The following is a 54,972-nucleotide window of genomic DNA, read 5'->3' as shown; positions in this document are numbered from 1 at the left end:
GGGCACATTAAGCTACCAATGGTACAGCAATACGACGAATAGCCCGAGTGGAGGAACCTTGATAAGTGGAGCCACAAATGCGACCTATGCAGCCCCGACCTCTACAGTAGGCACGATGTATTACTATGTAGTAGTAACGAACACAAATAATGGAGTAAGTGGTAATCAAACCGCACCAGTTACAAGTAATGTAGTAGGGGTAATCGTGAATGCGTTAGTAGATGCGGAGACGCCAGCAATCGGAACGCAGCCAGTAGGAGCGACTGTGAACCAAGGAGCTACCAATCCAACATTAAGTGTAGGGGCAAGTGTAGGTGATGGGGGCACATTAAGCTACCAATGGTACAGCAATACGACGAATAGCCCGAGTGGAGGAACCTTGATAAGTGGAGCCACAAATGCGACCTATGCAGCCCCCACTTCTACAGTAGGCACGGTGTATTACTACGTAGTAGTGACAAACACAAATGGTGGAGTAAGTGGGAGCCAAACGGTAATATCCACAAGTAATGTAGTTTCTGTAATAGTAAATTCAGCACAAACTATTACTATCACTATCACCTATAACGGCAATGCAAACACAGGAGGCACAGCTCCAACAGACAGTGAAACGTATGAGCAAGGAGAAGCAGTAACCGTTCTGGGTAATACAGGAAATCTGATAAAAGCGGGTTACACGTTTGCAGGCTGGAATACGCAAGCAGATGGAAATGGAATAGATTATGCATCAGGTTCAACTTTCCTAATGGGAAATGGAAGTATCATATTATATGCAAAGTGGAATCCTGTAGCTGTAACATATACAGTGACGTTTGATGTCGCTGGAGGAAGCACAGTATCAAATCAAACGGTAGCCCATGGAGGAAAAGCGAGTATACCAACGCCAGCGCCAACAAAAGTAGGCTATATATTTGAAGGCTGGTATACAAGTAGTGCTTACACAACACCATATAATTTCCAAAATGTAATCACAGCGAACACCGTGATTTATGCTAAATGGGTTAGTAATCAGACAGGTGGTAGCAATACTGATTCGTCTCCGACCCCTGAATCAGGTTCAACAACATCTCCATCCAATATAGAAGAAATTGTGGTGGATGTAGAGTCTGGTGACGGTGACCTAGTTTCTAAAACAACGATCAAACGAACAAAAAATGTAGATAATACGATGAAGGATGAAGTGACATTAACACTAGAGAGTGCAGCAGAGACGATTAAGAAATTAAAGGAACAAGGAAATGATAAGGCACGGATTATCATTCCAGACCAACAGGATCAAGTAAATCAAGTCCATGTGTCTATACCGAATAATGTAGTGACACTTCTTCAAGAGGGTGCAATTCATCTGGAAATTGTCACAGATAACGTTAGAATTGATGTGCCTAAAACTTCATTGGAAATGTTTAATGATGATCTCTATTTCCGACTTGTTCCTATAAAAGGGCAGGATGAACAACAGGAGATTAAAGAACAAGTGAGCAAGGAAAATATTGTGCAGCAGTTGGTAGGAAGTGCGGTTGTGGAGTTGCTTGGTCGTCCAATGACAATTGAAACGAATATGCAAAGCCGTCCTGTTACCCTAACACTGCCTTTGCCTAAGGATATAACACAGGAACAGCTTGATCATTTGGCTATCTACATTGAGCATAGTGATGGTACAAAAGAGGTTGTACGTGGAACGGTTGTAGAATTTCAAAAAGGAATAACAGGCTTACAGTTTGAAGTAAATAAATTCTCAACTTTCTCAATTCTCTACTTACCAGAAAAGGAAGAAATAAAGGAGCCACCTACTGACGCTATTAGCCATACACCATATATCCAAGGCTATCCAGATGGTACTTTCCGTCCGAATACCCCTGTTACACGCGCACAAATGGCAAGTATGTTTGCACGTTATTTAACTAACAATAATATACCTGAAACAAATGCAACATTTACAGACACGGCGCACCATCATGCCAAAGATGCAATAGAATTCGCAACAGCAGCAGGTCTATTTAAAGGAATGACTGCAACAGAATTTGATCCAAATGGCTCTATAACAAGAGCGCAAATAGCAACAATAGCTGCCCGTTGGATAGAGCAGCATTGTGTAGATAGTCCAAATGCAGATTTTTGTCAGCCAGCTGTAGAAAGTACAGTATTCAAAGATGTTAGTATCGAGCATTGGGCTGTTAAAGCAATTGATACGGTTAATGCATCAGGGATTATGATAGGTGTTACAGCAGATATATTTAAGCCAGATGACTTCTTAACACGTGCACAGGCAGTGAAGGTACTAAATCGACTGTTTGAGCGTCAAGTTCTGACAGAAGCCCAAACACCATTATTTACAGATGTAACTAGTGATTATTGGGCGTTTTATGAAATTCAAGAAGCGGCAAAAAAATAGACTGAGGATAGTAGGGCACGACGATAACCTAACAAATCGTCGTGCTTTTTATTTATAGTTCAAAGAGAAATTGATACCCAAAGCCTCTCACTGTTGCAGCTTTAGTTCTATGGTTAGTAGTAGATTCCGCTTTTTATAAATTTCCAATATAAACCTTTAGTGCCTGTGTGTCCCATACTTTCCTCTGCCTAAATAAGCTTATACAGTTTAGGGGATATCACTCTAATTGAATTATTTATCCTATTAATTTAGTGGATTCGGATACATCTCTAACATTCAGCAATAACTTTTACACCTTGTTCTCTCAATCATGGGGTGTTTTAACTTAAAATGATGAATGTATACATAAGTAGATCATTCTACCAATGGTATATTATAGGGGAATTTAACTAAAATTAATGATAGGGGCTATGTGCATTTTATGCATTTAAAGTGTATATACTGACAATCACACTGTTTTTTGCTTATAATAGGGGAGTCGGATTTGATTCTGAAAAGTAGCTACAAAGTGAGCGATTGCGATTGAAAAAATTATTATATATTGTATTTTTTATTGTTTTTATAGTCATTTTTTTGTACGTAAACAATCACTGGCTAGTCGTAAGTAAGCATGTATTCGAGTCAGAAAAAGTGCCTGCTAGCTTTGATGGGCTACGCATTGTACAGGTGTCGGATTTACATGATGCCCTCTTTGGTGACAATCAGCAGAAACTGATTGCTAAGGTTCAGGCTACAAATCCTGACTATATTTTTATCACAGGAGATGTGATAGATAGCAATCGCTACGATTTACAGCAAAGTTTACAGGCAGTAAAAGGACTAGTGGAAATAGCGGATGTTTATTATGTACTAGGCAACCATGAAGTAGCGACAAATAAGGTGAGTGAAATTTATGAGACGCTATCATCGTTAGGGGTACATATAATGCCCAACGAATCGACCGTATTAGAACGCAACGGGGAGCGTTTGGCGATTGTTGGCATTGAAGATCCGTTAATGGGAACATCAACAGAAGAGATGCTGGAGATAGCTACCACATATTTACCAGATGATATGTTAAAGCTATTGTTAGCGCATCGGCCTGAAATGTTTCGTACGTATGTAAATAATGGCATAGATTTAGTGTTTTCTGGACATGCGCATGGTGGGCAAGTCCGTATTCCAGGGCTTGGTGGACTTGTTGCCCCAGGGCAGGGGCTATTTCCAAAATATACGGCTGGCGTCTATGAAGAAGGTAGGACAAAGATGGTTGTTAGTCGCGGGTTAGGGAATAGCTCAGTGCCTTATCGCATTTTTAATTTACCAGAAATTATTGTAATGGATTTAAAGAAAAAGTAAGCACCGCGTAAAATCTACGCAGTGCTTACTTTTTCTTTACGCTCAGTTCGCTTCACAAGATAGATACTTATTTCATATAAAAGAATCATCGGTATTAAGACAAGTAGTTGACTGATAAAATCAGGTGGTGTAATAAGGGCAGAGCCTACTCCCATTGCAATATAAGACCAGCCCCGTATTTTTTTCATCGATTCAGCAGTGAGTGCACCAATTGCAGATAAAAATAGGGCAACAATCGGTAGCTCAAACAGTAAGCCGAGCGGCACGGTAGTCATTATTAAAAAATGCATATATTCACTGGCAGATACCATCACATTAAAATTAGCTGCTCCAATGCTTACTAAAAAGGAATAACTCAGCGGATTGACGATGAAGTAGCCGAAAAGAATTCCTCCCAAAAAAAGCACGAGCATAATCGGCGCATAGAAGCCTAAAAACCGACTTTCTTCTTCCTTTAAGCCGGGCTTTACAAAGCTCCATAAAAAATGTACAAGAAATGGCAGTGCAAGCCCAAATGCTAAAGTAGTAGAAATGGTCATATAAAACTTTACAACCTCCAGCGGACCTAAAATTACAAGCGAATGACCTCGTGTAATAAAAGGAAACCAAACATTAATGGTTGAAAAAACTACAATAAAAAATAATATAAATACGGTAAGCCCTTTGATAATTTGCTTGCGTAGCTCTGAAAGGTGCTCCAATAAGGAGTTTACAGGAAGCAGGGGCTCCTCTGCTTCCTGTTCCATCATCTCCGTTGGCACTTCCACAAATTCAGCCTCCTGCTTATCAAGAGGGCTTAAATATTTTCTGTGTCCATCTTCGTATGGGTCCATCGGCAAACCTCCTACGAAGCATCCGATTTTTTGTCAATCTTTTTCACCGAATCATCGTCCTCGTCATCCATAAGCCCTTTAGTAGACTTTTTAAATTCTGCAAAGGTTTTGCCAACTGCGCCACCGATTTCCGGTAATTTTTTAGGACCAAAAACAATTAAAACAATTACCAAAATAATGATTAATCCAGGTACACCAATTGCTCCAAGGCCTCCCATATGTCTTGCCTCCTTTTAAAAATTTTTATACTAAGGAACCGCCTGATTGACTATATTTAATAATGCCCTCTGCACAACGATAAGCGAGTGCACCTAAAGTACCTGTTGGATTGTACCCGCTATTATGCGCAAAGTTTCCAGCACTTACTGCAAAAAGATTATCAACATCCCAATGCTGTAGATAGTTATTTACAACACCCTCTTCTGGGGTTAAGCTCATCACAGTGCCCCCTGTATTATGGGTTGTTTGGTAAGGTACAATGTTGTAATCCGTAATCTCAGCATTTGGTACAACTGTTTTTGCACCCATTTCCTTCATAATCTCTGCCGCTCGTGCAGAAATATATTTATGAAGTGCGCGATCTTGGGCTGTAAAGTTATATGTGAGCTGCACCAATGGCAAGCCGTAAGCGTCTTTATAAACAGGGTCTAGTGATAAATAGTTCTCCTTATGAGGCATACATGCACCTTGCGCACCAATCCCGAATGAACGTGTATAGTAATAAATCGATTGCTTTTTAAATTCTGGTCCCCAAGTAGGTGTATCTGGAGGTGTTGGATTTGAGCCGATTGGTCGAGTACCCGTTTGTGTTAACGCAATATTTCCTCCATGAATAAAATCTAATTCACTATGGTCAAAATTATCGCCATTATAATCATCTATACACATACCTAAAGAGCCAGCGCCCATAAATGTATTGTATTGCTCATCGAAGAATCCAGCAGCACCAGGCAAGATTTGATAGCAATAATTTTTGCCAAGTGTGCCTTTACCAGTAGTAGGATCATATCTTTCACCGATATTCGAAACCATTAACAACTTAGCATTGTTAAAGACATAGCTCGTCAACACCACAACATTAGCAGGTTGAATAAATTCCTCACCTGATACGGTATCAATATATCGAACACCAGTCACCTTATTACCTTGCTTTAAAATTTCTACAACATTGGAATTAAAACGTAAATCAAAATTACCTGTCTTTAATGCAGTAGGGACAACCGTAATTTCTGCAGAAGATTTTGCACCATATTCACAGCCAAAACGCTCACAGAACCCACAATATTGACAAGCATTAATCGTTTCACCATCAGGATTTTTATAAACCTCTGATACATTGGCAGATGGAACCATATATGGCGTAAGCTTTAAGTTTTTAGCAGCCTTCTCAAACTGTGCAAGCATTGGCGTTTTTTTCATTGGCGGTGTTGGATATGGATTTGATCGCTTGCCAGCAAATGAATTTTTATCATCGCCTGAAATACCAGCCGTTTTCTCGAACTTATCAAAATAAGGTTCAAGTTGATCGTATGTTAGCCCCCAGTCTTGAAGGAGATAATCTGGTCCAAGCTTATTTGGCCCATAGCGTTTCTCTGTTAATGTTTTAATTTGAAAATCATAGGGCAAAAAGCGGTAAGTCATCCCATTCCAGTGTGTTCCTGAGCCACCTAGACCTTCACCGAGTAAGAAGGAACCTAGCTGACGCATTGGCAATGCCTTCATATTGCGGTCATTACGAAAGCTGACCGTTTCCTTGGATAGATTTTGCATTAAATCATAGCGAATCGCATAGCGGTATTCATCATGAACATTTAAATAATCCTCAGTGCCACGCTTTTGCCCTCGCTCTAAGCCAACAACCTTTAGACCTGCTTTGGCACATTCAGCAGCAATAATACCGCCTGTCCAGCCTACACCAACTGTTACAACATCTACACTTGGTAATGTTTTAGCCATATTCTAACCTCCTTAGTGATTGCCTAATGAATTAGGCTCAATTTTTTGAAATTTTGGATCCTCAATTTGTGTAATATAAGCCATTTGATGGCCAGGAAATTCCTTCATACGCCAGCCATCCATATTGCGATTGCCACCATACATAGGGTCAGCATATGCACCTTCTAAAGTAGCTGCACGTAATAACACAAAGAAAAATGCAGATGTTACGCCAACCATTTCTACCTCTCCCTTTTGAAAGGCTGTTAAAATTTCATCCATTTGTTTGCCCTCTAAATCATTAAAGCTTTTTTGATAACGCTTTTGAGCTTCATCCTCCATTTTTTGAATGCCCTGTCTAAAAATTTCTGCTCGTGTTAAGCGACTTTGATAGCCTTGTGTAGGGGCCCCCACATCAAAGGGACCTTGCATATACTCTTTAGAGTTACTGCCATACTGTCCTGCTAGCTGATGATCAATAAAGTAGGGAACATCCAACCCAATAGCACCCGGCCCTAAATCATCCTCTGGAAAAATGCGTTCTGTCGCATTGGATAAGATGCTAAAATCTCGTTCATTTCTAAAAAACATCTTAGCCTTTGGAGAGCCGGTAGCTTCATTTGTTGTACCATGTTCACCATGCTCTAAAGTAGAAGTTCCTTTACCATTGATGTTATAGCCTACTAGCCCACCTATTAATCCACCACCGACTAATGTACCAGCGGCAATACCTGTTGTTTTTAAAAAATCTCGACGCGAAACATTATTGTTATCTGTACTCATAGAAATTCTCCCCTCAAAATAGTTGAAGTTACTTCTATCTTTCATCATCAGCAAAAAATGCGAATTATAATCAATTTTTGTTGGAAAAGTATTCATTTCAGTGGAAAGTTTGTGATTTTATGTAGAAAAAAGAGGAAATAACGTAAAGCTACAGCCTATGAAGGGGGGAACCTGAAAAAGAAGCTGCTTTAGTGAGCAGCTTCTTTCTAGTGTAAATTAAGCATTTTGCATAGCTTCTAATAATTGTTCTTTAGTCATTGTATAGTCACCGCCACCTTGTATCATCTGGTCGTTTCCACCGCCTTTACCATTGATAAGTGGTAGTATCTTTTCAGCAATAACCTTCATGCTTTGTGTTACATTTTTACCTTTAGCTGCTACAAATTGTAGCTTGCTGTCATTTTGTGAAACGAGCAGGACGGTGCTATCTGCTTGCTGAGTTACAATCGTACGGGCAATTTTTTGCAGCTCCTGCATTGTCCGCTGATGAAAGGCAGCCGCTACAACAGTAGTATTTTGTTCAATAAGTGCTTGTGCTTCGTATTGTAGCAGCGATTCTTTAGCTGTTGCCAGCGCTTTTTCGGTATGCTTTTGGGCAGTCAGTATTTTAGTTAGCGCTGTTGCCGCTTCAATTTCAGGCACGCTTAATTGGCGTGCAACATCAGCTAATACTTTTTTTCGCATAGCAAGCTCATGTAAAACGCGCTGTCCACATACAAAGGAAATACGGACATTGCCTTTCATTTTTTCAGTGCCAAGAATTTTAAGAGCACTAACCTGTCCTGTAGAAGTTGGATGGGTTCCTCCACAGCCGTTGTAATCAAAATCAGGGATAATCACCAATCGAATATCTCCTAATACAGCTACTTCCTTTCGAAGCTGATAGGTGGTAAGTTCCTTTTCTGTCACCCATACTGTTTCAATTGGACGATTTTCTAAAATAATAGCGTTTGCTCTTGCTTCAGCTTCTGCCAATTGCTGCTCTGTCACCGCATCTATTGCAATATCAATAGTGACATGCTCACTTCCTAGATGAAAGGCGACCGTTTGTGCGCTGAATAGCTCAACAAAGGCAGCCGTTAAAATATGCTGTCCTGCATGCTGCTGCATATGGTCAAAGCGTCTTGTCCAATCTAACTTTCCATGTACAACACCATCTAAAGCAGTTAGCTTACCTTGCATATAATGACGAATTTCATCGTCTATTTTTTCAACATCTATTACTGGTACATTGTTTAAAGTGCCTGTATCATGTGGCTGACCTCCTCCAGTAGGATAGAATGCTGTATTTGATAATACAACATAATAACGATTAGCCTCATCTATTCCTGTACGAACAATGCTCGCATCAAATTCACGTAGCATCACATCTTGGTAATATAGTAGCTCCTTCAAGAAAAAGCCCCCTTTATATTAAATAACTGCCGTTTTATTGTTGCATAATTATTTGCAGGTGTATATGGCTTTTCTAGTTGACCCATGCTGAAATTGATTTAATATAAAAAGGAACAGCTAAAGATAAAGGAGTTAGTAGAATGGAGATTACACAATTTTCAATGGAAGAAATTTTAGACCCAACAAATATTATTGAAGGTAAACGTTTTGAATTTATTTTGGATGTAGAAGTTGACGAGGAAGATGAGCTTTACCATGAGGCAGGCATAGAGGTTCGTGTGCTAATTGCTGAAAAGGATGCGGAGCCATTTATTTTAAATTACTTTGTGATGGAAAAGGCAGAGGGTGAATATTTAGATTTAGCACTAGAGGATGATGAACTAGAAGAAATTTTAGCATTCTGTAAAGAGGAAATAGCTAAAGCATAAAGAGCAGGGCGTGTCTTCAAGTTATATGGGGATACGCTCTTTTTGTTGGAATTAAGGATTATGTAAGCTTGACGAAATATTTATGTAGTGTTGGAGCATTAAACTAAGTTTTAGCATTTATAAAAATGGGGAATTTATATAAAGAGGTGTTAAAATGTTCACGTACACACAATCTATTTTTACGGCATTTTTTATAACGATTATTTTATCATTTATTCTTTTTGTACCATGGCTTATTTATACGTATCGCAAATATGGCTATTTATCTGTATCGAAAACCATTATTATGTTTTCCTTTATTTTTTATTTTTTATCCGCGCTTTGCTTAGTATTATTACCATTCCCATCTACAAGAGATACTTGCTCACTCCAGTCAGCAGATACGGTTCATGCAAACTTACGACCTTTTCAATTTATTGATGATATTTTAAAGGATAGTGGAGTGGTGATAACAAATCCATCCACATGGCTTGCCCTTACAAAACAGCAAGCCTTTTTCCAAGCTTTTTTTAATTTCTTACTATTGATGCCATTTGGCGTTTATTTACGGTATTTTCTACAGGAAAGAAAATACTGGAAGCGAGCCTTGCTATTAAGCTTTTTGTTAACATTGTTTTATGAGGTAACACAGGGAACAGGTATTTATGGCATTTTTAATTGTGCGTACCGTATTTTTGATGTTGATGATTTATTCTTAAACAGTGTAGGCGCACTAATAGGCTTCTTGCTAGCCCCTATTGTCTGGGCACTATTCCCTTCACATCAGGATGTGGAGGCAAAGGCTGCCGAAATAGAAAAAAATAATGTTGTGAAGCCACTTTCTATTTTGCTGGCATTGGTGATTGATTTATTGCTAGCACATATTATCTGGCTGATTATTGGAGCATTTACAGGGTATAGTGGTATATTCGAATTGCTAGTGAAAATTATTTTATACATGCTGTTCTTTGGATGTGTGCCAAGTGTGATGAATGGTGCTACATTAGGTATGAAGTTTATGCGTTTTACCATGGTCAATAAAAATGGTAAAAGTGTAAGACGACAATCATGGCGTCGCTGTATAGCTATTATTGCCACGACATGTTTAGTAGAGGCAATTACAACGATTGGCAGTATTCAATTAAATATGGATTCGCCATTCTATATTTTACAAATTGCTTTTTCTCTATTAGCGTTTTTGGCAAAGCTGACTCTGACAATTATTATCATAATTCATGTTATACGTGTGATTGTCAGTGGAGGAAAGCGTCGTTTCTACGTGGATCAATATGCAGATTTAATCGCAACAAGGAAAAAATAAGGGGGTTTGTAGCATGAAATACGTCATCATTGGAGGAGATGCTGCAGGGATGTCTGCGGCAATGGAAATCTATCGTAATGTACCAGAAGCAGCTATAACGACTTTAGAACGTGGCTTTATTTATTCGTATGGGCAATGTGGGTTGCCCTATGTGGTGGATGGACGTATTTCATCAACCAAACGCCTAATTGCTAGAGATGTCGAAACTTTTCGTGATAAGTACGGCATTGATGCGCGAGTTGGCTATGAGGTAGAGCATGTAGATAGTGATAAGCAGCTTGTTACAGGTACTAAGGCAACAGGAGAATCCTTTGAAATCCCTTACGATAAGCTCCTAATTGCAACAGGGGCAGACCCAGTAATACCTATTAAAAGGGGAATAGATTTAGAGGGTATTCATACAGTGAAAACAATTCCTCAGCTTGAGGATTTGCTGGCGGATTTAACGCCTACTATTGAGCAGGTAACCATTATAGGTGGTGGCTATATTGGGTTGGAAATGGCAGAAACCATTCATGCTTGTGGAAAAAAGGTAAGACTTATTCAACGAGGAAGCCATGTGGCAAGAATTTTGGATGAGGAGCTTGCACAGCATGTGCATGAGGAAGCAAAAAAGCATGATGTAGAGCTGCTTGTTAATACAAGTGTCGAAGCCTTTGAAGGTGGTCAACGAGTTGAACGTGTTATTACAGATAACGGTGTATTTAGCACAGATTTAGTAATTGTTGCGTCAGGTATTCGTCCAAATACAAAGTTTTTACAGGATACAGATATAGCACTTGCTAAAAATGGCGCTATTATTGTTAATCGTCATTTAGAAACATCCATTGAAAATATTTATGCAGCAGGCGATTGTGCTACACATTTTAATATTGTAAAAGAACGTTTAGACTATGTGCCTTTGGGAACAACCGCTAATAAGCAAGGTCGTCTAGCAGGCTTGAATATGTCTGGCAAATTTGCGCCATTTAGAGGAATTGCTGGCACATCTATTTTAAAGTTTTTTAATTTAACAATTGCTACAACAGGTATAAATGAACGCAAGGCAAAAGAGCTTGGCTTTGATTACGAAGCACATAAATTATCAGCACGTCATATTGCAGGTTATTATCCAGGCGCACAGCGTATCTATATGAAAGTTATTGTACGCAAGCGCGATCAGCTACTATTAGGGGCGCAAATTGTTGGACCAGCAGGTGTTGATAAACGTATCGATGTTTTTGCTACTGCCTTATATAGTAAAATGACATTACCTGATTTATTGGACTTAGATTTAGCCTATGCACCGCCATTCAATGGTGTATGGGACCCATTACAGCAACTAGCAAGACTAAATGGACGTAATTAAGGAGGTAACAATGAGCATTTACGATATACAAGTAACGTTAGAGGATGGTACGGTTTACAGCTTAGAGCGTTATAAAGGACAAGCCATGCTAATTGTAAATACAGCTTCTAAATGTGGCTTTACACCGCAATTTAAGGAGTTGGAGGAGCTTTACAAGCAATATCAGGAGCAAGGTCTTGTTGTGCTAGGATTTCCATCCAATCAGTTTAAACAGGAGCTAGCAACTGCTGAGGAGGCGGCAACACAATGTCGAAGAACATATGGTGTTACATTTCCAATGCATGATATTGTTGATGTAAACGGCAAGGAGGCACATCCTCTTTTTGACTATCTTACAGCACATTCTAAAGGCTTTTTAGGCAATAGCATTAAATGGAACTTTACAAAATTTCTTGTGAATTGTGATGGTGAGGTAGTTGGACGCTACGCATCAAAGGATAAACCGAGTAGCTTTGAGGATGATATTAAACAAGTTTTAGCATAATAAATTAGAAGGATTCATGCACAGTTTTGTGTATGAGTCTTTTTTTGGTTAACAAATCTTAAAAGTTGGTCCATAAAATGCGAAGTTTGGTCAATAACAGATGATTTAAGGTTAATGTAAGCTTGTGACAAATTTGCTGTAAGTTTGGGCTCGTATACTAAAGTCAGAAAGAAGAGGTGAGCGTATATGAAGCCATTATTAAAGGTACAAAACGTTGAAAAAACTTACGGAAAATTTACTGCGCTATCAAATATCTCATTTGAAGTAGCAAAAGGAGAGTTCGTTGGTGTAATGGGTCCTTCTGGGGCTGGGAAATCTACGCTTCTCAATGTATTAGCTACAATTGATACGCCAACAACAGGTGAGATTATTATTGATCAGACAAACCTAGCACAGATGAAGGATGCACAATTAGCAGATTTCCGACGTGATAATTTAGGATTTATTTTTCAGGACTACAATCTGCTTGATTCATTAACAGTACGAGAAAATATTGTGTTACCACTAGCCATTGCAAAGATGCCAACAAAGGATATTAACGCAAGGGTGGAGCAAATTGCTTCATTATTTGGCATTAGTGACTTACTTGATAAATACCCCTACCAAATTTCAGGGGGACAAAAGCAGCGGACAGCCTCATCACGAGCGCTTGTTACGGAGCCAAAATTAATTTTTGCTGATGAACCTACTGGTGCGCTTGATTCGAAATCGGCAACAGATTTACTAGAAAGCTTAAGTGATTTAAACAGCTCCCAGAGAGCAACCATTATGATGGTTACCCATGATGCTTTCGCGGCTAGCTTCTGTCAGCGCATACTATTTATTCAGGATGGAGAGCTTTCGAAGGAAATTCATCGTGGCACTTTAACAAGAAAGCAATTTTTCCAGGAAATCTTACAGGTGCTAGCTAGCATCGGAGGTGGAGTAAATGACGTTATTTAGTTTAGCGCGTAAAAATATTCAGCGTAATTTATCGAATTACTTTTTATATATTGCCTCAATGGTATTTAGCATCGTTATTTACTTTACATTTGTCACACTAAAATATAACGATGACCTTGCAGCGTTAAAGCAATCCTCACAGCAAATTAAAGGATTGATGGGCGCTTCATCCATTGTGCTCTTATTCTTTATTGTCATTTTTATGGCTTATTCAAATTCATTTTTTATGAAAAAGCGAAAAAAGGAAGTAGCGCTATATTCTTTACTAGGCGTGCGCAAGCAGAAAATTGGCTTAATGCTCTTTTTTGAGAATTTAGTAATTGGGCTTGTTTCTTTAGTATTTGGTATTGTTTTAGGTTTCTTTTTATCGCAAGGCTTATTAATGATTTTAGTGCGCTTAATGGGCTATGAAATTGTTGGAAGTCTAACATTTTCAATGGATGCCCTTATGAATACAGCAAGTATTTTCGCACTGCTTTTTTTATTAACATCGTTACAAGGATATCGTGTTATTTATCAATTTAAGCTTATTGATTTATTTCATGCAGAAAAGCAAGGGGAGCAAATCCCTCGTGCATCTTTGATAGCTGCACTTCTGGGAGCGGCGCTTATAGCATTTGCCTACTATACATCTGCCTCTGATATCTTTTCAAGTGGAATTTGGAAATTTTTCACCTTCCTAGGCACACCGATGTTAGTAATTGGCATAACAATTGTAGGAACCTATCTTTTATTCCATAGTGTTAGTGTGTTTATATTAACAGCCTTGAAGAATGCAACGTCATGGTCTTGGAGGGGCTTAAATTTAATAGGTGTTTCGCAGCTCCTGTATCGCATTAGAGCAAATGCAAAATCATTATCAATTATCGCTATTTTAAGTGCTACAACGATTACAGCAGGTGGTGGTGTCTTTGGTATGTACTACAATGCTGAAGTGTCAGTACGCCAAATGCTACCAAATACCTTTATGTGGAAAGGCGATACAGTAGAATTTTCTCAAGAAAATGTTATGTATCATGAATCACTAACTGTAAAAAATTTACGTGTTGATAATGAATTCGCATTATTTGAGTATACATTACTGAATGAAACTGACTATAACCGTTTAGCGCAATTACAAGGAAAGGATCAAGAGCTACACATTGCTACTGGCTCAACTGTCCTACTTGATGCAACCTTTGACGAACGTTTTTCATATGATTTCACAGGTGAGAACTTTAAGTTGGCGAATGGAGAGTCCTTCTATGTCGATAAAATGCTGACAGAAAGTGTCCTAAACTTTATACCAGCAGGCACTGTACTCGTTGTAAATGATCAGGACTTTGCTGCTACTAATGCGGAAGCTGTGACAATGCAAGTTGTTGGCATGGACAATGATTTACAGCAGCAGGAAACTTCACAGGACATTTACAAGCAATTATCAAGTGAGCAGCAAGAAGGTTTTTCTAGTGTGCCACAAAGCTATCAGGACAGCTTGGCTACAGTTGGCGCATTATTATTTGTAGGAAGCTTTTTAGGGCTAGTATTCCTAGCAGCAACTGGCAGTATTATTTATTTTAAAATTTTAACGGAAGCAGAGGAAGATCGGGCGAAATATGCCATTTTAAATAAAATAGGTGTGAATAGTAAGCAAATATTAAAAACAGTAGCAGGGCAGGTAGCAGTTATTTTTAGTACACCGCTTATTGCTGGTATTATGCATAGTGCCTTTGCATTAATAGCATTTTCACAATTGTTCAATATGAATATTACAAAGCCCGTATTATTATGGATGCTTGCATATTCAGCCATTTACTTTATTTATTATATCTTTACAGTACGTTCATTCTACAAAATTGTAAGGCAGGAGAATTAATATGAAAAAAGCATTTTTAGGAATCGGTGCATTACTGATGCTATTTATTGCAGGCTTAATTATACTAATGACGGTAGATTTTAATCGTTTAAATAAAGATGCATACTATGTTCAAATTACAGTAGATGGAGAGGCAGAGGAATACAAGGCGGATAATGGTGAAATTTTTACAACGTATTGGTACGAGCTGCCTGCCTATAACGATAAGGGAGAAGAGAAAACATTAAAGTTTTCAGCTCAAAAAAACTTACGTCAGGATGCCTACCTACAGCTTTATGTAAAAAAAGAGGCAGAGGTCACTTCCTACGATGAAGTCCAATTCAATGAATTACCTGTGAAGGTGCAGGAGCAACTAAAATAGCAGGCAGTATTAAGGTAGAGATCACCATCTCTGCCTTTTTCGATAGAAAAATTTGGTGATTTATATATGGAGATATTGTTATAATATACATGATAATGTAATTTGAAAATGGGGGGATGAAGATGAAAAAGGAAAGCAAGCTACTGCTATTTATTTTAACAATAAGCATTGCAACGATTCTTATCATTCCTGTTTCTGTAAACTTTATTGCTCAATCTAACAATAGCCATCAAATGATTACGCTACATGGCATAGATATTGCAAGAGGTACATATTCGGGTAGCCAATTTTTCGATAAATATAGAGTATCCAAAAGAAATGGTGAAATGCTTAACTTTTGGATTAAAAATACGGGAAAGACAGGTATTAAAATTACAATAGATGAAAAGAGTGGTGCGATTTTTCAACCGGGGGAACAAGGGCATATTTCTACTTCTGTTGGGTTCTTTGCTAAAACCTATGAATTTAAAGCCACCTCTTTACAAAGTGGCGAAAATATACGGATGGAATATGGACTTAGTCAAAGATAATAACGGTTGACTATAAAATTATCCAAAGGCATAGTCAAGCAGACATTTAAAGTGAAGCTCTTCCACTTGCTTATTCGTAGTTATATTGAAATATGGGGGGAAATTGAATGAAAAGAATAATAGGAATTTTTCTAGGAATAGCGATACTATTAGTAGTATCAGACCTTCTTCAAGGAATTATGCTAACGATACTCTATGATCCAGTAGGGTCAGAGAATATTTATGAAGCTGCATGGATTGTAAAGTATAGTTTAACTGCGGCTATTCTTACTATTATGATTGTGCCAGTCATGAAATTTTATAGCCACATCACTAAAAAAGATGTACCCATAAATTAGAATGATGCCAACCTTCATTACCCAAATAATGTGAGTAATGAAGGCCAAATCTGAATAGTTGAAGAGCATGCAGGACAGTCAATCTTGCCTGCTAAATAGGGCAAATGGCGGATAAGTTTATCTTCGCCAATCGCCTCTGCTTGCTCTAGCAATATTTTTTGTTCTATATTTGTAAATTTTGTTGAGGGAATAATAGTGTGAATCTTTTGCTCCTCATTAAATACAGGGTCTTGTGTAAATGCCTGTATGCATGTATCATCCTCATTCGGCCATAAATACATCTCCTGTTTACATTTTGGACAGGTAATAATGTATTCATCTCCCATTGTAAATGTCATAAGCATATTTGCCACTTTGTATAATCCTTGATAGGTAGCATTAGCACTGAGGATGTAGCGCTTTTCCACATGATCCTCTAAAGTAAGCGCTGCATAAGCAAGTATTTCTGGTTCTAGTAATGCGATCTTACGTATAGCCTTTAGATATTCATTGTAAATATCTGCACAGGTTGATGCTCCGATCTGTTCAGCTAAGTCCATCCAAGTTGCAGGAAATGGAGCTGCATCATTTTGATCGCGGCTTGCTTCAATAATACCGCATGTAATAAATAGCTCACATTGCACTTTAAGATCTTTTGTTGAACGGGCAATGTGTACTAAATAAGGAACAGCAGCATAAGTAACCGTGTAAATGGTGTTTTGATGAAACAAGTATTCTTGAAAAAGTTCATCAGCCATTTCTTGACTGTACTCCTGCGTCAACTGCTGTAAGAGTGCAGGTACATCTGCCCCAGAACCATATGGTCCCATTAATTTGCTCCACACATCGCTTGTCCATTCAAGCATCGTAATTGCCCCCTATACAATAAATTCTGCTACGCCCGTTCCTTTTTTAGATAAATGCTTACAGTTGTCCCTTTTTGTACTTCGGAGGTGATAGTTACTGTTCCTCCATGTGCCTCAATAATATCTCTAGCAATAGCTGTGCCTAAGCCAGTGCCAGCCGTTTGCTCGGTATTTGTGCCTCGATAGTAACGTTCAAAAATATGCTCCAAATCCCCAGCAGCAATTCCTTTCCCAGTATCAGCAATTGTAATCGAATCCTCGTCAACCATTACTCGAACAGTTACATCTGGTGTATTATGAAGCAGCGCATTGTGTAAAAAATTGATAATCGCTCGACGCATAAAATGCTCGTCAATATAATATTCGATATTGTCAGAAGCGGCCTCAAAGTCAATATTCGCCAGCTCAAATTGTGGTGAATTTAAAGTATCAATAACAATCTCACGAACAAATGGTACAAGATTGACCTTATTAAATGTTAGTGGAAGCTGTTGATGTCTGAGTCGCATTGTTAAATTAAGATCATCCAATAACTCCTGCATATGCAATGCTTGTCTTTCAATAATTTTTGTATACTCGGCTTGTTCACTAGGTGTTAATGGACTATCATTTAAGAGTTCTGCATAGCCTCGAATGGAAGCGAGTGGTGTTTTCATATCATGTGATACATTACTAATCCATTCCTCACGCATCATTTCTAGCCTTTTTCTCTCCTGCTCATGGATAGCTAATTCTTGTGATACTTCATCTAAATTATCAAAAACAGGCTTATAGACCCCACTAGGTATTTTAATAGGGGTATACTTATGATTTTTTAAGTAATGAATACGTTCAATCATAGCATACAGTGGCTTTGTTAATGTACGACCAAAGAGCCAGCCTACTAATGCTGCGATCAATAAATCGACAATGATAATAAGAAGCCCAAATTTACTAATAAACTGTAGTGTGGACGAGCCAGAAATATGCATAATTAATCGAGAAATACCACTACCCTTAATGCCAATAAGATAACTTAGTTCATCCTTTGTTCCTACATAAACCGTTGTTTCCGCATCAAATTCTTTATATTTATACACTTGAATAATATCGATGGGTGCGTAGTGCGTAAGGGCATCATCTGGTGCAAAATAGTCTTCAAGCACCTGTCCATTTTTATCAAGCAATTGAATCCATGCATTTCGCTGATGCAATTCCTGAAGCCCTTCTTGATTAATGGTTGCTGCGTCACTATCAATATACTGCTGAAAATCACGAACAAACTGTTCCTCTGAATAGGAGGACACCTCATAATTATGAAGCTGTTGAAGCATAAAAAAGCCTATAAAAATAATGGAGTTAATGATAATAACAATAAAAACAATGGAAAGCACGGATAGAAGAAAACGAGCGGTGAGTTTCCATTTCATCCTTGTGCCTCTTTCGGTATAACCAATTTATAGCCAAGCCCCTTAACCGTTGTAATATATATAGGCTTTGAAGCATCCTGCTCAATTTTTTCGCGCAAACGTCGAATATGCACCATTACCGTATTATCAGAACCGAAAAAATCCTCGCCCCATACACGCTCAAATAGTGTTTCTTTACTTAAAATGCGATTCGGATTGCGCATAAAACATGCCATTAAGCCAATTTCCTTCGCTGTTAACTCCAATAAAATACCATCCTTCTGTACCTCGGTTGCATCGGCATTAAGCTGAAATGGTCCAACCTGAAGTGCCTTCTCAGAAATACTTGGCACAGCTTCTTGCATTTGATAACCAGCTCTTCGTAATTGTGCCTTAACGCGGTAGGCAACCTCTTTAGGACTAAAAGGCTTTGTAATATAATCGTCGCCACCAATAGCTAGCCCTACAATTTTATCAATTTCTTCCGCTTTAGCAGACATAAAGAGCACAGGTACATGTGATACCTCTCGAATTCGTCTACATAAATCATAGCCCTCACCATCTGGTAGCATCACATCAAGCAGCACAATATCAGGCTTTATTTGCTGAAAGCTTATCCAGGCATCCTGTATAGTGCCTGCTGTAGTAATTTGTTGATAGCCTTCTTTTTGAAGACTAACTTTTAGCAGATTGGCTAAATCAGCCTCATCCTCTACAATTAAAATAGTTGGCTCTTGCATATGCGCACACTCCTTTTTTTATTATTATAAATGAAATATGGAGGAAAGCGGTGGATAGAAGAGTGAAAGTGACGGATAGAAAGCTTAAAGTGGTGGATAGAACTCAAAAAGTGACGGATTGAGCCAAAAATCATCAAAAAATTTCTTGAGAAAGGAAACTTTTAGTGATATAAAAGCGTACAAAGAGTAATCATGAATTAGGAGGAATGAAGATGTTTAAAAAAATGGCAGCAGAAGCACTTGGACTTTCAGATATTGGAGTAGTTGTTCCAAAAGAGGATTATGATAAAACAGATGCAGATGATTTTATTTTGCATGAAATTGATGAGAAAATTTATTTTTTAATTAAAACAAAAGCAGATGAGTATTGCTTTACAAATCGCGCCATTATTCATGTAGATGGTGAAAGCGCAATGAGCAAAAAGCGCTTACTACGTCGCTATGATTATTCAATGTACACAATTACAGATGTTTTTCTCGAAACAGCAGGAACAATTGATCTTGATGTCGAAATTAAGTTTACAATAGGCAATACGCCATTATCCATTGATATTCATAAACGCTTTATTGACGAAATTAAAGATTTATATAAAGCATTGCATGCAATCAGCTATGAGCAAAAGCAAAATGCCTATAAGCTAGAGGTAGCAGAAAGAAGCCTAAATATCGCATCTTCATCTCTTGGGCGCATTGGCAATAACAATATTACACCAGCATCATCGTTCAAGGAAGTTACGCGCTTTGCAAATGATTGGATGATTGACCATAAAAGTAAATACAACAAAGAAGATTTCGCACATATTTTTAATTTATATATAAATAATTAATGAAAATAGCTCTCTGCATATTGTAGGGAGCATTTTTAACATATAGCTCTATACATAAAAATTCAAACGGGGAGTGTGAAGAAAAATGACAAGTGAGTGGCATGTACTAGAAAAAGAAGAACTAGAAGGTGATAATGCTGTTCATCAGCCACAAGCTGTGGAAACATTGTTTGTAAATGAGTTTATTAACGGTATTTTAGACCCCTCGCAACAAATGCTAGGACCTGTGAAAAATGGAGGAACCATCATTGCTAATACAACACCTGGATGCTGGGGGCCTATGCTAACACCAACTATTCGTGGTGGACATGAGGTGACAAAACCTGTTTTTGTAGAAGGTGCTGAGGTAGGAGATGCTATTGTTATTAGCATTAAATCTATACAGGTAACATCATTGGCAACCTCATCTGGTCATGATGAGGCAATCATAGAGCGATTTATTGGTGATCCATTTGTTTCTGTAAAATGCCCAGGCTGTGGTAGGCTGCATCCAAGCACAGTTATTAAAGGTATTGGAAGACAGGCAATTCGCTGTGCTACATGTGATACAGAAACAGCACCGTTTAAAATGACAAATGGCTATACAATGGCACTCGACCATAAGGGACATATTGGCGTGACTGTTGGGCGAGAGGGAGCACGACGCATTGCTCTTGATGCGAAAGGTTATATGAGAACACCTGAAAATTCGGTACAAAACCCTGTTGTTACATTAGCACCTAGCGATTTAGTCGGTGTGATGGCAAGAATGCGCCCATTTTTAGGTCAGCTTGGCACAACGCCTTCAAAGGCAATGCCTGATTCTCATAATGCAGGAGATTTTGGCTCGTCTTTAATTGGTGCACCACACGAATATGCCTTTACACAAGAAGAATTGGATAAACATCGTACAGACGGACATATGGATATTAGTAGAGTTCGCGAGGGGGCAACTATTATTTGTCCAGTAAAGGTTCCCGGCGGTGGTGTTTATATTGGTGATATGCATGCTATGCAGGGGGATGGTGAGATTGCAGGGCATACAACAGATGTAGCTGGGATTGTGCAGCTACAGGTGAGTGTCTTGAAAAAGGTGCCATTAGAAGGACCAATTTTATTGCCTAATGAAGAAGATTTACCTTATACAGCAAGACCTTTTACAAAAGAAGAAAAACGCCGTGCACGTGAACTAGCAGAGGAATTTGGCGTAAAACAGGTTGAGGAGGCATTTCCTGTATCTGTGGTAGGCTCAGGGAAGACGCTAAATGAGGCAACGGATAATGCAATCCAGCGAGCCGCTAAGCTATTCGATATGAGCGAGCCTGAAGTATTAAATCGTACAACTATTACAGGCTCTATTGAAATCGGTCGTCATCCAGGTGTTGTAACAGCAACATTACAAGTGCCAAAAGCAATATTGAAAAAGGTTCGTATATTAAAGACAGTGAAAAAGCAATACGATTAAAATTAAAGTATAGTAAATTTATCTGAATTTTAAAAATCACATTGAATTCTCTAGCTGTGTTGGTATAATAGTTTAAAAATTGAATGTTTATAGTAAGGTTGGTGACAAATGGCAGAATCTATTCATGTACAACACAAGCTAGAGAAAAAGAATACTATAAAGCCTTTTATTGCAAAAATGCGAGGGGGAGGACAAGCTCCTTCGCGTACAAACTTCGCTGATGCTTTTACAGGAGCACTAGGCGGCTTAATATGTATTTTTGTTTTATTATGGCTAACAAATTATACAAATGCACCATGGCTAATGGCATCGCTTGGTGGGAGCTGTGTGCTTGTTTTCGTTGTTTGGAATGCACCATTATCTCAGCCACGCAATATTATTGGCGGTCATGTTATTTCTGCATTTATTGGTTTATCGATGTATTCTTTACTAGGATCAAATATGCTGTCCATCAGCCTTGGTGTTGGATTAACGATATTTTTTATGGCATTTTTAGGTACAATTCATCCGCCAGCAGGTGCTAATCCCATTATTATTATTTTAGGCGGCTATAGCTGGGGCTATCTTATTATGCCTGTACTGATTGGTGCTGTTATTATCGTGCTTTTTGGGCTGTTAATTAATAATTTGCGAGATACAAGAAAATATCCACTATTTTGGTAATAAAGCTTTTCCATCTATAAAGTGCTTAACTTTATGGATGGATTTTTTCTGTTTGCAACTTATGTATATCATAATTTTTTCGCATATGTTAGAAAAGATTTGTTATATTGAAGAAAGATAAACATTATTTGTATTGGTTAAATTTGATGGGAGGCTCCAATTGTATGTTGTTGGACTGTGATGAACAATTATTCATGGCATATAAACAAAGTAGTCAAAAGGGTGCAGAAAAATTACTTGCTACATGGCTAAAGGAAACGCCTAGTCTACAGGAAAATCCTCAAATATTAGGTCATTCACTCTCACCGCAGCTATTTTTAGTAAATGAAGAAGCTGCTAAAAATATTGCCTTTTCCACAGCACGTAAATATTGGGGTCGTATATCCACAGAAATGCAATTATTGTTTGAGCAATATGGCTTTGATGCAAAATTTGTGAATGAACGACTTAATGCATTTTTTTATACACAAAAAGGAAAAGAAACATTTTTTGAGCAGCTTTTTGCCCAGCATACTATAGATTTAGAACGAGTGATTTGGCTTATTTTTGGGAAACGCCTGCAAATAACGATGCCAGTGAATGAACTACAAACGATGTTTTTATATAAATTTCAGGATAAATATTTAGTGCATATGATGTACCAAGAAGATGCACCGTTCTGGCATTGGCTTTTTGCAAAAAAAGTTTATTCACTACTTATCCACAGACCTTTAGAACAATTCACATTTCTTTATGAAATAATGGGTCATTTTGAGCAATCTATTAAAGAAAATTGTGAACATGTGGATAACTTTGTGAATAACTATAAAGTGATACTGGATAAGTGTATAACCTATGTGGATAAGCATAATCCCTCTTGTTTAGTGAAAAAACAGCTACGACTGTATCAAATTGTAACCCATTATTGCTTAACAGAAGGGGATTTTGATAGGGTGAAAGCGTTAATTACTTCTTTTGAAATGGATTGGCGCTACTCGATGTATGCATTAACGGAGAAGGAAAAGGTATTAATTGCTTATATTTTATTGCATATTGCAAATAAAGAACAGCAAAGTGCGGCTGTTATACGCTATGGTGAGTATTTATTAGAGGATGAGCGCTTAAATAATTATGCGGTAGAAATATTATTGGAGTATAAGGAGCTGTTGCCGAATCGTAAGCCAACTCCACCTGCTATTATTAAAAATTATCAGCTTAATTATTTAGAAAATCTATATGCAGTATTACTTGATCATTATATAAAAATGGGACGTTATGAAGATGGCTTACTGCTGTTAAAGGAGCATGTATTAGCATCCAATAAAAAAATTCATGCTTCATTAGTACAAAAAAATTATAGTAAAGAGCAATTTATTACCATCGAGGCATATGTGCAGCAGGATATTGCTTTACATGTGAATAACTCGCTACAACATATTGGCTTATCTGTGGAGGAATGGCGGCAACATTATCGTCACAAGGAAGCACCCTATTATGCTGTTGCACAAAGCGCATCATTACATATGCTAAATATTTTACGTATATTGTTTGTTACGGAGCATTTTGAGCTTTTTGAAAAATTAATGGAAATTTATAAAAAATATTTGCTGATTGATGATCACTTTGAAAATCTTCGTTTATTTATTAGTGCATATGTTGAATAGCAAAAGGGTCATCGAGATTTTTCGATAGCCCTTTGCTATGTTATTCTAAAACGCCCTTTTCTGTTAAAGCTTTAATTTGCTCGTCATTATAGCCTAAAGCATGTAGCACTTCTTCATTATGTTCACCAAGCTTAGCACCAACATGTTTATATTCAGGACGTGCGCTACTAAATTTAAAGGGAGAAGCAATTTGTTTTTGCGTTGTTCCATCGTGCTTTGGAATATCTATGATCATTTCCCTAGCCTTGAACTGTGGATGCTCACATGCCTCTGGAAATGTCAGGACAGGCTCTACACACCCTTCAAAGTCCTCATTAAAAACCTCTAGCCATTCATCATATGTCTTGGACAAGAATGCATCCTGTACGGCCTCTTTAAAACGAATTTGTGTATAGTAGGAATCATTAAAAGTATTATCAATGAGCTCAGGAATATCAAGTGCTTCACAGAGTAGCTTTCGAAATTGAGGCTCTAAGCTACCAACAGAGAAAAAGCGACCATCCTTTGTTTTGTAAAAATCATAGTAGCTGCCACCATTTAAAATTTCTTGCTCAGGCTGTGGTACACGCCCACCACCAATATAGGCAGCCCCATACATGGCATTTAATGAAAAAACAGCATCCGTCATACTAATATCAACAAATTGACCTTCACCTGTTTTTTCACGATGAAGTGCAGCCGCGAGCACACCGATGGCAGCATGCATTGTGCCACCTGCAATATCTGCTAGCTGAAGCCCCATGGAAACAGGTTTTTTATCCTTATGACGTGAATAATCTAGCAATCCTGATAATGATAGATAATTATTATCATGTCCCGGTCGGTGGCTATATGGACCTGTTTGTCCATAGCCTGTAATTGCACAATAAATAACTTTTGGATTGATTTCTTTTAGTGCTTCATAGCCGATTCCTAGTCGTTGCATAACTCCTGGTCGAAAACCTTCAATAATAATGTCATACTCTTGTACAAGCGAGTTTACAATTTCTATCGCTTCTGGTGATTTTAAATTTAAAGTAATGGATTTTTTGGATCGATTTAAGTGTTGATGGATATACGCCTCATGATCATTATCATAGGGAGGCATAATACGCATTAAATCAACACGCTTTGAAGATTCAACATGAATAACATCCGCTCCTAAATCAGCAAATATCATTGTTGCCATTGGTCCTGGTAGTAATGCAGAAAAATCGAGAATTTTTAACCCCTTTAAAATACCCAAATCTTTCAACCCCTTTTTGTGTAGGCTACAGACTATCCATAGGATGACAGCGTAGCGCTTTTCCCATCATGTGCATTGTTATAAAAATGTATCGCTAAATCTGTAATAATACAGTTAGTTTTTATTTAATCAGTATTATAACAGATTGCTGCGTAACTTGCCTATGTTATTTTTTATTATAAAATAAACAATCTAAATTTTATATATCAGAATAGCAAAAAGAGTAGAAAAATTTAGAATTTAGACACCTTAGCAAAATTCAAATAAATAAAAAACATTTTTTTGAAAATTCAGTTGTATGAGTGCTTTTAAATAGAAGAATGATCATAAAGTTTTTTCTAAAATATTTTAATGAATGTTTAGCAAATGTCCATATGATTTGTACCTTTTGGTTGATACAATTTTAAGGATATATTGCATGTTACTTTGTAGTAAACTATTATACATGTTGGAGAATTCCAACTTTTCTAATAATAAGTTTTTATTTGTTATAAATGACATTTTGTTAAGATACATTTGAAAAATAATACAGGAGGTAATTAGTACGCATGCATCGGTTGAAATTAAAGCATTTAATTATGGGGGTAGCGCTAGCAGCATTCTTCTTCACATGCATTGGAAGTATTTGGAGCGGATATAGAATGAATGTTGATTCGATAAAGGAAAATGCACTCGAAACAAATCGGGTTTATGCTCAGAAATTGGCATCAACCGCAGATGACTATCTCAATGAAGCCTTTCAAATACTGGGTTATAGTGCCAAACAAATAAGTACAAGGATGGATGATGAACAAGTATTATATCAGGAAACAGATCGATTAAAATTGCAAAATCAAATGTTCAACTCTGTAGTCATTACAGATGCGGAGGGGCTTGTATTGGCTATATCACCACCGTCAGTTGATATTAAGGGAGAGGTGTTAACATCTGTCGGTGCTAAAGAAGCGTTAGCAAAAAAGTCACCAACTATTTCTAAACCCTATGAGGCGATCACAGGACGTCTCATTATTTTTATGTCCTATCCTATTTTCTCAGAATCTAATGAGTATTTAGGTATGGTAGCAGGCTCCATTTATTTAAAGGAACCAAATGTTTTTAAAACATTACTAGGAGAACATTACAGCAAGGATGGCTCTTATGTATATGTAGTGGATGCGGATGGACGCATCATCTATCACCAAGACCCAACGCGTATTAATGATGTTGTGACAAAAAATAAAGTAGTGCAAGCTGTAATGGCTGGAAAAAATGGTGAACAACTAGTAGAGAATACAAAAGGCGTAAAAATGCTTGCTGGCTACAGCTCAGTAACCTCTGCAGGCTGGGGAGTTGTTTCTCAAAGACCTTTACAGGTAGCACTAGCTCCTTCATTTGATCGCGTGGAGGAGTTTATTGTAAAATCTATACCGCTTATGATTATTTCGATTATTATTGTACTTTGGGCAGCCGCGCGTATTGCCAATCCACTACAGCAATTAGCGACATTAACAGAGGAAAGCTTAAATACAAAAAATATAGAAAGATTAGAATCAGTAAATGGTTGGTATTACGAGGCTAATTTTTTAAAGAGTGTGCTAATACGGAGCTTATCTTTTTTACAGGGACAGATTACATTTTTTAAAGATCAGTCGACAATTGATCCACTAACAGGTGTTACGAATCGGCGTACGATGGATGCCTTGCTTGCGGAGTGGCTAGCAAAGAAAATACCACATGCCATTATTTTGCTGGATTTAGACCACTTTAAAAATGTGAATGATACATATGGTCATGCAGTAGGTGATAAAGTATTGCAATTTTTAGCGAAACATATGGAATCAGTAGTACGTGAGGGAGATGTTTGCTGTCGCTATGGTGGTGAAGAATTTATAATACTTCTGCCAAAAACAACAGCACAGGAGGCAGAACAAATAGCAGAGCAGCTACGGATAAGATTAGCTCAAACAGATAGCCCATGTGGCAGACCTGTAACATTATCCGCAGGTGTTGCTGTTTACCCAGAAATGGCTCAAACAGCTGAGGCATTATTAGAGGCTGCTGATGGTGCATTATACCGTGCAAAGCAGGCTGGACGCAATCAAGTAAAGGTGGCTGAGCTAAAAAATTTATCGTAAAAAAAGCTTATTTCTCTAAATTTTGGGGTAAATGATTAATGTAAACCTCATTTGGGCAAGCTATTTTTGAGTCATCCGCCATATGACTTCTAAGCCATGTTCAAATGATATGTAACTCAGGCAACACCTTATGCTCGACTTGACGGTATGTAAGGTTATCCCCCTTTCCCTTACAACATAGCAAGTGTAGCGAGATGTATGCCTATATATCGTGAAAGCCAAGAAGCACCGATGCTTCTTGGCTTTTTTATTGTGTTTATTTGAATTTACACTTTATTTGATTTTCTTGTATTTATCTATGAAGGTTCGCTAGCTATTGGTCGATATAAAGAGTATGGAAAAATGATATTTGTACGTATCACGATACATAAGTGAAAGGAAGAGTGAGATGGATAAAACTAAAATCCAAAAAGTAAATAAAGCCTTGATCGCTACAGTATTTGCTACAAGTGGAATTGCCGTTGTTGTGCCTCCATCGCACAAAGCGGAAGCGGCAACATCACCCTTTAAGGATATTGACCAATACTCAGATCATTATAACGATATATTAAAATTACATTCGCAAGGTGTTATTAACGGTTTTTCAGATAACACATTCCGACCAGATTTGAATGTAACACGTGGGCAGGCAGCAAAAATGCTAGTAGCTGCGTTGAAATTAGATACAAAAAATGTGCAGGATCCTTACTATAAGGACGTACCTAAAAGCAGCGAATATTATCGAGCTGTTGCAGCATTACAAGATGCAGGTATTATGTCTGGTTATTCAAATGGCACATTTATGCCAAATGAAGTTATGACACGTGGTGAGCTAGCTAAAATTATCGTATTAGCCTTTAATTTAGAGGTATCTCCTACGTATAATCATATATTCAAAGATGTTGATAGCAACTCTAGCAATGCTGTTTATATTCAAACATTAATTGATTTGGATATTACGGAGGGAACAACACCTGTTACATTTGCTCCATTTGAGCCTGTAACACGTGGACAATTTGCATCTTTTGTTGTTGGTGCACAAGAGAAAAAGAGTAATGAAACATCTTTTAAAATTACCAAAGTTGATGATGATGCTATTTATATCAATGGAGATGCCTATACAGTTTCAGACAGCCTTACGCATATTTTCAACGAAGATAATGCGGCTGTTTTAAAAGGCGCACTTATTGAGGGGGAGCTTTCAGGAAAAAGACTTCGCTCCGTGTCAAAATTAACATTAAATGCAAGTGGCACAAGCTCGGATTTCCTTGAACTGGATGGTGACTATGGTTCCCTTGGAGCAACTATCGTTGTAAATGGTAACTATATCGAATTTTCAAATATTACACTAACAGGGACAATGTTTGTTAATGAAACAGTACGCCCGCCATTACGTCTAGGTACACCATATAGTCAGTCATTAACAACAGGACGTGTGGCAAGCTTAAATACTTCCTTTATCAATTGGTCTAATCCTGATAATGAGGAAGAGAATTCATCTACTAACAATTCAACAAATGATTTGCAAAATTGGACAAAGCCAAATCCAGATAATAATCCGCCTTTTGTAAACTGGTCAAAAGAAAAGCAGGAAATGAAAAATGTTGATAAGCATCTAGTGTTTTATAATAGCACGGTTGCGCGTTTAGTCGTATCACAATCCAATACGAAAATCGAAACTGATACAAAGCTACCACGTATAGATATTACTGGAAATGTCCGAGAGTTTGAGATTCAAGGCGATATTGGTACATTAAATCTTAATACAAAAACGAAGCTTACAATTTATGGCGAAGGCAATATCGATTGGATTAATTACAATAGTTCTACTGACCTTGAGCTATATATTGATGGGCGGATTGGTACATTATATGTTGATAATAAATATGGCAAGATTGATATTGGCGACTACACATATATAGATAAAGTTATTATTCCTAAAGATGAAACACCAAACAATATCTTTGATGACTTCCTTGAGGATAAAGATAACGTAGGGAGTATTACAGACCCAGATGGCAAGCCGATTGATAAAGATGATATTGATAATCAGCAGCCTGATGATAAAACAAAGCCTACTGTCAGCATTACAGCGCTGGAAGTACTAAATGGCAGTGAAATTGAAGTGAGATTCAATTCAAATGAGGTAGGCACATACTACTATATTGTGCGTGAAGCGGATGCAGATGCACCAACAAGACGAGAAATGATTGATCGTCTTTCTAATCAAAATGTAGCACATGGCACAGGTGCGGCCGTGAACGGTACAAATACGATTAGAGTTTCCAATCTTGGTGAGAAAAAAGAATATGAGATTTATATTTTAGTTGTAGATGGAGCGAAGAATGCGTCGGATATTGTGTCACAATCGTTCCAAATGAAGGATGCCTCACCGCCAGTTGTAAGATCACTCCAAGTAACACCTTTACATGGAGGCACACGTGCAGAATTTAGATTTACAGCAAGCGAGCCTGGGGATTACTACTACTATGTACGCCCACAAACAACAGCACCAGACCCAACAACAGAAGATATTATTGCCAACCCAACAGGCAGTGGCAATGCAAGAGCTGGTGAGTTAGGTATTGAAGGAATGCTAACAGGCTTAGAGGCTGAAACAACGTATCAGCTATATGTTGTGATGAGGGATGTTTCAGGCAACTTATCAGTAGACCCTCCAGCCGCGCGAGAATTTACAACGTCAGAGCTTGATCTTGTTCATCCATATGTAGAGGCAGGTCAGTTAGTAAGAAGAAACAATAATCAGTTTGAGCTAACTGTAAGCGAGGCACTAGACCCAGAAAGTGCTAATGATATTAATAATTATTTATTAACAGGTACGGTTATTGTCAATGTATCTGGAGAAAGAGGAATTAAACCATCTGCTGTTGAATACACGCCAGGTAGTCGAAGAGTATTGTTAACAATTCCATCTGACACAGGGTTTGTTAATGGCGATACATTGCGTGTAACAGTATTGCCTGATGTGAAAGACTTGGCAGACAATGCATTTGAAAATATAAATACTGTACAGCCGGGCGACCCAGTGCGTAACTATGCAGAATATAAGCATGCGGACACAGTAATGCCTGTTATAACAATTGAAAATGTTATCAATAGGGCTGATGAATCGGATGGATTTAGACGAGCAGAGGTTGAATTCAGACCAAATAAGGCTGGAACATACTACTATATGATTTTACCGAATGTAGTGGTAGATAATGGTGAAACAAAAACATTACAGCAATACTTAACAGATCACGAAATTACAGAGCGTGATTTTATTAATGAATTTAGTAGTACAGATAGATCAAATAAATTCCAAATAGATGGCGAGAATATTTATGTGACAAGCGGCACAGGTACAGCCGATTTAGAAACAGCTACACAAAGATTCCCTGTATCTGTAGCACAAAATGCCTTAAATCCATTTAATAATTACTCTGTTTATATGATATTAAGAGATCGTGGTGGTGAGCTTTCTCGAATTGCAGGTCCAAGAGAAGTATTTAATGATGTGAAAGCACCACTTATCCGAGGCTTGGAAATTAAGCCAATGGAAAATAATGATACAAAAGCAACCATTAGCTTTGAAACAAATGAAACAGCAAAGGTGCATTACTGGTTTGTTGAAAAGAAAATTCAGGATGCAGATGGGAATTGGATTGACAATCCAGATGCGAACTTAAGTGTTCCAGCAAATGAACAACGTTTAGAAGCTGAATTAAAACGTAGACCATCCGTTGAAAAAATAGGAAGCGGTCTTTCTGGAACAGTAGAGGCAAGAGGTGTAACATTAAAGCCTCATACAGACTATGTTGTGTATGTTGGAGCTGAAGACACATACGGTAACTTTACGATTTACCGAGCAAATAGTGACTATAATGACCATAATCGAACAGCAGCGGGCTTAATGAAGCAAGATTTCTATTCAGATGGTACGCCACCGAAAATCGGTATGAGGTCACCAATGGATAATCGGGATTATCCTGGATTAATTTACCGTAATAGTGATAATACCTTTACCATTACATTTAGCGAAACAATTATACGTGAGGCAGATGGTAAATCTAAATTGGTAACAACAGGAGATACAGTTGCTCTTGATTTAGCAGATATTCTAACAATTACTACAAAAGATGCAAATGGCAACGATGTGGATGTAACGAACCAATATGAACCTGTCCGTTATACAGTAGGCACGAATACAACAAGGGACAGTCAGCTTATTATTCAGCCGATAGCACCGAATACTGGAAATCAAACAATTACGGTGACAATGAATGATGATACAACAGAGGTAAGAGACTTTGTTATTCAAGGCTATGAGGGACATAGGTTTGTGAATGCTGCTCAATATCTATACCGTACACTGGATGCAACATTTATGGAAATTCAGCTTAGTGATTTGAATACAACTAATGACCATAGAAAAGTTCAAGCGACATTTGACTTGTTAGGAGCAGAGGAACAAATTTATGAGAATGGTGAGTTATTGAAATACTACTATCTATCTGATACAGCAGGAACAACAGAATCTGTTATTCAGAATCGAACAGCAGCACAAGTTATTCAGACAGTTAATGACGGTACAAATAGTTCATTAGCAAAAGGAACAGGAACAGTAGCAACTAATGTAGCACGTATTACGGTAGAATTTACGCACCCAGCTAAATTCTTCACAGGTGACTATGTAACGATTGTCTTAGAAGATAAATATGGTAATTTCCATAAATTCTATGCAAAGGTTGGTTACCGCAATCCTATCCTTGATACACCATAAATACCCAAAACCAAGTAGGCTTACACAGACCTACTTGGTTTTTAATTTTTAGGCTACTAGGTATATAAGAACCGAGGAATTCAACCAAGCATACTAGAAAGAATAGTAACATGGTCCTCCTCGTTGAACTTTGTATATTGAGTGTAAACATTCTTATCACCTAAGCATTTCATTTACGCTAATTGTTAGGGGACGGTTAATAGGATGTTCTCCTTTAATGATATTAGAGTTGTCATTATATCTGTCATGCTTGCTGTTTTTATGTAACATATCATCCCTCATCTGACTAAATAAGTATGGTTGGTTTGTACAGCAGGGGGGCTTTCCAAATATCTCTATAACGGTTTGCAGCGGACACATTATTTTTTCTCGGATTTTATAATGTGTTAGCCAATCCTCTGCATGTTGTTGGATCAGGTTGAAAAACTAATAAACAATAAATAATAAAAACATATCGCTTTCCTATCAAGTAAATAGGGAAGCGATATGTTTAAGAATAGATGTATGCAGTTTAGTTGTATTTAATTAGGAATGCACCTGAAGTAGGAGTTTGAATAAAGTGACGCAGACCATCCGTTGTAAACTCAAATGGAGCTGAATCGTCGGAACCATTTACACGAGTAATCATTGCATTTCGTCGTAGCCCCTCTATAATAATTTCCATATTGGCATCAAATTCTACAGGCTTGTTATTTAATGTAGCTGTAAGTGTAATACGATTGCCTCTTTTCATTACCTGAATATCCATCACACCCTCATCCTCATTAATAAGTGTGTAGAGCGGTGGAATAATAATGGTCATTTTATTTTTCGTTGTTAAAATAAAACGCTCTGTATCCACCTCAGCTGCTGAAACATTAATTTTAGCTTTATACGTATTTTTGCTTTTAGTCATTGCTGTGATTTTACCTGGAACGGCTGCGCTAATTGATGACTCAGGGATTTTTGGAATATTCTCCTTTGTCGGCAATGTATATTCTCCTTGGACAAAATCTACTAATGTCCAAACATTTGGTACAAGTTGCTGCTGGACAGGTGTTAAGGCTTCAAAGGCTGTCTTTACTTTTTGTACGTCCTGCACAGTGGATGTTTTTGGCGATAAAGCAGCAATGGCATTTTCTACTTCCTTGGCCGCAGCCTTATCCTTTACTACAAGCTGCTCTGCATCTAGCAACAATTGCTCAATGCCAGTAGGTAAAGAGGCATTGGAAAACTTACGCAGGGCATTCAGCTCAGCTCTAGCATCAGCTACATCCTTATGAAATGAGAGTCGAGATGAATTCAGTAACTGAATTTTATGAACGACCTTAGAGATAGTTGTGTTTGGTGCAATATAGGATGTTAATATTTTTCTGGCAGCTTCACTGACAAAGGATTTTTGTGCAGCATTCAACCTGTTATACCAATCTCTTGTTTCTATTACATTGGAGTAATAATTAATAGATGAAGAATCTACAGAAGCTAGCTTTTCTTCAATTTGAGCAGCAAGTCTACGATAATCCCCTCTTGTCTGCTGATGTGCTGACAATGTGGAATAGTTTGTGACATATTGTTTTTCTATTTCTGTTAAAGCATTATAAGCCTTTAACGCTGCCTCTAAATTGGTCTGGAAAGTGGCTGTTGTATTATTAATATTGTTAATAAGCTGTATAGTATTCGATACATTCGCATTGTAATAATTATTGGCTATGTAAGTTGCTGCTGTATGTTCTGTCACTTCAGTTGCTAATGCTGGTGCATTATAAAGAAGTGAAGGAACAGCAACCAAAGACAGCAAGGCCAATCTTTTTTTGTTTTTCATATGATAAGATGCCCCCTATTTTTATGATAGATAGTCGATGAAACGGAAATTCGCCCAATATATGGTGTTACATTAATTTTAGCATAGCCTAGAATTTTTTTATGCATTTTTTGAATGAATAGGTAGAATGGTTATAATTTCTTTGTTTGAGTTTCACAACTTCAGTACCTATAAAAAAGGCAAGATGGATAAAGTTAATGAGTAAAACAGGTAATGTTAAGCAGCATTACCTGTTTTTTATATTCCAGTGCTTATGTAGCAGTTAAGTAAGAATGAACATTTTTGAGCAATAATCAATGTAGATATTTTGTAGAGGTTGCTCTTCTAGCACTGGGCATTTAAAGAAATTGAAGAGGCAGCCACTACACATTCTTATTATATCGCTGAGGATGGTAACGAGCAGCTAGCATAATAAGTAAGAAACAAAACAGGCAAGGAGCAGCCCTTCGCCTGTTTTGTTATTAATTGTTTAGAAGTTGGTGAGGTTATGTATGTTAGTGTATAAACATGATTATTGTGAGAAACACAGCGTACAAGTATCAAGAATGACTAGGTATTCCAATGCCTAGTCATTTTTCTGTTGTATTAGGCTTGTTCAGAACTTGTTTAGCCCTTTGACGTAAGCTAGAAGTAACGTATTTTTCTTAAGAAATAGTAAAGAATTGCGGATGTTTTTAATGCAAAAATGTCAACGATGATTTGAGGGGATGGGATACAATGGTGGTATGGCGTCAATATTTAGTTCCCGAAGCACAGGCAGCTAAAGTAACTTATGGTAAACAAAATACAAAGAAATATATTATTATTCATGAAACAGATAATGAAAAATTAGGAGCCGATGCAGACGCCTATGCTCGCTTACAGTTTAATGGTATCAATCGAGAGGCTAGTTGGCATTTAACGGTGGACGATAAAGAGGCTGTTCAGTCATTCGAATTTGACCATGCCTGTGGAGGGGCAGGATCGGCTAAAGGAAATTTACAAGGCATTCAAATTACAATATGCGTAAATTCGGATGGCAACTATTTGCAAGCTCTTCATAATACAGCTGAGGTTGTTGCTAGAATTATGAAGGAAGAAAATATTCCGATTGAGAATGTAGTTCAGCATCATTACTTTAACGGAAAAAATTGTCCCAGAAAAATGCGAGAAGGGCAAGTTAATTGGTTGCAATTTATTTCATGGGTCAAAAATGCACCGGTAGGAACTGTGCGAAAAAGAAAAGTATTAGAAGATATAAAGCCATATTATGTTGTAACAGGTACATATGAAACGCGACAGGCTGCTGAAAATGCACATGATGTATTGACATATCGCTTTGGCTGGGGTGTATATATTGAGCAGATTAGCGGTAAGTGGAGGTTGAAAACAGAGGCGTTTCAAAGTAAGGCTGAAGCGAAGATAGCTGAGAAAAAAATAAAGGCTGCCCAGCTTTCAAAAATAACAAATGTCATTGCTGAATAGTGTATTGTTTAGAATTTGTTTAGAACGCTGTGATAAGCTATTCTATGTAATCTTGTCAATGTCTTAAACCTTAAACAAACCAAAAAAGACCAGGCTTCTTTATTGTAAGCTTGGTCTTTTTTGACTTTATTTTCTATTAATTTTTAGGAATGGAAAAGGAAATTATTGTGCCTTGACCAATCACACTATTTATTGTTAGTGTGACCCCAAATAACTGCTTTAGACGCTGCTCCGTATTGACAAGACCAACACTTGATTTCTTTTTAGAGCCGTTATGCTCAAAGCCAACGCCATTATCCGATATAGCTATTGTAAAATACTTCTCCCCCTCTTTAATAGAAATCGTGATAGTGCCGCCTTCTCGCTGTTGTAAAATACCGTGTTGGATAGCATTTTCAACAAGCGTTTGTATAGTTAGAGGAGGAACAAATAACTTGATATGCTGAGGAATATCCCATATTACTTGTATTTTATCAACAAAGCGAATTTGCTCGATAGCAAGATAGGCACGAACAAGCTTTAATTCATAGTCAATTGGCACGATTAAATCAGCATTTTTAAAATCGAAGCTCATTTGTAAATAATCACTAAAGGCAAGCAATAATTCCTCCATTTTTTCATCATCTATACCATGTAACGAAATAATAGAGTTTAGAGTATTGAAGAAAAAATGAGGCTGTATTTGTGCTTGAAGCCACGCAGCCTCAATACGAAGCCGTTCCTCGCTAGACTGTTTCATTTGAATAAGTGCCTGCACGCGTGATTTTAACTCCATATATTCCATTGGCTTCTTAACATAGTCATTTGCTCCACTTGAGAAGGCAGTTCGGATATCCTCGCTTTGCTGTCGAGCTGTTAAGAATAGTATTGGTAGCTCTGCAATAGAGAATTTTCCACGAATATGCTCAGCCAGCTCATAGCCAGACATATGCGGCATCATAATATCCGAAATGACTAAGTCAAAACTATTTTCTTGAAGTTTTTCAAGTGCCTCAGCTCCACTTAACGCTGTTTCGATTTCAAACGGCTCTGTCGAAAATGCATTTACAAGTATTTGCAGATTGACAGCATCATCATCAACGATAAGAACTCGTGAACGGCTTGTTACTAATGAATTTTTATCATCAGTAGAAGCTGCAATGCCGGGTTCCACCGAGAAATCATCTACTAATGGAGCATACTTGAATAATGCTGTATCCTGCATTGTATTAGATGTGTCACCTGTTATGTTGTGCGTTTTAGCAATTGGTAATGAAAAAGTAAAAGTTGACCCTTTGCCAATAGTAGACTGCACTGACATTGTACCGCCATGTAAGGATATAAGCTCCTGACAAATACTTAAGCCTAGTCCAAGCCCACCACTAATAGCTGCCATTGTGGAATCAGCCTGCTCATAAGGCTCATAAATTCTTTTTTGCATATCTTCGTCAATGCCAGCTCCAGTATCTATTACTGATATATACAATTTCTTACCTTTTACTTCAGCCTCAATACTAATGGAGCCCTGTTCAGTAAATTTAATCGCGTTATGAATTAGGTTAGAAAAAATTTGAATAATTCGTGTTTCATCTGCTAAGACAAGGGGAGAATCTTTTGGTATACGCACAATAAGCTCAATAGGCTTGCCCTTTAGCATAAAACGAAACATATTGCAGACACCACTGGCGATTGTATACGTATTTAATGGCTTAGGCTGTAATCGTAGTGTTTTTTCTTTTAATTTCACTAAATCTAATAAATCATCCAGCATAGAGGTCATATGGTTACCAATTCTTACGAGTAGGCGTAAATCCTCTTGGTCTTGCTGAGCGGAGGATTGATTTTGCTTGGCTAACAGTGTTTGAGCAATACTCATCATGCCATGCAGTGGGTTGCGTAGTTCATGAGAGGTATTTGCTAAAAAATCATCCTTTGTATGAATTTCTTTTTGTAATTTTACAGAAAGCTCTTCCGTTTGGATGGTTGTTTGGAAATAACGTGTAAACCAAAATGCTGATAAAGCAGTAATGCCGATTAGCAAATCAAAGGGATAATGACTATAAGGTAATATTTTATTTTGTTTTAAAGAGAAAAATAATGAATTTGTTGCTACAGCTGTTCCAGTTAATAATAAAAAGATTACACCTTTTTGCCCTTTAATAGCTATATTCAACATGAAAATAGTTATAATAATAGGGGAGATAATAAAAAGTATGATAAATATAATTTTTGTTTTAAGAATAATTTCAATGGGCGCTGTTAAAATAAATAATAGATAGGCAGCACAGATCAATGGGACAATTGTCAATATTTTGGGCTTAGCATATTTCTTCATCAATTCACGTAGAAATAGTACAAAGAACAACATATTGTTGATGTATGAAAAATAAAACAGCCTATTTGCCCAAATCCAATTAATCGGTATATAGTTATATAAAACTTTATTGCTGGAAACGAGTACTGTAACACATGTAGAAATAAGAATCATTGCAAAGTAAAGAAGTGATTTATCTCGAATACCTATAGCCCATATTAAAATTGTAAAGAGTAAATAAAAGGCGAAAATTAAGCAAACAGCCAATTGAGTTGTGATAGAAAAGTAGGCAGCCTGTTTCATTGAGTGCAAGTCACCAAAAATTATTTCACGGCTAAAACCACCTTGTACATAATGATTTACTTGAACACCCTGAATAATGATTTCGCTTTCATTTGTATTTAGCGTAAAATAATGCGTAATAGGTCTACCTATGGGAGAGGTGGACCTATTATCTAGGGTCAGGCTTCCAAGTCCTCCAATTAATTGACCATTTACATAAAGTTCATAAGGAGCTAAGCCTTCAGGTACTGTGATACCATACATCTGAGGAGAAGCATGTTCCTTTAAAATTTTTAAACGATAAGAGCCATAACGAACTTCATCGTTATGCTGAAAATATGCATCCCAAGCTTCAGGCTGATTTGTATAAACTTTTTGTTGCCCTAAAGGTTTGGTGCTTTCTGAAAAAAGCAGGGTGTTGGGATAGAGCTCCCACTCTTTTTGTAACCTAACTTTAAAATTATGGCTGGTATCTATGCCTGTTAAATCGACCACCCCTTGTTGAGCATCGACTCCTTCTGAAATATTGGTGAAATCCATCCAAGTAAATCGAAGCGTGGTAAGGAAGCAAAAAAATAATCCAGAAATTATTAATATTTTTAGTTTTTTGTTTTTCATCATAGCAATATTTTCGACGGATAACGCTAGTTCACCTTCTAAAGTAGTAGCTTCTCTATCAAGTTTTCTAAAAAGTAAACGATAATAATATAAGGAATAAGGCTAAAGGGGGGATACGTATGAGAATCGTGCTAGTAGATGATGAACATTTGCCATTAGCGAGATTAAGAGCCTTACTTGAGAAAAGTAATGTTCCTGGAATTGAGATCGTTGGCGAGTATACTGATTCTCTGAAGGTATTGAATGATATTGAAACGCTACAACCGAATGTTGTATTTTTGGATATAGTAATGCCTGGTATGGACGGTTTAGCATTAGGCGAAAAAATTCAAGAATTATTACCCCATGTGGAAATTGTTTTTACTACTGGGTTTGATCAGTATGCGATTGATGCATTTAATTTGCATGCGATTGATTATTTATTAAAGCCTATACAAAATTCACGTTTAGAAAAAACGTTGGAACGACTTGATAAAGTTACAAGTAAAAGCGACAAGACTATCACAAAGCATACAATGCTTAAGCTTTTTGGAGGACTTTATGTTGTGTCACCAGACGGTCAGACACAGCTTATGAAATGGCGAACATCCAAGGCGAAGGAATTATTTTCTTATATGCTTAATCATCGTGATGAGGTGATTTATCGTGATACTATTTTAGAGCTATTTTGGCCAGAATATGATATCGATAAAGCATCGAAACAGCTCTATACAGCGATTTATACAATACGTAAAACATTAAAAAACTATGGGCTAGGTGGTATACAAATTTCAAGTCCTTTGCTACATTCTGGTTATAGATTACTAGTTGAAAATACGGTGATTGATGTTGAACAATGGCTACTTCGTCTAAAAGCATTGCCTCCTTTACAGCGAACAACAGTAGAGGAACACGAGCAAGTTTTCCAAATGTATACGGGTGATTATTTAGGAGATTGTGATTATCTATGGGCTGAGAGTGAAAGGGAGCGTCTAAGACGACTGCTGCTACATCATACTTCCCAATTAACTGAATTTTATATTAAAAATGAAAATTATATTGCTGCTGTGAAAGTGCAGGAAAAAGTGAAAGCACTCTGTCCAGATGAAGAGGAAACGTATCTTACTTTAATGAAGCTATACGAATTACTGGATAATGTAGCTGCTGTAGAGGAGCAATATTTACTATTAAAGAGAATGCTTCAAGAGCATTTGGCGGTAGAGCCAAATGAGGAAATTGAAAGCTGGTATCAAAGCTGGAAGCAAATTAATAATCTATCACGTATAGATGCCTTTAGTTAGGAAAATGCCAAAGCGCTGTTAAATCAGTGCTTCGGCATTTTTTTGTGGCTGAAGCATCTTTTGCGATACTATCTGTCACATTTATTACCTTAAAGTAAGCCATAAGTCCCTCTATTTATCGGATAAATCTTTACAATAATATCAGTAATTTTTTACTATATTCAATAAATAATTTATTGTGATATAGATAGGTATCCTTTATTATTAATGTAAAAGTGAGGTGCTAGAGATGAAAAAATCTAGAGGTATTGCTTTAAAATTATCCTCTCTTATAATAGGACTATTTCTAGTGCTATTTATAACCTATACCGTTATAACTGGAGCTATGATAAAAAATCAAAGTATGAAAGATTCAGAGCATGGAGCGTTGGAAACGGCTGAATCTTCAGTAGCTATTATGAGCGAGCGTTTTAAAAAAGTGAATACGACATTGCTAACAACAAAACGCATGGTCGAAAGTATGGGAAAAAATGGTGCGTTATCTGCAAAAGCTATTCTAGATATAATGGAAGGTAATTTAACTAATAACGATGATTTAGTAGGTGTAGGTGCTATTTTTGAGCAGGGTTCTATTACGTTTGAGCCGTCTGAAGCCGCTACATTAGTAGATTCAAAGCAGCGTTTCAGCCCTTATTTAAGTAAAAATAATAGTGATATTACGGCTGCTTTAATTGAAGGAGCTGATGATAAAAGTGTTGCCGATTGGTATTGGATTCCAAAAGAGGAGAAGCGAGCGGTTTTAACGGAGCCCTATAACTATAATGTAAACGGACAAACTGTATTAATGACAACTATTTCAGTGCCATTAGTCAATGCTTCAGGGACGTTTTTTGGCGTATTGACAGCTGATATGTCCATTGACTTCTTAAATGGGTTAACAGAATCCATTGCACCAGAGGGTGGCTATGCTGCTATTATTACAAATCAAGGTGTGCTGACAGCCAATAGCTTTGGTGAAGAGCTAGGTGGGCATAATATGCAGGAGGATGCTGCTTGGGCAAGTATTAGCGAAACAATGGAAAATGGCGAAATCACAACGCTATACTTGGATTCTGAGCAGTTAAAGGAAAATGCATTTAATGTGTTTGCACCAATGATTTTAGAGGACATCGATGAAACATGGACTGTTCAAATTGTGCTGCCCGAATCAAAAATTTTAGAAACGTATCATTATGTATCAATGTTTGCAGTGATAGCATCCATTATTATGGTTACGCTTATGGCTGTTGCAAGTGTGCTCTTTATTTATCGACAGTTAAAGCCATTAAAATTTTTACGTGTATCGATTGAACGAGCGGCAGAGGGAGATTTGACGCAAAAAGTAGATGAGAAATATATTAAGGCCGATGAAATTGGCATGGTAGCATCTGCTTATAATAATATGCTTGATAAAAATACCCATGCGATGCAAACAGTATTAAATTCTACGACATTATTGAGTCAATCCTCCAACCAAGTTTTTGAGGCTTTTAATGAAGTTGTTGCTTCGAGTCAAGAGGTTTCAGTAGCTATCAATGAAATTGCGCAGGGAGCGTCTAAGCAATCCGAGGATACAGAAGAAACGAATTATCGAATGATGGATTTAGCCGAGCAAATTGATGCTCTTACGATGCTTTCCAATGAAATGGAGGAGCTAGCACATCGAACAAATGCAACAACAGAAAAGGGCATGCAAGAGGTTACAAGCTTGCGTGAACGTAATATAGCAACAAATGAGATGAATGGGCGGGTTCAACAGCAAATTGAGTCTTTAGGGTCCAGTATTAATAATATTAATCAAATTATTGCCTCTATCCAAAGCATTACAGAGCAAACAAATCTATTAGCTTTAAATGCAAGCATTGAGGCTGCACGTGCAGGTGAATATGGCAAAGGATTTGCAGTTGTAGCAGATGAAGTAAAAAAACTAGCTGAGCAATCGAAAAGTGAAACAGAAATTATTAAGGACACTGTAGAAAGTATACTGAATAATTCCCATCAGGCTGTTGCTGTAATTGCTTCGAATGCAGATTTAATGCAAGCCCAAAACGAATCCGTACAAAGCACACAGCTAGCCTTTAAAGATAATAGCGAGCTATCACAATCCATCGCTACTTCCATCAATGAACTAATGAATAAGCTTGCACATATGCTGGAACATAAAAACCAGGCAATTATGGCAATCCAAAGCATTTCAGCTATTTCGGAGGAAACTGCTGCCTCTGCTGAACAAGTAAGTGCTTCTGCAATGGATCAACAAGCAGAGCTACAAAAGGTAGCAGAGTCTATTGACAATATGAATCATATTTCTAAGGAGTTGCAAGAAGTCGTGAATCGATTTAAGCTTGCATAAGGGAAGGGGCTGCCTAATCAAAGGCAGTCTTTTTAGCCTTGCTGTAAAAGGGGAGCTGACGGATAGAATATGGAAAGAGGCGGATAGGTTGCTGAAAATGGCAGATAGAGGATTGAAAATGACGGATAGCCAGACAAAGGGGGAGGGAGCGTTTATATGACTTATCTTGGTATGATTTTTTTCCAAATTGTTGCACCTATTTTAGTGCTACTTGTAGTAGGTGCTATACTACAAAAGAAATTTCGCTTTAATTTAAAAGCATTATCACAACTTATTACATATTGCTTTATGCCTGCAGCTGTTTTTATTAATTTATATGAAACAAGTGTAGAGCTATCTGTGCTTGGAGAGGTTGCCCTATTTATTGTACTCTTTATAGGTAGTCAAATGCTGCTTAGTCACTTTTTAGCAAAGGGATTAGGCTTAGCCAAAACAGAAACAGCTGTTTTTAAAAATAGTGTTGTACTCATTAACTCTGGTAATTATGGTATTCCTGTTGCCCAGATGATTTTTGCAACACAGCCAATTGGTGTAGCGATTCAGGTGATTCTTGTTATTTTTCAAAATATGACAACTTATACATACGGGTTATATAATTTAATTTCCTCCACTAAATCAGGTCTTACAATTATTAAAGACTTTTTTAAAATGCCGATTATTCACGCACTTATTATTGGTGTCGCAATGAATTATTGGAATATTGGTATTCCACAGTTTATTAGAATTCCTATAGACCATGTAGCGGATGGCTTTATTGCGGTGGCGTTAATTACTTTAGGCGCACAGCTATCACAGCTTGAAATGAAATCAATGTTTAATAAAACGGTTTTTATTAGTTGCTTTACACGCTTAATTATTGGGCCAGCTATAGCATTAACAGTTATTTTTCTATTGGGCTTGGACGGAGTTGTTGCACAATCTTTACTAATTGCTAGTGCTTTTCCAACATCCCGTAACAGCTCTAGTTTAGCATTAGAATATGATGTGGAATCAGAAACCGCTGCACAAACCGTATTATTTTCAACGATTGTTAGCTGTATAACGGTAACAGTTGTTATTTATCTGGCAGAAATATTGTTTGCATAGCTAAAAGAAAAAATAAGCTTCCATCTCTAAGCAATATCTGCTACACTAGCATCAAACTAAATAGTATTAACTAGGGGAGTCTGATGAGTCAGGCTGAGAGGGAAACGCTTAGAGGTTTCTTGACCCTTTGGACCTGATCTGGCTCATACCAGCGTGGGAAAGTTAAGAAGCTATTGCATCATAGTATTATATGCAATCAATAGACCTTTACATTGACAGCCGGATCCAAATGATTATTTTGGATTCGGCTTTTATTTATTTTGTTGGGGTGAGCTAGATTCGGTCCTTGTATCATAATATATATAAGGGAGAGAATTAGCTTATGTCAGAAATTAGTGAAAAGAACATGATGATTATGTCAAGCTTTGAAGGAAGCAAGAAGGTATATGTAGAGGGGTCACGTCCAGATATTTTAGTGCCTATGCGTGAAATTGCATTAAGTCCGACAACTGGTAGCTTTGGGGATGAGGAGAATGCGCCAGTGCGAGTATATGATACGAGTGGGCCCTATACAGACCCAAATTATCAGGTAGATATTACAAAAGGGTTGCCAGCTTTACGACGTACATGGATACAAGGGCGTGAGGATGTTGAGGAATATGAGGGACGTACGATTAAACCAGAGGATAATGGTTTTCGCCATGCAGACGATCCACGCATGCAAGAAAACGTCTTCCCTAAATTGACAAGAAAGCCTTTACGTGCAAAAAGGGGGGGAAATGTTACACAGCTTCACTATGCACGACAAGGAATCATTACACCTGAAATGGAGTTTGTGGCGATACGTGAAAATATGGACCCAGAATTTATTCGTTCAGAGATTGCAGCAGGACGAGCTATTATGCCTTCTAATATTAATCATCCTGAGGCTGAGCCAATGATTATTGGGCGCAATTTTCATGTAAAGGTTAATGCAAACATTGGCAATTCTGCTGTATCATCCTCAATTGCAGAAGAGGTTGAAAAAATGACATGGGCAACACGCTGGGGTGCTGATACAATTATGGACCTATCGACTGGTAAGCATATTCACACAACACGAGAATGGATTATTCGAAATGCTGCTGTACCAGTTGGCACAGTACCAATTTATCAGGCGTTGGAAAAAGTAAACGGTGTGGCAGAGGATTTAACATGGGAAGTTTATCGTGATACGCTTATTGAACAAGCTGAACAGGGTGTTGATTACTTCACGATCCATGCAGGCGTGCTATTGCGCTACGTACCACTTACAGCAAGTCGTGTAACAGGCATTGTGTCACGCGGTGGTTCGATTATGGCGCAATGGTGTTTATATCATCATCAGGAAAATTTCCTTTACACACATTTTGAGGAAATCTGTGAAATTATGAAAGCCTATGATGTTGCTTTTTCATTAGGGGATGGTTTACGCCCAGGCTCCATAGCTGATGCCAACGATGAGGCACAATTTGCAGAGCTTGAAACATTAGGGGAATTAACGCAAATTGCTTGGCAGCATGATGTTCAGGTGATGGTAGAGGGGCCAGGTCATGTACCGATGCATCTGATTAAAGAAAATATGGATAAGCAATTAGCGGTTTGTAAGGAAGCCCCCTTCTATACATTAGGGCCACTAACAACAGATATTGCTCCTGGTTATGATCATATTACATCGGCTATTGGCGCAGCAATGATCGGTTGGTTTGGCACAGCGATGCTCTGCTATGTGACGCCGAAGGAACATCTTGGCTTACCGAATCGTGAGGATGTTCGAGTAGGGGTTATTACTTATAAAATCGCTGCACATGCGGCAGATTTAGCAAAAGGACACCCAGGTGCACAACAACGAGATGATGCGCTATCAAAAGCACGCTTTGAATTCCGCTGGCGAGATCAATTCAATTTATCATTAGACCCTGAGCGTGCAGTAGAATATCATGATGAAACCTTGCCAGCAGAGGGAGCAAAGACGGCACACTTTTGCTCGATGTGTGGACCTAAATTCTGTAGTATGCGAATTTCACAGGATATTCGTAACTATGCGAAAGAAAAGGAGCTAACGGCAACGGAGGCTATCCATCAAGGTATGAAGGAAAAGGCAGAAGAGTTTCAAAAAGCGGGCAGTCAGATTTATCAATAATGAAAGGGAGCTTGCGTCAACTTTGTTTGACACAAGCCTTTTTCATATAAAAAAGCTCCATGTGAATATATTATTCACATGGAGTAAAAGTTGGATTTGGATATCAATAATAAGTGGAATTTTAAACGTTTGTTGTTTGCTGAACATATGGATTTGTAAGGTCCATACCATCTAATGAAAGACCCATTGCTTTTGCAACACCTTCACCATATGCTGGGTCAGCTAAATAGCAGTGAAGAATATGACGGCGTTTAATAAATTCTTCAACAGAAGCCATATCATTCGCTGTATTTTCGAATAAACGTTGTTGCTCTTCAGCAGTCATTAAACGGAATAGCTTGCCTGGCTGCTCAAAGTAGTTATTATCATCTTCACGGAAATCATGAATACCTGCATGACCATCAATGCGTAATTCAGGTTCTTTATAGTCTAAGTTATGCTCCCATTCACCGTAGCTATTTGGCTCATAACCTAAAGTTGAACCAAGGTTGCCATCAAAACGCATAGCGCCATCACGATGGAATGTACGGAATGGACATTTTGGTGCGTTAACAGGTAGCATATAGTGATTTACACCAAGACGGTAGCGTTGTGCATCAGCATATGCAAAGATACGACCTTGTAGCATTTTATCTGGTGAGAAGCTAATACCAGGAATAATGTTAGATGGTGCAAATGCAGCTTGCTCTACCTCTGCAAAATAGTTGTCTGGGTTTTTATTTAACTCAAACTCCCCTACAGGAATTAATGGGAAGTCTTTTTTATACCAAACCTTTGTTAAATCGAATGGGTTATATGGTAATTCACGAGCTTGTTCCTCAGTCATTACCTGAATATACATTTTCCATTTAGGGAAATCACCTTTTTCGATAGCTTCATATAAATCACGTTGTGAAGACTCACGATCTTGACCAATGATTTCATTAGCCTCAGCACCTGTTAGGTTTTTAATGCCTTGCTCTGTACGGAAATGGAATTTCACCCATACACGCTCGTTATCAGCATTAATAAAGCTATACGTATGAGAGCCAAAACCATGCATATTGCGATAACCAGCTGGAATACCACGATCAGACATAACGATTGTTACTTGATGAAGAGCCTCTGGTAATGAAGTCCAGAAATCCCAGTTAGAATTAGCATTTTTCATGTTTGTACGTGGGTCGCGCTTTACCACGTGGTTTAAATCTGTAAAGTGTAGTGGGTCACGGAAGAAGAATACAGGTGTATTGTTTCCTACTAAGTCCCAGTTACCTTCCTCTGTATAGAATTTAAGTGCAAAGCCGCGAATATCACGCTCAGCATCTGCAGCACCACGTTCACCAGCAACTGTAGAGAAGCGAGCGAACATTTCTGTTTTCTTACCAATCTCTGAGAATATTTTTGCCTTTGTATACTTTGTAATATCATGCGTTACAGTGAATGTACCGAATGCGCCAGAACCTTTTGCGTGCATGCGACGCTCAGGAATTACTTCACGGTTGAAGTTCGCTAACTTTTCAACCAACCATACATCTTGAAGTAAAAGAGGGCCACGTGGACCTGCTGACATAGAGTCATGGTTACTTACTACTGGAGCACCACCTGCTGTTGTAAAGCGACGGCTGCGATCATTTGCGTTTGTCATATTAGTTTACCTCCTGAAAAAAATGTGAGTCAAACTCTTCGTATATAACTATAACAAATATAAACTAGAATTGCTAGTACATTATAATAATTATCGTTAAAGAATTTATATATTTAAAGATAAAGTATAATTATATGTAGAGAACAGAAGCTTTATACATACATAGGTAAAGTCAAAACAAGCAGCGGCAATGGACATTGTTTTAATTCCTATATATAGTTTCTACCTTATTTAAGGCATTTTTAAACATCCTACTAAAAAGATTTATCTTGGTTCAGCAAATTCTTTTTGTATCGAAAGTGAAGCGACAAATCTTTTTTGCGCGAAAGTGAAGTGTCAGATGCTTTATGTACCAAAAGCATTAGCGACAGGTACAATTACACTAGGACGTAATTGATAAGTATTGCAAAATGATATTGAAAATAGAATAGACTAATTGAAAATTATTGAAAGCGCTATTATTTCGTTTTACGATAGCGATTAGGTGTAATCCCAACGTGCTGTTTAAATATTTTAATAAAATAATTGGGGTCATCAAAGCCATTTAATTGGGCAATTTCACTAATCGCAAAATCTGTTTCGATAAGCATTTTTGTAGCATGCTGAATTCTTAGCTGTTGTAAATAACGCTTAAATGGTAAGCCCTGCTTCTTTGAAAAAATGGTACTTAAATAATTAGGACTAATGCCAAGCTGCTGTGCAACATATGGTAGAGATAGCGTACTATTTTTAAATTGCTGGTCAATAATCTCTAACGCAAGCTCAACATAGTCTGCTCTTTTTTCCATACGAGCTTCACGTGCCAATTCAATTAAGCTTTGAGTAAAGGCAATAATGCCATTAAGAATTGTATACAATATAGGATGCTCAATAATTAAATGAAAGAGCTGACGATAGTTTTGTTCCACAACTGCTTTTTCATGCAATTTATATTTCAGCATAAAGCGTCGAATTTGCGCCAAAACACTTGTAAGATGGATGCGTAGGTCATCCTGCTCATAATAGACGCCCTCATTCGCCAAACGATATAAAAATGCTTTTACAGCTCCGATATTGCTATCCTCTAAGCTGCTTATTAATAATTGCTGCTCCTCGGGCGTTAATAAAGGATCGAAAGGCTGTGCTTCAAATTGCTTGCTAGCATAAAAGATTTGCCCAAAGCCCTCGTAAAAGCTTTGATAGAGTGCACGTGTTGTTGAGATATACATATTTTTAATGGTTGTAGGTGTACCATCATAGATGCCTATATTTAAAGAGCTATTACTCATCACGTGCCACTCTTTCATTAATGTACGCATATCCTTTTCCACCATTTTGAGATTATTTGTTTGAAAAAGGCAGACAATTTTCTCTGATAATGGATAGCTTTTCATATAAAAATGAATCGGTGTTTGTTGCAGCCAATTATAGAGCCTAGAAAAGGTGTCGGCATGTTCAGGCTCAATCATTGTAAAGATAATATCGGTTTCGATAGCATTAGGCGTATGATCTAAAAATAATTGATAGTAAAAGCTTTCGTTTGTAGTTTCTTGAATGTGCTCCATAAACTGTGGTGTGCGAAGTGAGATAGCTGTAAGCTGCTGCTTTAATACCTCTAAATCAATAGGCTTTACAAAAAGATGCGCTACTTGTAACTCAATTGCCTTTAATGCATTTTTAAATAACGGTTCAGCTGTCATAGCTAAAGTTGCAATAGATAGCTTTTGTACATCACGATAAAGAGCGGTTAAATGCTGACTTGACAATAAATCAATATTGACGAGAATGGCATCAGGCTTAAATTGCCGAATGCTTTGAGATACCTCTGAGGTAATTGTGCATATTTCAATAACAATATCGCCCGGAAAATATGTATGTAAAAACCATTTTATTCCTGCTAGCTCTGTAGAATCTTTGTCAAATAATAGCAGCCTCATGTTAATCACCTTTCCTTAAAATATTCTAGTTTTATATAAAAATACGATTATATTATTAAAAATAACATAAAAATCTGAAAAAAATCATATTTCCTCTTTTAAAATTCTCTATATTCCGAAAAAGGGAGTTAGTACAATGTAAATAGAGTAATTGATTATTTTTAAATGCATGTGAAAGCGCTTAATAAAAATTTTTATATAGCCATATAAGAAACAGGGGGATGTCATGTGAAGTCAATCATCGAGCTTGATGGCAATACATTAACAAGACAGCAAGTTGAACAAATCGTAAAGGGAGATGCAACGGTTGCACTTTCTGCGGAGAGCGTAGCACGTATTCGCTTAAGCAGAGAGCGTATTGAAAAACGTTTAGCAGAAGGACAAACGATTTATGGTGTTAATACAGGCTTTGGCAAGCTAAGCAATATCAAAATTGACGATGAGGATATCGAGCTTCTACAGTTAAATTTATTACGCTCAGATGCAACGGGTGTTGGTGAGCCGTTTCCAACAGATGTTGTGCGGGCGATGATGGTATTACGTGCGAATGCTTTAGCAAGAGGATTTTCAGGTATATGTGAGGACACGGTACAGCTATTAATAGCTTGTATTAATAAAGGAGTCCATCCTATTGTGCCTTCACAAGGTTCAGTTGGGGCGAGTGGCGATTTAGCGCCATTATCACATTTAGCCTTAGTGCTAGTAGGGGAAGGTAAGGCAGAGTTTAGCGGGCAGGTGATGATGGGCAGTGAAGCATTGCAGCAGGCAGGACTTTCGCCTGTTCGACTTCAGGCTAAGGAAGGCTTGGCACTTGTAAATGGAACACAAGCAATGACTGGTATTGGTGTACTAACGGTAAATGAAGCTGAGCGCATTGGACTTGCTGCGGATATGGCGGCTAGTTTAACGCTTGAAGCATTAAAAGGAATTACATCGGCATTTGATCCAGCACTTTTAGCGGTAAGACCACACCCAGAATTAGAGCTTGTTGGTGGTCGTATTCGCAAGTGGCTTGAGGGCAGTAAGCGTGTCACAAAACAAGGAGAAATTCGTATGCAAGATGCGTATTCACTGCGCTGTATTCCGCAAGTACATGGAGCCTCTTGGCAATCATTTTTCTATGCAGAAGGTCGTGTACAAACAGAAATGAATGCGACAACGGATAATCCCATTGTTTTAGAAAATGGCGAGGTGCTATCAGGTGGGCATTTCCATGGTCAGCCAATTGCTTTAGCAATGGACTTTTTAAAAGTTGGTGTTAGTGAATGGGCAAATATTTCAGAGCGCCGTACAGAACGCATGGTCAATCCGCAATTAAATGAAGGATTACCACCATTCTTAGCAACAAATCCTGGCATTGAATGTGGGCTTATGATTGCGCAGTATACAGCAGCGTCCATTGTGTCAGAAAATAAAGTGCTGGCACATCCATCTAGTGTTGATTCAATTCCTACATCTGGTAACCAAGAGGATCACGTTAGTATGGGCACAACTTCGGCTCGTCAAGTACGACAAATTGTTCATAATGCGGCTCGTGTTATAGCAATTGAGATGATTTGTGCGTCACAGGCAATTTATTTAGATAAGGCAGAAGAGCAACTAGCTCCAGCAACACGCCAATATTTAGAGAAGGTACGTGAACACTGTCCACCATTATTAGCAGATCAACCAATCGGTGATGAGATTGAAGCACTAGCGAAATATTTATTAGAGAGCAATGATTTAGTGACATTATCCAAATAATATTAAAGGGGATGGGCGTATGAAAACAACAACAAATATTCGTGCACCAAGGGGAAATACATTAACATGCAAGGGCTGGACACAGGAAGCGGCACTGCGTATGCTGATGAACAATTTAGACCCTGAGGTGGCAGAAAATCCAGATGAGCTAATTGTTTATGGAGGTATTGGTAAGGCTGCGCGCAATTGGGAATGCTATGAGCAAATCATTACCTCGTTAAAGGAATTAGAAAATGATGAAACATTGCTTGTTCAATCAGGAAAGCCTGTAGCAGTATTCCGTACACATGAGCATGCGCCACGTGTATTAATTGCTAATTCAAACCTAGTACCAGCATGGGCAAACTGGGAGCATTTCTATGAATTAGAGGATAGAGATTTAATGATGTATGGACAAATGACTGCGGGTAGCTGGATTTATATTGGTGCTCAAGGCATTTTGCAGGGCACATATTTATCATTTGTAGAAGCAGGAAAGAAAGTATTCGGCACAGCGGATTTACGTGGTAAATTCATCCTTACAGGTGGTATGGGTGGTATGAGTGGTGCACAGCCTTTAGCCGGAAAAATGGCAGGCGCTGTCATTCTAGTTGTTGAAGTAGAACGTGCACGTATTGAACGTAAAATTAAAGAAGGTTACTGTGATTACATCGTGGAAACGGTGGACGAAGCGATTGCATTAGTGAATAAATTACGTGACCAAAAAGAACCAGCCTCAATTGGGCTTGTTGGCAACTGCGCAGACGTTAATCGTGAGCTGCTAAATCGCGGCATTATTCCAGACTTTGTAACAGATCAAACATCTGCGCATGACCCGATTAATGGCTATGTACCAAATGGTATGACCTTTGAAGAAGCATTGGAACTTCGTAAAACAGATGTAAAAACATATGAGCGTAGAGCAAAGGAAACAATGGCAGAGCATGTTCGTACAATGCTGGAATTCCAAGCAGCTGGTGCAGAGGTATTTGATTATGGGAATAATATTCGTGCCTATGCTAAGGAGATGGGTGTGACAAATGCCTTTGATTTCCCTGGCTTTGTACCAGCATATATTCGTCCATTATTCTGTGAAGGAAAGGGACCGTTCCGTTGGGCAGCACTGTCAGGCAACCCAGAGGATATTTATAAAACAGATGCACTTGCGAAAGAAATGTTTGCTGAAGATGAGGGTCTTGTGAATTGGATTAATATGGCACAAAAAATGGTGAAATGGCAAGGGCTACCTGCACGTATTTGCTGGCTAGGCTATGGAGATCGCCATCGCTTTGCCTTAAAAGTGAATGAAATGGTGGCAAATGGTGAATTATCAGCGCCAATTGTTTTTGGTCGTGATCATTTAGATTCAGGTTCAGTTGCGTCGCCAAACCGTGAAACAGAAGGAATGTTGGATGGTTCGGATGCAGTATCAGATTGGCCAATTTTAAATGCACTTGTCAATACAGCGAGCGGTGCAAGCTGGGTAAGTGTACATCATGGTGGCGGTGTTGGCATGGGGTATTCACAGCATGCAGGTCAAGTATTAGTAGCAGATGGCTCAGCGCTTGCTGCAGAGAAAATTGCCCGTGTATTAGTATCAGACCCAGGTATGGGTGTGGCTCGTCACGCTGATGCAGGCTACGATATTGCCATTCAAACAGCAAAGAACAAAGGTGTGCATATACCAATGTTAAAGGATGATGTAAAGTGACCATTTTAATCAAGGATGCCAATGAAGTCATTACGCTAAAAAGCCATGTACAAGGACCCCGAACAAAGGAGCAGATGCGAGAGCTTGCAGTTGTTGAAAATGGCAGTGTACTTGTTGAAGGCGATAAAATTGTAGCTGTTGGGTCATTTGAGCAGTTAGCTATAGATTTTCCTGATTTGACGAAAAAAGCAACTATTATTGATGCCTCTGGGAAAATTGTTATGCCAGGCCTAGTCGATTGTCATACGCATTTAGTGCATGGTGGCACACGCGAGGAAGAGTTTAATATGCGACTCAACGGTGCTACCTACATGGATATTATGAATGCGGGTGGCGGTATTCATGCGACAACAAAGCGTACAAGAGAAACAAGCTTTGAAGCATTATATGAAAAAACAATGCAGCATTTAGATGTATTTTTAAAGCATGGTGTGACAACAGTTGAGGCAAAATCAGGCTACGGCTTAGATTGGAAAACTGAAAAGAAGCAGCTAGAGGTAGCAAAAAAACTCCAAGAAACACATAGCGTTGATGTTGTTAGCACCTTTATGGGCGCACATGCAGTTCCACGTGACTATAAGGGTCGTGAGGATGACTTTGTTGATATTGTTATTCGAGAAATGCTACCGAAAGTGGCGGAGCTAGGCTTAGCTGAATTTAATGATGTATTTTGTGAGAAAGGCGTCTTTACCCCAGAGCAATCACGGCGTATTTTAGAGGCTGGGAAAGCACTTGGCTTAACACCGAAAATTCATGCGGATGAAATCGAGCCATATAAAGGCGCAGAGCTTGCGGCAGAGGTAGGGGCTATTTCGGCAGAGCATCTATTAGTAGCTTCTGATGAAGGCATTCAAAAAATGGCTGAAGCGGGCACAATTGCCGTTTTATTGCCAGGGACAGCATTTTTCCTACGTGCACCGTTTGCAAGAGGGCGTTTAATGATTGATGAAGGTATACCTGTAGCCATTTCAACAGACTTTAATCCAGGCTCATCGCCAACAATGAGTTTGCCGTTTATTATGAATTTAGCCTGTATGCATATGGGCATGACCTTAGAGGAGGTATTAGCTGCCACAACGATTAATGCAGCCTATGCGATTAATCGGGGGGCACAAATAGGCTCCCTTGAAGCAGATAAGCAGGCGGACGTTATTCTGTTAGACGTTGCTAACTATAAGCAATTACAATATTTCTACGGCATGAATCATACAAATACGGTCATTAAAAATGGTCGCATTGTTGTGCAAAATGGCATTCTATTAGAATAGGAGCAGTGAAAAAGTGAGAAGTTGCTCAATTCAGTATATAGTTGTTGACGAATAAATTGATAATTTTCTCCCTCCATTGTTGACGAATGGGGGGATTTTATATATTTTTGGTGATTGAAATCAAAAAATAATTATAATGGGGTTATATACTCTAAATAAATTAAGGCTATTTAGAGAAAATGTCTTCATATATTTTAAGAAAAAGTTATAGTAAAATGAATACTTAGTATTATAAGTGTTTGTAAAAATAATGAATTATAGGGTATTATATTCTAAAAAGAAGTGGGGTAGATGATTATTCAAACGAAACCAGCCTATCAAAAAATTTATGAAACAATTAAAGAAAAAATCGTGGAAGGCACATATTTAGTGGGCGATATTTTACCTTCTGAGGCTGAACTGGAGAAAATGTTCAACGTCAGCCGCACACCTGTAAGGAACGCCTTGAAGCAGCTTGAAAATGATAAGCTTATTCATAGAGTGCAAGGGAAAGGTTCTTTTGTAAGCAACCAACAGCCAAAACAAACATGGACGAGCATGTCGGGCTTTAGAAATCATTATTCGAATGATTGGGAGAAGATATCTGTTAAAACAATTGAAGTGAAAAGGGTGACTAATCCACATTTTGCTAAGCTATTAAAACTAGAGGAAAATACAGAGCTCATCTATTTAAAAAGAATTCGCTATTTAAACAATCAGCCCATGTTTTTCTTGGAGCACTATATTCGCCCTGTACTTTCCACGGATATCTATCGTGATAATGCAACGATTTCCTCAGTGCAACAGTTGCTGAAAGAGAAAATGAATGTAGATATTGTTGAGGTAGAGGATGAAATCGAGGCTGTTATTGCGACACCATATATAGCAGGCGCTCTGCAAATTTCCGATACGGCAGCTGTATTAAAAGGAACAAGAATATCTTATGCAAAAAATAAAGAGCCTATGGACTTAAATATATTCTATATAAATACAGATAACTGGAAATATTACTCTTATTTTAAGTTCTAATAGACTGATTAGCCAATGAAACTATGTGAATTGGCAAAATAAGCATGGGATTTAATATAATACTTAGTATTATAAGATGTTGACATTCTTAGTATTATATTTTAATATCTAACTATTCGGTATTATCAGAATTAAATGAAAATGATCAAAGGGGATGAGAAAATGTTTAAAATGAAAAAGTTGCTTTTTTTGTTAGGGACAGTTGGATTGCTATCCATGAGTCTCGTGGGGTGTAGTAATAACAATGATAAGAGCGTAGATGGTGCAGAAAAAGTAAGCGTAGCTGCTTTAAATAATTATCCACCACTTATTTTTAAACAGGATGGTAAATTAACCGGTTTTGAATACGATTTATTGCAAGCGGTTGCAAAGGAGGAAAATTTAGAACTTGAGTTTAAAGAAATGAAGTTTGATGGTTTTATTCCAGGTTTACAATCTAATCAGGTAGATATTGGTATGTCAACACTAAACTAGACAATTTTTTTAAGGTGTCTATGTTTGTACTCAATTGGGCTTTCATATCCAAGGGTTCCATGAATTCTTATGCTAT

The 54,972-nt window shown here is 37.8% G+C and carries 40 protein-coding genes and 1 riboswitch; of the genes, 27 read left to right on the top strand and 13 right to left on the bottom strand.

Features of this window, described 5'->3' with window-relative positions; all coding sequences use genetic code 11:
- On the top strand, positions 1-2,392 hold a 2,392-nt coding region (locus ACIQVU_RS11790; RefSeq protein WP_402895658.1), incomplete at its 5' end, for an S-layer homology domain-containing protein.
- 522 nt (positions 2,393-2,914) lie between these two features.
- Positions 2,915-3,730 (top strand): metallophosphoesterase, encoded by an 816-nt coding sequence (locus tag ACIQVU_RS11785; RefSeq protein WP_340803923.1) that lies wholly within the window; start codon positions 2,915-2,917, stop codon positions 3,728-3,730.
- Between the two features lie 14 nt (positions 3,731-3,744).
- Here the strand turns inward: ACIQVU_RS11785 and tatC are convergent, their stop codons facing one another.
- The 5 genes from tatC to ACIQVU_RS11760 all read right to left on the bottom strand — a co-directional run bounded on the left by tatC (position 3,745) and on the right by ACIQVU_RS11760 (position 8,676).
- Positions 3,745-4,563: a twin-arginine translocase subunit TatC gene (gene tatC / locus ACIQVU_RS11780; RefSeq protein ID WP_340803926.1), complete on the bottom strand. Its 819-nt coding sequence runs from the start codon at positions 4,561-4,563 to the stop codon at positions 3,745-3,747.
- Positions 4,564-4,574: 11 nt separating this feature from the next.
- Complete coding sequence (gene tatA / locus ACIQVU_RS11775; RefSeq protein WP_340803927.1) at positions 4,575-4,781, bottom strand: twin-arginine translocase TatA/TatE family subunit; 207 nt, start codon at positions 4,779-4,781, stop codon at positions 4,575-4,577.
- 25 nt (positions 4,782-4,806) lie between these two features.
- Positions 4,807-6,519: a GMC family oxidoreductase gene (locus ACIQVU_RS11770; RefSeq protein ID WP_340803928.1), complete on the bottom strand. Its 1,713-nt coding sequence runs from the start codon at positions 6,517-6,519 to the stop codon at positions 4,807-4,809.
- Positions 6,520-6,531: 12 nt separating this feature from the next.
- The gene (locus ACIQVU_RS11765) at positions 6,532-7,281 is read right to left on the bottom strand and encodes a gluconate 2-dehydrogenase subunit 3 family protein (RefSeq protein WP_340803929.1); all 750 of its coding nucleotides are present in this window, start codon (positions 7,279-7,281) and stop codon (positions 6,532-6,534) included.
- Positions 7,282-7,497: 216 nt separating this feature from the next.
- On the bottom strand, positions 7,498-8,676 hold the full coding sequence (locus tag ACIQVU_RS11760; RefSeq protein WP_402895653.1) for an alanyl-tRNA editing protein: 1,179 nt from the start codon (positions 8,674-8,676) through the stop codon (positions 7,498-7,500).
- A 140-nt stretch (positions 8,677-8,816) separates the two neighbouring features.
- Here ACIQVU_RS11760 and ACIQVU_RS11755 point away from each other — a divergent pair, with 140 nt between their 5' ends.
- The 9 genes from ACIQVU_RS11755 (at position 8,817) to ACIQVU_RS11715 (ending at position 16,262) form a co-directional block, all read left to right on the top strand.
- On the top strand, positions 8,817-9,104 hold the full coding sequence (locus tag ACIQVU_RS11755; RefSeq protein WP_340803931.1) for a DUF6509 family protein: 288 nt from the start codon (positions 8,817-8,819) through the stop codon (positions 9,102-9,104).
- A gap of 154 nt (positions 9,105-9,258) precedes the next feature.
- Entirely contained in the window at positions 9,259-10,404 is a 1,146-nt protein-coding gene (locus ACIQVU_RS11750; protein ID WP_340803933.1) for a VanZ family protein, read from the top strand.
- A gap of 13 nt (positions 10,405-10,417) precedes the next feature.
- Positions 10,418-11,752, top strand: coding sequence for an FAD-dependent oxidoreductase (locus ACIQVU_RS11745; protein ID WP_340803934.1), 1,335 nt, complete (start codon positions 10,418-10,420; stop codon positions 11,750-11,752).
- Positions 11,753-11,762: 10 nt separating this feature from the next.
- Positions 11,763-12,236: a glutathione peroxidase gene (locus ACIQVU_RS11740; RefSeq protein ID WP_340808502.1), complete on the top strand. Its 474-nt coding sequence runs from the start codon at positions 11,763-11,765 to the stop codon at positions 12,234-12,236.
- A gap of 186 nt (positions 12,237-12,422) precedes the next feature.
- Entirely contained in the window at positions 12,423-13,178 is a 756-nt protein-coding gene (locus ACIQVU_RS11735; protein ID WP_340803935.1) for an ABC transporter ATP-binding protein, read from the top strand.
- The gene (locus ACIQVU_RS11730) at positions 13,165-15,033 is read left to right on the top strand and encodes an FtsX-like permease family protein (RefSeq protein WP_402895647.1); all 1,869 of its coding nucleotides are present in this window, start codon (positions 13,165-13,167) and stop codon (positions 15,031-15,033) included. Before ACIQVU_RS11735 ends, ACIQVU_RS11730 begins: the two co-directional genes overlap by 14 nt.
- 1 nt (position 15,034) lies before the next feature.
- Positions 15,035-15,394, top strand: a complete 360-nt coding sequence (locus ACIQVU_RS11725) for a YxeA family protein (protein ID WP_340803937.1) — start codon at positions 15,035-15,037, stop codon at positions 15,392-15,394.
- Between the two features lie 122 nt (positions 15,395-15,516).
- Positions 15,517-15,924 (top strand): hypothetical protein, encoded by a 408-nt coding sequence (locus ACIQVU_RS11720; RefSeq protein ID WP_340803938.1) that lies wholly within the window; start codon positions 15,517-15,519, stop codon positions 15,922-15,924.
- A gap of 107 nt (positions 15,925-16,031) precedes the next feature.
- Positions 16,032-16,262, top strand: coding sequence for a hypothetical protein (locus tag ACIQVU_RS11715; protein WP_340803939.1), 231 nt, complete (start codon positions 16,032-16,034; stop codon positions 16,260-16,262).
- 17 nt (positions 16,263-16,279) lie between these two features.
- Here the strand turns inward: ACIQVU_RS11715 and ACIQVU_RS11710 are convergent, their stop codons facing one another.
- Genes ACIQVU_RS11710 through ACIQVU_RS11700 form a run of 3 tightly spaced genes read right to left on the bottom strand, consistent with a single transcriptional unit; the run spans position 16,280 to position 19,235 of the window.
- The gene (locus tag ACIQVU_RS11710; protein WP_340803940.1) at positions 16,280-17,107 is read right to left on the bottom strand and encodes a hypothetical protein; all 828 of its coding nucleotides are present in this window, start codon (positions 17,105-17,107) and stop codon (positions 16,280-16,282) included.
- 29 nt (positions 17,108-17,136) lie between these two features.
- The gene (locus ACIQVU_RS11705) at positions 17,137-18,516 is read right to left on the bottom strand and encodes a sensor histidine kinase (protein ID WP_340803942.1); all 1,380 of its coding nucleotides are present in this window, start codon (positions 18,514-18,516) and stop codon (positions 17,137-17,139) included.
- A complete protein-coding gene (locus ACIQVU_RS11700) occupies positions 18,513-19,235 on the bottom strand; it encodes a response regulator transcription factor (RefSeq protein WP_340803943.1) in 723 nt (240 codons plus the stop codon). The genes ACIQVU_RS11705 and ACIQVU_RS11700 overlap by 4 nt, the downstream gene beginning before the upstream one ends.
- A gap of 212 nt (positions 19,236-19,447) precedes the next feature.
- On the opposite strand from ACIQVU_RS11700, the gene ACIQVU_RS11695 reads away from it, so the two are divergent.
- The 4 genes from ACIQVU_RS11695 (at position 19,448) to ACIQVU_RS11680 (ending at position 23,812) form a co-directional block, all read left to right on the top strand.
- A complete protein-coding gene (locus ACIQVU_RS11695) occupies positions 19,448-20,062 on the top strand; it encodes a PH domain-containing protein (RefSeq protein ID WP_340803944.1) in 615 nt (204 codons plus the stop codon).
- An 85-nt stretch (positions 20,063-20,147) separates the two neighbouring features.
- Positions 20,148-21,506, top strand: a complete 1,359-nt coding sequence (locus tag ACIQVU_RS11690) for an acetamidase/formamidase family protein (RefSeq protein WP_340803945.1) — start codon at positions 20,148-20,150, stop codon at positions 21,504-21,506.
- A 108-nt stretch (positions 21,507-21,614) separates the two neighbouring features.
- Positions 21,615-22,169 carry an HPP family protein gene (locus tag ACIQVU_RS11685; RefSeq protein WP_340803947.1) on the top strand — a complete coding sequence of 185 codons (555 nt, stop codon included), beginning with the start codon at positions 21,615-21,617 and terminating at the stop codon, positions 22,167-22,169.
- Positions 22,170-22,333: 164 nt separating this feature from the next.
- Positions 22,334-23,812: a hypothetical protein gene (locus ACIQVU_RS11680; protein ID WP_340803948.1), complete on the top strand. Its 1,479-nt coding sequence runs from the start codon at positions 22,334-22,336 to the stop codon at positions 23,810-23,812.
- 40 nt (positions 23,813-23,852) lie between these two features.
- Here the strand turns inward: ACIQVU_RS11680 and ACIQVU_RS11675 are convergent, their stop codons facing one another.
- Positions 23,853-25,037, bottom strand: a complete 1,185-nt coding sequence (locus ACIQVU_RS11675) for a CaiB/BaiF CoA transferase family protein (protein ID WP_340803949.1) — start codon at positions 25,035-25,037, stop codon at positions 23,853-23,855.
- A 548-nt stretch (positions 25,038-25,585) separates the two neighbouring features.
- On the opposite strand from ACIQVU_RS11675, the gene ACIQVU_RS11670 reads away from it, so the two are divergent.
- Together ACIQVU_RS11670 and ACIQVU_RS11665 are read left to right on the top strand one after the other, a co-directional pair.
- On the top strand, positions 25,586-27,151 hold the full coding sequence (locus tag ACIQVU_RS11670) for a sensor domain-containing diguanylate cyclase (RefSeq protein WP_340803950.1): 1,566 nt from the start codon (positions 25,586-25,588) through the stop codon (positions 27,149-27,151).
- A 388-nt stretch (positions 27,152-27,539) separates the two neighbouring features.
- A complete protein-coding gene (locus ACIQVU_RS11665; RefSeq protein WP_340803951.1) occupies positions 27,540-31,913 on the top strand; it encodes an S-layer homology domain-containing protein in 4,374 nt (1,457 codons plus the stop codon).
- A 511-nt stretch (positions 31,914-32,424) separates the two neighbouring features.
- Here ACIQVU_RS11665 and ACIQVU_RS11660 read toward each other — a convergent pair.
- The gene (locus ACIQVU_RS11660) at positions 32,425-33,714 is read right to left on the bottom strand and encodes a hypothetical protein (protein WP_340803952.1); all 1,290 of its coding nucleotides are present in this window, start codon (positions 33,712-33,714) and stop codon (positions 32,425-32,427) included.
- A gap of 717 nt (positions 33,715-34,431) precedes the next feature.
- On the opposite strand from ACIQVU_RS11660, the gene ACIQVU_RS11655 reads away from it, so the two are divergent.
- On the top strand, positions 34,432-35,178 hold the full coding sequence (locus tag ACIQVU_RS11655) for a peptidoglycan recognition protein family protein (RefSeq protein ID WP_340803953.1): 747 nt from the start codon (positions 34,432-34,434) through the stop codon (positions 35,176-35,178).
- 136 nt (positions 35,179-35,314) lie between these two features.
- Here ACIQVU_RS11655 and ACIQVU_RS11650 read toward each other — a convergent pair whose 3' ends face one another.
- A complete protein-coding gene (locus ACIQVU_RS11650) occupies positions 35,315-38,293 on the bottom strand; it encodes a hybrid sensor histidine kinase/response regulator (RefSeq protein ID WP_402895636.1) in 2,979 nt (992 codons plus the stop codon).
- Between the two features lie 197 nt (positions 38,294-38,490).
- Between ACIQVU_RS11650 and ACIQVU_RS11645 the strand changes: the two genes are divergently transcribed.
- From ACIQVU_RS11645 to thiC, 4 genes are all read left to right on the top strand, one after another.
- Positions 38,491-39,651 (top strand): response regulator, encoded by a 1,161-nt coding sequence (locus tag ACIQVU_RS11645; protein ID WP_340803955.1) that lies wholly within the window; start codon positions 38,491-38,493, stop codon positions 39,649-39,651.
- 229 nt (positions 39,652-39,880) lie between these two features.
- Complete coding sequence (locus ACIQVU_RS11640; RefSeq protein WP_402895633.1) at positions 39,881-41,983, top strand: methyl-accepting chemotaxis protein; 2,103 nt, start codon at positions 39,881-39,883, stop codon at positions 41,981-41,983.
- 156 nt (positions 41,984-42,139) lie between these two features.
- The gene (locus tag ACIQVU_RS11635) at positions 42,140-43,069 is read left to right on the top strand and encodes an AEC family transporter (protein WP_340803958.1); all 930 of its coding nucleotides are present in this window, start codon (positions 42,140-42,142) and stop codon (positions 43,067-43,069) included.
- Between the two features lie 62 nt (positions 43,070-43,131).
- A riboswitch (TPP riboswitch) is annotated at positions 43,132-43,246 on the top strand.
- 145 nt (positions 43,247-43,391) lie between these two features.
- Entirely contained in the window at positions 43,392-45,170 is a 1,779-nt protein-coding gene (gene thiC, locus ACIQVU_RS11630; protein WP_340803959.1) for a phosphomethylpyrimidine synthase ThiC, read from the top strand.
- 121 nt (positions 45,171-45,291) lie between these two features.
- Here the strand turns inward: thiC and ACIQVU_RS11625 are convergent, their stop codons facing one another.
- Together ACIQVU_RS11625 and ACIQVU_RS11620 are read right to left on the bottom strand one after the other, a co-directional pair.
- Complete coding sequence (locus ACIQVU_RS11625; RefSeq protein ID WP_340803960.1) at positions 45,292-46,797, bottom strand: catalase; 1,506 nt, start codon at positions 46,795-46,797, stop codon at positions 45,292-45,294.
- A gap of 458 nt (positions 46,798-47,255) precedes the next feature.
- Positions 47,256-48,713, bottom strand: a complete 1,458-nt coding sequence (locus ACIQVU_RS11620; RefSeq protein ID WP_340803961.1) for a helix-turn-helix domain-containing protein — start codon at positions 48,711-48,713, stop codon at positions 47,256-47,258.
- A gap of 228 nt (positions 48,714-48,941) precedes the next feature.
- On the opposite strand from ACIQVU_RS11620, the gene hutH reads away from it, so the two are divergent.
- The 5 genes from hutH (at position 48,942) to ACIQVU_RS11595 (ending at position 54,896) form a co-directional block, all read left to right on the top strand.
- Positions 48,942-50,456 (top strand): histidine ammonia-lyase, encoded by a 1,515-nt coding sequence (gene hutH / locus ACIQVU_RS11615; protein WP_340803963.1) that lies wholly within the window; start codon positions 48,942-48,944, stop codon positions 50,454-50,456.
- 19 nt (positions 50,457-50,475) lie between these two features.
- The gene (gene hutU / locus ACIQVU_RS11610) at positions 50,476-52,146 is read left to right on the top strand and encodes a urocanate hydratase (RefSeq protein ID WP_340803964.1); all 1,671 of its coding nucleotides are present in this window, start codon (positions 50,476-50,478) and stop codon (positions 52,144-52,146) included.
- Positions 52,143-53,414: an imidazolonepropionase gene (hutI, locus tag ACIQVU_RS11605; RefSeq protein ID WP_340803965.1), complete on the top strand. Its 1,272-nt coding sequence runs from the start codon at positions 52,143-52,145 to the stop codon at positions 53,412-53,414. Before hutU ends, hutI begins: the two co-directional genes overlap by 4 nt.
- Positions 53,415-53,705: 291 nt before the next feature.
- Complete coding sequence (locus ACIQVU_RS11600; RefSeq protein WP_340803966.1) at positions 53,706-54,422, top strand: GntR family transcriptional regulator; 717 nt, start codon at positions 53,706-53,708, stop codon at positions 54,420-54,422.
- Positions 54,423-54,584: 162 nt separating this feature from the next.
- Positions 54,585-54,896 carry a transporter substrate-binding domain-containing protein gene (locus ACIQVU_RS11595; protein ID WP_340803967.1) on the top strand — a complete coding sequence of 104 codons (312 nt, stop codon included), beginning with the start codon at positions 54,585-54,587 and terminating at the stop codon, positions 54,894-54,896.
- Positions 54,897-54,972: the final 76 nt, after the last annotated feature.

Origin of the sequence: Lysinibacillus sp. NPDC098008, from assembly GCF_044760715.1 — a bacterium.
Classification (GTDB): Bacteria; Bacillota; Bacilli; order Bacillales_A; family Planococcaceae; genus Lysinibacillus.
This window is presented reverse-complemented; position numbering and strand designations above follow the sequence as displayed.

Bases quoted from the DNA above. Each gene is read 5' to 3' on its own strand.
- tatC (WP_340803926.1), bottom strand. From the start codon at position 4,563: ATGGACCCATACGAAGATGGACACAGAAAATATTTAAGCCCTCTTGAT.
- tatA (WP_340803927.1), bottom strand. From the start codon at position 4,781: ATGGGAGGCCTTGGAGCAATTGGTGTACCTGGATTAATCATTATTTTG.
- ACIQVU_RS11770 (WP_340803928.1), bottom strand. From the start codon at position 6,519: ATGGCTAAAACATTACCAAGTGTAGATGTTGTAACAGTTGGTGTAGGC.
- ACIQVU_RS11765 (WP_340803929.1), bottom strand. From the start codon at position 7,281: ATGAGTACAGATAACAATAATGTTTCGCGTCGAGATTTTTTAAAAACA.
- ACIQVU_RS11755 (WP_340803931.1), top strand. From the start codon at position 8,817: ATGGAGATTACACAATTTTCAATGGAAGAAATTTTAGACCCAACAAAT.
- ACIQVU_RS11750 (WP_340803933.1), top strand. From the start codon at position 9,259: ATGTTCACGTACACACAATCTATTTTTACGGCATTTTTTATAACGATT.
- ACIQVU_RS11745 (WP_340803934.1), top strand. From the start codon at position 10,418: ATGAAATACGTCATCATTGGAGGAGATGCTGCAGGGATGTCTGCGGCA.
- ACIQVU_RS11740 (WP_340808502.1), top strand. From the start codon at position 11,763: ATGAGCATTTACGATATACAAGTAACGTTAGAGGATGGTACGGTTTAC.
- ACIQVU_RS11735 (WP_340803935.1), top strand. From the start codon at position 12,423: ATGAAGCCATTATTAAAGGTACAAAACGTTGAAAAAACTTACGGAAAA.
- ACIQVU_RS11730 (WP_402895647.1), top strand. From the start codon at position 13,165: ATGACGTTATTTAGTTTAGCGCGTAAAAATATTCAGCGTAATTTATCG.
- ACIQVU_RS11725 (WP_340803937.1), top strand. From the start codon at position 15,035: ATGAAAAAAGCATTTTTAGGAATCGGTGCATTACTGATGCTATTTATT.
- ACIQVU_RS11720 (WP_340803938.1), top strand. From the start codon at position 15,517: ATGAAAAAGGAAAGCAAGCTACTGCTATTTATTTTAACAATAAGCATT.
- ACIQVU_RS11715 (WP_340803939.1), top strand. From the start codon at position 16,032: ATGAAAAGAATAATAGGAATTTTTCTAGGAATAGCGATACTATTAGTA.
- ACIQVU_RS11710 (WP_340803940.1), bottom strand. From the start codon at position 17,107: ATGCTTGAATGGACAAGCGATGTGTGGAGCAAATTAATGGGACCATAT.
- ACIQVU_RS11705 (WP_340803942.1), bottom strand. From the start codon at position 18,516: ATGAAATGGAAACTCACCGCTCGTTTTCTTCTATCCGTGCTTTCCATT.
- ACIQVU_RS11700 (WP_340803943.1), bottom strand. From the start codon at position 19,235: ATGCAAGAGCCAACTATTTTAATTGTAGAGGATGAGGCTGATTTAGCC.
- ACIQVU_RS11695 (WP_340803944.1), top strand. From the start codon at position 19,448: ATGTTTAAAAAAATGGCAGCAGAAGCACTTGGACTTTCAGATATTGGA.
- ACIQVU_RS11690 (WP_340803945.1), top strand. From the start codon at position 20,148: ATGACAAGTGAGTGGCATGTACTAGAAAAAGAAGAACTAGAAGGTGAT.
- ACIQVU_RS11685 (WP_340803947.1), top strand. From the start codon at position 21,615: ATGGCAGAATCTATTCATGTACAACACAAGCTAGAGAAAAAGAATACT.
- ACIQVU_RS11680 (WP_340803948.1), top strand. From the start codon at position 22,334: ATGTTGTTGGACTGTGATGAACAATTATTCATGGCATATAAACAAAGT.
- ACIQVU_RS11670 (WP_340803950.1), top strand. From the start codon at position 25,586: ATGCATCGGTTGAAATTAAAGCATTTAATTATGGGGGTAGCGCTAGCA.
- ACIQVU_RS11665 (WP_340803951.1), top strand. From the start codon at position 27,540: ATGGATAAAACTAAAATCCAAAAAGTAAATAAAGCCTTGATCGCTACA.
- ACIQVU_RS11660 (WP_340803952.1), bottom strand. From the start codon at position 33,714: ATGAAAAACAAAAAAAGATTGGCCTTGCTGTCTTTGGTTGCTGTTCCT.
- ACIQVU_RS11655 (WP_340803953.1), top strand. From the start codon at position 34,432: ATGGTGGTATGGCGTCAATATTTAGTTCCCGAAGCACAGGCAGCTAAA.
- ACIQVU_RS11650 (WP_402895636.1), bottom strand. From the start codon at position 38,293: ATGGATTTCACCAATATTTCAGAAGGAGTCGATGCTCAACAAGGGGTG.
- ACIQVU_RS11645 (WP_340803955.1), top strand. From the start codon at position 38,491: ATGAGAATCGTGCTAGTAGATGATGAACATTTGCCATTAGCGAGATTA.
- ACIQVU_RS11640 (WP_402895633.1), top strand. From the start codon at position 39,881: ATGAAAAAATCTAGAGGTATTGCTTTAAAATTATCCTCTCTTATAATA.
- ACIQVU_RS11635 (WP_340803958.1), top strand. From the start codon at position 42,140: ATGACTTATCTTGGTATGATTTTTTTCCAAATTGTTGCACCTATTTTA.
- thiC (WP_340803959.1), top strand. From the start codon at position 43,392: ATGTCAGAAATTAGTGAAAAGAACATGATGATTATGTCAAGCTTTGAA.
- ACIQVU_RS11625 (WP_340803960.1), bottom strand. From the start codon at position 46,797: ATGACAAACGCAAATGATCGCAGCCGTCGCTTTACAACAGCAGGTGGT.
- ACIQVU_RS11620 (WP_340803961.1), bottom strand. From the start codon at position 48,713: ATGAGGCTGCTATTATTTGACAAAGATTCTACAGAGCTAGCAGGAATA.
- hutU (WP_340803964.1), top strand. From the start codon at position 50,476: ATGAAAACAACAACAAATATTCGTGCACCAAGGGGAAATACATTAACA.
- ACIQVU_RS11600 (WP_340803966.1), top strand. From the start codon at position 53,706: ATGATTATTCAAACGAAACCAGCCTATCAAAAAATTTATGAAACAATT.
- ACIQVU_RS11595 (WP_340803967.1), top strand. From the start codon at position 54,585: ATGTTTAAAATGAAAAAGTTGCTTTTTTTGTTAGGGACAGTTGGATTG.